Below are 57,671 nucleotides of genomic sequence, written 5' to 3'. Positions count from 1 at the left end.
ACGTTGCCTATCTCAGCAATAATTACATTTTCATTGGGGAGTCCCATTTGCTTTGCAAGGTCAGCGTGTTTTTTGAGATGTTTGTATTCACCGTGAACAGGGATAAAGAATTTCGGTTTTGTCAGAGCCTGCATGAGTTTAAGTTCTTCCTGACAGGCGTGACCTGAAACGTGAACTTCGTACATAGCCTCATAAACGACCTCAGCACCTGATTTCATCAGTTCATTTACAACTCTTGTAACAAACTTTTCATTGCCTGGAATAGGAGTTGCAGATATGATAATGAAGTCCATAGGGGTAATATTTACCTTTTTATGGTCGTTCATAGCCATTCTGGTGAGAGCTGACATAGGTTCGCCCTGACTTCCAGTGGTTATAAGAACGATTTTTTCACTCTCATATCGGTTCATCATTTCTATGTCAATGAATATACCATCGGGAACATCAAGATATCCCAGTTCAATAGCAGTATTTATAACATTTACCATGCTTCTGCCGAATACAGCGACTTTTCTGCCGTATCTTTCAGCGCAGTTGACGATCTGCTGAACACGGTGGATATTTGAAGAGAAGGTAGCGATGATTATACGTTTTCCTTCGCCCTTCTGGAATAGCTTATCGAAAGATTCACCTACAGTTCGCTCTGAGTGTGTATAGCCCGGACGCTCGGCATTTGTCGAATCAGCCATAAGTGCAAGGACTCCGCGGCTTCCGAGCTCACCAAATCTTGCAAGATCAATTATTTTGCCGTCAATAGGGGAATAATCTACCTTGAAATCGCCTGTATGAACGATAACACCGGCAGGAGTATGGATAGCCATACCTACTGAGTCAGGGATAGAATGGTTGACTTTTATGAATTCAACAGCCATACAGCCCATTTTTACTGTTTTCTTTGGCTCTACGATGTTAAGGTTGACCTTTCCGTAAAGTCCCTGTTCCTTGAGTTTACCCTCGATAAGTCCGATAGTAAGACGTGTAGCGTATACAGGAACGTTGATTTTTTTAAGAAGGTAGGCAAGTCCGCCAATATGATCCTCATGACCGTGAGTTATAACGATACCTCTGATCTTTTCCTTGTTGCGTTCAACATAAGTGAAATCTGGTATTACAATGTCAACACCAGGCATATCGGCATCAGGAAAGGCGAGTCCGCAGTCAAGAATGAAAATATCATTTGAACATTCAAATACGGTCATATTTTTACCGATCTCGTTAAGACCTCCGAGAGGTATTATTTTTACAGGAGTCTTTTTGACTTCCTTAGGCTTTCTGCCTGCTTTCGGCTTGGCAGCAGCAGTTGGTTCAGCCTTTACCTTTTTTTCAGTCACTGTTTTCTCTTTCGCAGATGTTCTTTTTCTGTAGGTTCTCTTAGGCGCAGCTGCTGAATTCTGCTTCGCCTTTGTATTTTTTTCCTTTTCGTTCACTATATGACCTCGCTTTCAAAAATAGGGAAAACTTCCGCATGAACGCTGCGAAAGCTTTAAAGATATGTAGAAAGCTTCGGAATGGATTAGACAAAAACTATCCGTTATATGCCATGCTGCTTAAAAATGAATACAACAATGGCTAAAATCGGCGATAAAAAGACTGACCACATACAAACAGGCGAACGTACAGACTCGTTAATATCTGAGCCAAACCTGATGAAAATATGTGACCAATTTAATATTATATTTCCGAAGCAAAATATACCGCTAATCGCCCTGCGGTTTTATATCTTAATGACGATTTTTCGCCATAAAAGCCTTGATAAATATATATAAACGTACTGCTTAAAAATGAGCAGACAAAATTATTCACACTATAATTATACAAAAACCAAATGCTTATGTCAATAGCAAAAAGCCTTTTAAAACAACATTTGGCAAAATATATAAATTTTTATATTCGGTTGAATTTATTGTGGTATTAGATAATTATTATATGCTGTATAATCTCCGTATATTTAAACAAACGCTAATATTAGTTATTGACCTAATTAGATCGTTTTATTCTTTCCACCTTGTTTATCAGCAGAATAAGTCCTACAATGTTAACAAAAGCCATTAATCCGTTAAAAATATCGGATATAGTCCATGCTTTGTCTGCTTTAATAATTATTCCGACAGCGGTAACCAGCGAAAATACGAAGGAAAATATTTTTTTTGATAATTTATTGTTTAGAAATACAAATGCTGTTTCTCCGCAATAATACCAGCCGATGATAGTACAAAAAGCAAATGTTGTCATTAATACAGCGATAAAATAGCATGAATTATCGCCTAAAAAAATATGGAAAGCTTCTTCAACTGTATTGTTTTTGGACGCAGAAAGAACTGTGAGAGCGGTGAGAGTACAGCAAATCATAGTATCTATAAAAACTTCAAGCATACTGCACATTCCTTGAAGTTCTACATTTTTACAGTTGTCAGACGTGCTGTGAAGGATAGGAGAACTTCCCAGTCCTGCTTCATTTGAGAATACACCGCGTCTTATGCCAGCTGAAATAGCTTTAGATATACTATATCCTGTAATTCCGCCTACACATTTGCTGATACCGAATGCTTCTCTGAATATACTTAGAAAAACGTTTGAAAGCTCAGAACGTGTTCGGTACAGAACAAAAATACATATTACAGCATATAGAATGGTTGCGAACGGAAGAAAAATCTGTGCGGCTTTCTCAATTCTTTTAGCTCCGCCTCGAACTACAGTAAAAACGATTATAAATGCTATAATTGATAAATGAAACTTACTGATCCCTGTACAGTTTGTTACACTTTCGGACATAGCATTAGCCTGTACCATTCCACCCATTCCAAATGATGCCAGCAGACAGCAGAAGGCAAATAGTTTTGCAAGTTTTCGGCTTCCGATACCTTTAGACAGATATGCCATAGGTCCTTTTGTATTTTTGTCGCTGTATATCGAAGAAAGTGAGTTTTCGGCGTATACTATTGCCATACCGAAAAAGGCTGAGATCCACATCCAGAATACAGCACCTGCTCCGCCGATCGTAATAGCTGATGCAACTCCTGTAATATTGCCTGTTCCCATTGCTGTGCCAAGAGACATACAAAGTGTTTTGAACTGATTTTTCCTTATTTCTTTGCTGCGAGTACTTTTTATAATGTATGGGATCAATCTGAACTGGACAGCTTTTAATTTTACGGTATATACTATGCCGATAAGCAGAAGCATAAAGACAAGTCCTTTTCCCCATATCAGACCATTTATTCTTTCGAGCATATGTATCATTTTCTCCTGTTTTATGCGTTAAAGTTTACAATTTGTTTTTAATTTTCCTTTTACATTAAATGATATTTGTGTTATAATAAAAATATACTATGAAAGGGGGAGGAGAATGAAACAATATGTACCTGACAGACACTGTCTCAGCACATTGCGTCTTATTATTACTGCGATAGCTGTTATTATTATTGCGGCAGCAAGGTACTTTCTGCCAATGGAAAATGTAGTATTTTTCATAACTCTTGGTACGATAGCAGTCGCTTGCTTTGAGATGTTTATTCATTTGCCCCTTTATTTTTCGTCAATAAGCTATATTGCAACAAAAAGCGAAGTAATAAAAAGCAGTGGCGTTTTTATAAAAGTACATCAATCGGTAAGATATTCCTCAGTTCAGTATACAACAGTTATAAGCAGCACTTTTTCACAGTATACGGGATTTAATTTTATAATATTCTTTGTTTACGGCGGACAGCTCAGACTGCTTTTCCTGAAACAGGCTGATGCCAAAGAAATAATCAGGCTCTCAGGTACTATTAACATAAGGGGTGACAGGCATGTACCATGAACACCCAATAAAGATGCTGAAATACTCCTTCAAGAACATCTGGCTCCTTGTATTTCCTCTTATGCGCGGTATATACACATACCATTTTGATAAAGACTGGTTCTACAGCTGGGTGAAAGGCGCATGGTTTGATATTGCCGTACTCGGAGCTATTCTTGTTTTTGGCTTTGTCAGGTGGTTCTTTTCACGGATAGACTTCACAAGCGAGGAGATCGTCCACCGTGACGGAGTATTTGTCAGAGTCAATACGTATATTCCATACAAGAATATCAGTTCTTCGACGGTAGAACAGCCTTTTTATCTCGTTCCGTTAAAAGCGGTGCGGTTTCGCTGTGATACCCGTGCAGGAATATTCAAGACAGTTGACATGAAGCTTATTGTCGGAAAGAAAGCGTTTGATGCAATAATGCTTCATATGCCTGATATCAATGAAAAGAAAAAAATAGAAGGACTGCCGCAGATAAATATGCTATCAGTACTTCTTTTTTCGATTTTTTTCTCCAGCGGATTCTCAGGTACTATTTATGTTGCTACATTTTTCTTTAAAGGCGGAGATATTGCATATAATATTATCAGCAGATCTCTTAATCTCCTAACGGAAGAAACAGCTAAAATATCAGAAAAACTTGTATTGAAAATTCCTACAGCTGCGTTGTTTATAGGTGTTTTCTTCATTGTATCATGGTTTTTGTCGTTTCTGGTGAATCTTTTCAGATATGGCAGATTTGTTATAGAATGTGATAAGAAATACATGAAGATCGGTTATGGTATTCTTAACAGGAAGGAATATCGCATAAAAACTTCACATATCAATTATACCGACCTTAGACAAAATCTTATTATGAAAATGTTTGGTGCAGTTGCGGTAAATATCAATTGTCCGGGATATGGAGCATCAAAAAACAGACTTCCTGTGCTTTTGCCAGTAAAATTTGAGAAAAATCTCAGTAACGACCTTAACGTGATAGGAATATACAGCGGAATAAAAAACGATTACTGTGCTCAGCCTGCGGGAATAGGCTCATATCTGCTTATACCGCTGTTGGTCACAGCTCTTATTATACCGTCACATGATTGGATAGCAGAGTTGTTCCCTCGTTTTGCCGAGCTTTCTTTTTTTATTGCAGTAATGCTTGAAATACCTTCCGTATGGTTCATAATAGTGAAATTTACTGCTTTAATGACCAGCGGTGTTGCTTTATATGAGGATAAAATAATGATCCGCTGCTCAGTATGGACGAGATTTCATACGGTTGTATCGGAAAAAGACAAAATAATCAAAATCGAACTTGAGCAGAATTTGTTGCAGGCAATGAGCGGACGATGTGCAATGAGCATATGGTTTGAGGGAGAGGAACACAGGAGATTTAAGATAAAAGCTATGAATGCTGATGAAGTACGTAAAATCGCAAAAAAGCTCGGGTATGAACTTGGAAATAAAGTTAGTGCTTGACTTTTGATGCAAAAAATGATATCATAATCAAGTGAGTAGACTATGCGGTAGCGGAAACGTTTTAGTTTATGAGGAAAGTCCGGGCATCACAGAGCAGGATAGCTGCTAACGGCAGCCGAGGGCGACCTTAGGGCAAGTGCAACAGAGATATACTGCCGTCATATTGACGGTGATGGTGGAAAGGCGAGGTAAGAGCTCACCAGAGTGCTGGAGACAGTACTGCTATGTAAACCCTATTCGATGCAACGTCTATTGGTGCTTGTTATCTTAACGTCTGCTCGGCGGATAATAAGTAATGACGGCTTCAGCTTATCGGCGACGATAAGCGTAGATAAATTACCGCACACGACAGAACCCGGCTTATCGGTCTGGTCACAAAAAAAGAGAGCGTATGCTCTCTTTTTTATTTATGTATATTAATCTCTCCACATTTTTCTGTATGAGAAGCAGGTGAGGTTTTCCGCCTTTTTAAACTGTCTTGCGAAGTAGCTTTGATCGTTAAATCCGCAAAGATGAGCTATTTCTTCCACTGATTTATCAGAAAAACGGAGAAGTTTTTTTCCGTAATTTATACGTGCATTGATGATATGCTGGAATATAGTTTTACCGTATATCCTTTTGTATTCTCTTGTAAGGTAGTATTTGCTTATGTAGAACTGCGATGAAAGCTTCTCCAAAGAAAGATCTTCCGTAAAATGATCGTCAATATAGTTATTGACTGCTGCAAGCTTCTGTTTAAGGGCGGAATCATATTGCTGATCTGTTATATTTACAGAAAGTGCAAGTGTGAGTATATCAACGATATATTTGGACGTAACGATCTCAGCATCAGGTTCTTTTTTCTCATTAACTTCCAGAATATCAGTTATTGCAGAAACGACTTTGTCAAAAAAAGCAGGTCTGAAAACATTTTTTGACTGGGAAATAAAGTAATCATAGTACTGCTGAGAAGTACCGCCGTTAAAATGTATCCACAGAAGCTCCCAGGGATCTCTGTCCGAGCTTTTGTAGAAAAAAGGAGATCTGCAGTCTATAAAGAAGCAATCGCCCTTTACGAGCTGGAAGTTTTCACCGCCTATAGAAAGTTCGCCTTTACCGCTTATAACTGCAACAATAAGAAATGATTCAAGAGCTTGCCTTTGTATCGCAGCAGCATCTTCAGTTTTAGCAAAGCCAACTTCCTGTATATAAAAGAAAGTATTCTTTGCAGATGGACTTGGCGTACAAATTATTCTTTTGGAAAGCTTGCTACTGAATATTTTATTTTCAACTTTTTCCACGTAAGCACATCCTTTTCAATAACAGAGCAATATTGTACTAATATTATATCACGAAGTAACATATAAATCAATATCCGCTTGGAAATAACTGTTTTTATTTCAAAAAAAGCAAAGCGATGATAATTAATATCATTCCTATGAGCACAAGCTTTTTTCTGTATTTTGACAAATGCTTTTTTTCTTGTTTGTCTGGAATAAGAGCGGATAAAATGCGCTGAGCTTCCTTTTGGGATATTGCTTCGGGCAATATCGTTACATTTGGTTTTACATAGAGAACAGCTTTCTCAAAATACAGACTGTCAGGATTATTGATCTCTATTATTTTCTTATTTACGCCTTTTATCATAGTACCTCCGATGAAAATATTTACCGAAAGTATTGGCTGAAAAAAAGAGTTTATTCACTTTGCTTGGAAATACTGCGGATATAATGGAACAGATACTGCTGAGCTATACCTGCATCTTTTTTTGCAAATTCGGGAAATCCGTTTGGATAATATTCTGCAAGAACTCTTTTTATCCATACATCTATTGGGAATGCTTCCGTTCTGTACATACCAAACAGAAGAACACATTCTGCCACCTTTGGCCCTACGCCTTTTATTTGTTTCAAAGCACTTCTTGCTTCATCTATAGGCATTTTTGATATAGCTGAAAGGTCAATGATACCGTTTGCAACTTTTGATGCTGCATCAGCGATGTATTTCGCTCTGAAACCGCTGCGCAGGTATGATAAGGAGTCAGGTGTTTCAGCTGAAAGCTTTTCACAGTCAGGAAATCTGCCGTGATAATTTTCGCAAAGCCTGTCTATTATACCTTTAATTCTTGGTATATTGTTGTTCTGGGAAATAATAAAGGAAATTAGGCACTCCCAGCTATCCTGCCTTAGCAGACGAATACCGCCTGCAAATTTACAAGCTTTTGAAAGAGTCTCATCTTCCGAAAAAGTCTTTTTTAACTCGGAATAATCTGTCTCAAAGTCGAAGTAGTTTATCCATTTTGAAACAAAATCATTTTCATCGGTATTATGAAAAATAAAACTTCCTTTGTCATTCTGTGAAACAGTGAGCTTATCATTAATGAAAGCTCCCTCATATGTACATATATGATCAGACGGTATCTTCTTCCAGCGGAAAGCCTGTCCGCAGTCAAGAGTCTCATCAAGATCAAGATCGGGTTCGTAAACGATAATATCGTTTCCCTGTATCCTGTAATCCATATTTTTCTCCTTTAAATATAGTTATATATCTAAACAAAAATCTTATACTTGATTTTTCATTTAAATTATACTAAAATATAATAGAGAATACAATAGCAAGGAATGATTTTTTTGAAAAAATTTTTATCTTCCATAATTTTAGCAGCTGCTATAGGTATGTTTTTTAATGGGTGTTCATCAAAAAGTGACACAAAAGAAAGCCGTGTAGAAGCAACAAGTCAGCCTTTTACAGAGCGTGACGTTGAAACTGCTGAAGGTACTTATGTTTTTGACAGGGCAGGTATCCTTGATGCAGAAACATTAAAAGCCTGCAATGACTATGCAGGCTGGCTCTATAAAGAGAAGCTTATAAATACAGCCGTTATAACAGTAAATGATCTTGAAGGCAAATATCCATATGATTACGCTGCCGAAGAATACAATAAGCTTTACGAAGGAAAGGGAAGCGGTCTTGTTATTCTTATAAATAATGATACAAAATATGATTCTGTATTCAGATCAGGTGCTTGTCTCTCTAATATATCCGATAAAGAGGAGAATAATGCTGTTTATTGGGAAACAAAAGAAGTATTCAAGGGCGATTATCGTTCTGCGATATTGCGCCTTTTGCAGCTCGGCGAGCTTTGTCCTACACACATTATCGACAATGCTCAGATATTTGATTTTGACCAGCTGAACAAGATCGAAAAATCGCTCGGTTCATGTAAAGAAGATGTTACACTGCTTGCTTCACATAACGGTTCTGAAACGTCTAATGAACAGATACTTCAGCAGTATTACGACCGCAAATATAAGAATGATAAGGGCATAATGTTTATGCTTGATACGATATCAGGAAAAGTGATCGTTCATTCGTCTGAAAAGATCTCTACTGATATTGAAAAAGCACTTAAAGATGCTAATGCATTATCTTCAAAGGGGGATAACTACGGAGCTGTCAACAAAATTCTTGAAGCTTTAAAATAAGCCATAGTACTGAACTACAATTATTACATGATCATATATCATTTTTAGAAGGAGCTGATACGTTATGCCGCCTATAGGAGGTCCCAGAGGAATGGGATATCTTACTGATGAAGAAAAGAAAAACAGACCTAAAGTCACAAAACAACTGCTGAAAAGAATATTTTCATATTTAAAGCCTTATTGGAAACAAATGGTGATAGTACTTATTGCCATTGTCATTTCTTCGATCCTGACTCTTTTGCCGTCAGTTCTCACCGGTAAGATAATTGATGAAGGACTTATAGGCAGAAGCCTTAAAAAGCTTATATTTTTTATTGTTTTATCTCTTGTTGTAACTCTCGGTGCAAATCTTATAGGTGTACTTGAAAGTTACATGAACACATGGATAGCACAGCATATAACTTATGATATGCGCAATAAAATGTATCTGCATCTGCAAAAAATGTCCCAGAGGTTTTTCACCTCTAATAATCAGGGCGATATAATAACACGTATGACAAGCGATATTTCTGGAGTTCAGCAGATAATAACAAATACACTTACAAGTATACTTTCAAATTCTATCACGCTTATCGTAGCCATGATAGTAATGTTCAGACAAAACTGGATACTTGCAATAGTCGGAATACTTGTTGTACCGTTGTTTGCTATCCCGACAAGAAGTGCAGGAAAGACAAGGTGGTCTATAACTAAAGAATCACAGGCTTGCAGCGATGAGATCAATGGTATCCTGAATGAGACTATGTCAGTAAGCGGTCAGCTGCTTGTAAAGCTTTTCGGCATGGAAAAGACAGAATACGAGAAGTATGAAAATGTAAACCGCCGAATGATAAAGCTCAATATACGCGAAGGCATGGCAGGACGCTGGTTCAGAGTAGCTCTTACAACTTTTTCGAGTATCGGACCGATGCTTATCTACCTTGCAGGCGGAATACTTATGATGAAGTTTGATTCTGAGCTTACGGTAGGTGATATTACTGTACTTGTTGCACTTCTCGGCAAAATGTACGGTCCTGTAAATCAGCTTCTCAACATACAGGTCGACTGGATACGTTCGATGGCGATGTTCACACGTATTTTTGAATATTATGATATGCCTGTTGAGATAGAGAATGCTCCCGACGCTATAACTCCCTCTGCTCCGCCCGAGGGAAAAGTCGAGTTTAAAAACGTTGGTTTTTATTATGATAAAGAGCGTCAGATACTCAGTGATATCAATTTTTCGCTTGACAGCGGTAAGTGTATAGCAGTTGTAGGTCCGTCAGGTTCAGGAAAAAGTACACTTGTAAATCTTATTCCGCGTCTTTATGATGTTACGGCAGGCAGTGTACTGTTTGACGGTACGGACGTCAGAAAGCTTGATCTTGCATATTTGCGCAGCCATATAGGCATAGTAAGTCAGGAAACCTATCTTTTTAACGGAACAATTCGTGAAAATCTTTTGTATGCAAAGCCCGATGCAACAGAAGATGAGCTTATAAATGCTTGCAAACAGGCTAATATATATGAATTTGTACAGAAACAGGAAAACGGTCTTGATACTGTTGTAGGCAACCGTGGTTTAAAGCTTTCGGGCGGCGAAAAACAGCGTATTTCAATTGCGCGAGTTTTGCTGAAAGATCCTGCGCTTATGATATTTGATGAGGCTACTTCGGCACTTGATTCAATATCCGAACAAAAGATACAGGACGCTATCGAGCCTCTTATTTCTTCACGAACGAGTATTCTTATCGCTCATAGACTGTCAACTATACTTGCAGCAGATGAGATACTCGTCATAAAGGACGGTATTATCACAGAAAGAGGTACACACAGTGAGCTTGTAAACCGTGGTGGAGTCTATACAGAGCTCTATAAAACTCAGTTCAGTAAAGCTGAAACAGGTGCAGAACGTTTTGAATATACGGAAGGTGAAGATTAACTTTGCTTTCATGAAAGGAAGGATATGCTATGAGTGAAAAGGATTTTTATATAGAAGCATTTGATAATTTGCCTGCACTTGCAGATAACAGCGAGTCAGTCAAGGAAAAATTCGCTCACGTTTTCTATGATTTTTTACAATTGTCACATCTTTATGATTCAGCTATAGAAGTAGTAAAAACATATCTTGGCATACTTGATAATGAATTCAGCGTAAAATTTCAAAGGAACCCGATACATAATATTGAGAGTCGATTGAAATCTCCTCAGTCAATAATAGGGAAGCTTCAAAAAAAGGATCTTCCCATAACTACAGAAGCTGCACGGAAAAATCTTCTTGATCTTGCAGGTATAAGGGTAACCTGCTATTATATCACTGATATATATGCTATCGTTGAAATGCTTTCAAGGCGTGATGATTTTACTGTGATAAAGCGAAAGGACTACATAAAAAATCCAAAACCAAGCGGATACAGAAGCTATCATATGATACTTAATGTACCTGTATATTTATCTTCTCACAAAGAATATGCTCCTGTAGAGATTCAGATACGTACAATGGCTATGGATTTCTGGGCAAGTCTTGAGCATCAACTGAAATATAAGACTTCCTCAGATATTCCTCACGAGATATCAGAGGAACTTAAAGAATGTGCAGAAAGAATTGCACAGACGGATCTGCAGATGCAGAATATATATATGCAGATCAAAGATATGGAATAGAATTATAAAAGCTCATCGATTTCGATGAGCTTTTTCGGCATAAAAGTACTTTAAATAATCCTATTTACAAAAAAATTCCCGTTCACAAACGCTCTGACTGATGTTATAATATTAAAGTCATCAGTCAAAAAGAAAGGAGCATAAAAATGTTCGGGATAGTAAAAAAAATAAAGCGTGAGGTCATAGATAAAACGATCTATATGGAGATATTCGGCGATAACAAAGTTGCATACAGAGTTTTAAGCGGAAGAATGAGGATATTTGATGATGAAGTCATTACATACGGCATAGAAGTAATCGACCACAGAAATGGTCATAAGGAGATAATATCTGATTTTTCACGAAATATAGAAGATGCAGTAGCTTTTGCGGAGATGCTCATAAGTCTGAAAGTAAGACCTTGCCAGCTTTACAGCAAAGCACTTGATTATTTACGCGTATCCATATAAAATTTACTTTTTGGGTATGGACAAATTGAATTTTTTATGATATAATATCAAATTGAATGGTAAATAGCCATATCTGGAAAGGAGAGATCGCATTGGCTGAACTTAAATATGAGATCACAGAGAAATTGGGTGTTCTTTCTGAGAACGCTAAAGGCTGGACAAAAGAGCTTAACATGGTAAGCTGGAACGAGCACGAACCTAAGTACGACATTAGAGAATGGTCTCCTGATCATTCAAGAATGGGCAAGGGCGTAACTCTTACAGCAGACGAGCTTGCAGAGCTTAAAGAGCTTCTTGCAGGAATTGACCTTGATTCTTTTGAATAAGCATAAAAAAGCAGCTCAAAGAGCTGCTTTTTTTATTTTAATATTGCTTTTCCGCCGAAATATGCAAGTACAAGTATACCGAGTACTATTCTGTACCAGCCAAATACCTTGAAATCATGCTTTTTGATATAGTCCATGAGGAACTTGATAACAAAAACAGATACTAAAAATGCAACTACCATACCGACCAGAAGTACTGCAAGTTCGCTTCCTGTAAAATCAAATCCGAACTTTACAAGCTTCAGCAGGCTTGCTCCGAACATTACAGGAACTGCAAGGTAGAATGTGAATTCAGCAGCGACTGTACGTGAAACACCGATAAGGAGAGCACCGACTATAGTTGCACCTGAGCGTGATGTACCCGGGAATATTGCAGCTATAAGCTGAAAAATACCGATAATAAATGCTGCTTTGTATGTAAGCTCAGCAATTGTATTTATCTTTGCTTTTCTGCCTTTGTTCCAGTTTTCAACAATAATGAATGCGATACCAAATACGATAAGTGCTATCGCAACAGTCCATGGATTGTAGAAATGCTTATCGACCCAGTCCTCAGTTAAATAACCTATTACAGCAGCAGGTACACAAGCAACAAGGACCTTGAACCACATCTGGAATATATCTGTTTTTACCATTTGTCCGAAAGGCGATTTGTTAAGCGGATGCTGATTGTCTTTTTTACCGAATGGCCAGAGTTTTTTCCAGAATATAACGACTACAGCCATGATTGCGCCAAGTTGTATAACAACGTCGAACATTTCCTTGAATTCATCTGATTTATCGAGTTTCAGAAATTCTCCCACGAGGATAAGATGACCTGTACTGCTTATCGGAAGCCATTCAGTAATGCCTTCCACAATACCAAGTATGATTGTTTTGATTATCTCCCAAATCATTATGTAAGATTCCTTTCATATAAAATACAGATGATATTATAACATATTTAAATCAGCGTGTCAATTGTCTGAATCGAGGTTTCTTATTAATTTGAATTTTCTTTTTGATATTGTTAGCACACCTGTCCGCTTTAACCTTGTTATTTCACGTTGGAGCGCACTTCGATTTACACACAGATAATCGGATAATGCAGTTGTAGAGAATGGGATCTGAGGAGTTTTTCCTTTTGGAGTTTTTTCTTCTATTATACTGAGGCAGCTTATAAGTTTATCTTCTATAGTTCGCTGACTGAGTACTTCTATTCTTTCGTTGAGCGAGATAGCCTTTTCTGACATAAGCTCCAAAAGATTTTCAACTACTCTCGAATGACACTGGCAGGCATTTTCACATCTTTTTGTGATTTCCGATCTTCTTACAAACATTACTTCACATTCTGTCTCTGCAATTATTTCAATGCTGCTTCGCTGAGAGGCTGTAAAAGTGAAGTATACTCCAAAGATATTTTGTTCTTCGAGAGATTCCATTATTGATCTTACTCCGTTTATATCATATCGAACCATTACTGCTGTACCGTTTAACACGATCCCGAGTTTATCGGGATTATCTGAATAATCCATTATCCTTCCGCCTGGTTTGAATTTTTTGATCTCGGCGTTGAAGCAGTCTATCATACGATGACAGTCTTCGCGTTCGATGCCTTTGAACAATATGTTATTTTCGGGTAACATAAAAAACTCCTTTATGTTGCATTTGCAACAGATTTTTCTTTTACTTTATGATACAATATATTCAGACAAAAGTCAACACTATTCTAATGGAGGTCATTACAATGAAGGTAAATGTTATAGGTGAACAGCTTTCACAGGACGAGATCAACGCATATATTGATTATGGCAAAAAGAAGTACAGTGACAGAGAAATTCTCGGAATGACTGTAAAGACAGACGGTGAATACGTCGATCTCCAGTATGATTTTGCAAAGGATATCCCATTTGACAGGATAAGAAGAATAACAGGATATCTTGTAGGTACTCTTGATCGTTTCAATGACGGAAAACGTGCTGAGGAGCATGACAGAGTAAAGCATTCTGTATAAATGTCTGTTGATTAGGTACAAACCGTTCTCAGACTTATAATAAAAACACGGAGGTAATAATCATGAAAAAATACGTATGTCCAATTTGCGGTTACGTTCACGAAGGAGATGCACCACCTGAAAAATGTCCTCAGTGCGGCGTTCCGGGTTCAAAATTTATCGAAAAAGAAGCAGGAGAAAAGCTTGTTTTCGCTTGCGAGCATGAGCTTGGAGTCGCAAAGGCTGTAACTGATACTGAAATAATCGAAGGACTCCGTTCAAACTTCAACGGCGAATGTTCAGAAGTTGGTATGTATCTTGCAATGGCAAGAGTAGCATATAGAGAAGGCTATGCAGAGATCGGTGCATATTGGGAAAAGGCTGCTTACGAAGAAGCAGAGCACGCTGCAAAGTTTGCTGAGCTTCTTGGTGAAGTTCTCTCTTCTTCAACAAAAGAAAACCTTGAAAAGAGAGTTGCTGCTGAGCATGGAGCTACAGAAGGAAAGCTCAAGCTTGCTAAGAGAGCAAAAGAGCTTAATCTCGATGCTATCCATGATACAGTTCATGAAATGGCAAAAGATGAAGCTCGCCACGGCAAGGCTTTTGAAGGACTCCTCAAGAGATATTTTGGCTAATATTAAAGAAAGACGCAGCGTATGCTGCGTCTTTTTTTGTAATAGATAATTACTTTTCTGATTATATTATTCGATCGGGATAATTGGCAGATCTATCGGCTCATCATTATATGTACGAGCAGTAGCAGCCTCAGTAGGGCTGTCAGTTGGCTGAATCACAGTTGGTTCTACATTTGAATTGTCGTTATCAACGGTTGTGCTTTCGGTCAAACTATCATTCAGCCTTGTTGTAGTTATTAAGGCACTGACTGCTGTTTTTTCAGTTGTTGTGGTTTCGGTCTTAGTCTCGATATTTGCAGCAGTTAGTGTTGCAGCAGTAGTGTTTTCGGGGGCATCAGTTGTTACAGTTGATGTATGTGTGGTGGTATCAGCTACAGAGTCTGATGTTGAACCACCGCCGTCCTTACAGCTTGTCAGCAGAAGTGCTGACATTATTATTGCAAATATTGATTTTTTCATATTCACTCTCCGATCTTCATGATGAAACTATTATATCACTTCATTTCGGATAATGCAAGTGCAAGCAGACGAAAAATAATGAATTATTAAAAGTAAAATTTCTGTGAAAAATATTGCTTTTAAGTGTAATTGATTTTATTTTCAAATAAATTGAAAAAAAGTCAATTTTTGTATTGACAATTATAATTGACTGTGATATAATGTGGATTACTGAAAGTTGTTATTTGTTAATAATTCACTTTCTGTATATTGTTAAAGGTCCGAAAATTTATTAAAAAATGTAATATAATAACAAAACATATAACGCATCCTCGTCCTTTTTCATTTTGAATTTTTAATACAAGTGTGGTAATTGATCGTATTTTACCGCAATAGTTGTGTTATCTGTATTGTTATTACGTTTATTAGCAGACTAACTGCTTTTAATAAGATATTTTTATAAAATCTGGAGGACCTAATAATGAGAAAACACTGTGGTTGGAAAAAAACAGCAGCATTCTTGATGGCTGCGGCTCTTGTAACAGGTGCAATGCCTGTAAATGCAGGAGGTTTGTTTAACGGAAACAGCGCTATCGTTGCTAATGCAGCATCAGAAGCAAAGAAGCCTGAAGTTGGCACACTTTTTAAGGCTGGCGACACCATTGCTATAACAGGGGAGACCTGGTTCGTAGTTGATGATGATCCGAATTCCGGTGATGCAAGAGCAAAGGTTGAAAGTGATATTGCAATAACAGGATATGAAAGTTCTGATACTGACAATCAGTATATCTGGAAAACAGGCGATGTTGAGTTATATACACTTCACAAAGGATTTTATGTAACTCGTGAAGATTCTTCTGTTGATCCTGAGGGCTTTTACATAACAAGCGGCAGCGGTACTTATGAAGATCCTTTTATTATAGGACTTAAAGCACCTAAATTCAGCGGAAAGAATATTACTCTTGATTCAGATATCGGCATGAATTTCATTGTAAATCCTGTAAGTGAAGCTAATATTGATGATCTTAAAGTTAAGTTTTCAGGCGATTGCGATGAGACAGGACTTCAGCAGCTTGAACTCAAGACCATAAACGGAAAAGAAGTTTACTGCGCAACCGCAAATGTTGCCACAAATAAAATGGACAGAGTAATTACTGCTGATCTTTATTATGGTGACAGTGAAACACCGATCGATACTCTTTCTTTTTCTGTAAATGAATATCTTGATACTGTCGATACTTCATCAAGTCCGAAGCTTAAAGCACTTGTTGAGGCAACAAGACAGTACGGAAAAGTTTCCACAGCTTATTTCGGAAACGGCGAGCTGCCTAAGGTAAACGACCACAAGAATGATATTGTTAATGCAGCTTATAAATTTGGTGACTATACTATATACAAGTTTAAGCCGGGATTTGAGTCAAGTGACGCTATAATTTCACTTGTTCTGAATTCAAAGATCTCTGTTCGTCTGTATACAGCTAAATATGAGCAGTCCGGTCATGATGTTGCTGCATATGATATATGGACATTCGATGAAAACAATAAGCTTCAGATTTCACCATTTAAGGAGATCTATGCATTTGACGGTGCAAACGGTAAGAAATGCTTTGAAGTTCCGGATATTAAACCTACACAGCTTGGTACTACATTCAATGTAAATTATCAGGGTACTGATTACTTATTCACACCTTTGGCATGGGCATATCGTGTTTTGAGCCACGAAGCTGCTCCTGAAAAGGACATTGCACTGGCAAATGCACTTTATGAGTATTATATTGCCGCAACTGACTATGTTGGCTAATGAAAGGAGAATAATATGAACATGAATGTTAAAGAAGAATACATCTCACCTGAGATAGAAGTCGTAGAATTTGATAACGAGGACGTTATCACTACAAGTGGTCCGGAAACATTTGGATATTGATAATGATTTCTGACGGTTGAGTCATTTTAAAGCAGCAGGCAGCCCAGCGGACTGCCTGTTTTCGTATGTCAATAAAGGCGGACGCTTTGAAACGTCCGCCTTTGTTTCTATTAACTTTCTTTTTGTTCATCAGGTAATTTGGAAGAATTTAATGTTTCTTTCAGGAGCTCTTCAAACTTTGCATAGTCGAAAGAGAAATTCTCGGCACCACATGGCTCCCAGTCACCATTAAAGTATATATAAGAACAAAGTGAAACACAATCATTATCACCTATATAATAACCGTCACGTATCATATATTTGGCAGGTATTCCCATATAGTTTTTTTCTGTTTCATATATCCTGTATATTGTATAGTTGTATTTTGCGTATCTGTCTGGGCTCCATTTGTAATCTTTAAGTTCAAGCATCGGTACGAATACATTTGCTACGAAGTCATCAAGTGCATTATTGTCATGAGTTATACATGAAGCAACAGAGGTATATGTATAATCAGGCAGCTCGTAATCAATAATTACGTGTGGTGTAGGTGCGAGACTATCATCGTAATATTTATGAGGATCACCAAGATTTTGCTCATTCGGGTTAGTTGGTTCTGTCGGTTCAGCTTTGGTGGTAGTTTCAACTTCTTGTTTTTCATTGATGGTAGGTTTGACCTGCGGTTGCTCATCGTTGTTCTCAGGTTTATCCTCTTTTTGAGTAGTTGGCTGTACGCTTTCGGAATTGTTCTTATCCTTTTTGTCGGTGTCCTTCTTATTTTCTGGCGTTTTTTCGCTTTGTTTGTTATTGATTAGTTCGTCAAGCTTATGTTCAAATTCCGAGAGATCAAGTGTATAATACATACAGCCTGCAGCTGACCAGCCATATACAGAATCAAGCACATAATCAAGCCTTTCAACATCTCCAAGGCTGCTTATGCTGAAGCTGACGCTTCTGAGTTTGGTATCTCCTGATTTGTAGGATACATCAATATGGTATTTCTTTGTAGAGTTGGTGTTTTCGGAAGGATCATTATCATATGATATGGTCATTGACGGGAGATCGTTATATATGAAATTTGCAAGCAGTGCATCGTTTTTGTCATCGGTAGAAATTATAGCATCTTTTTTAGCGTCATATATGCTGATATTTAGTTTAACATCGGGATAATCATATTTACTCATGATGCATCGGATATTACTCGAGAAGCCGGGACTATCGCAGAGATAGGTCGTACCGTTCTTAATATAGTAAGTATTTTCACCAATTATCCCAATAGTTCCAACGCCTTCATTTACAAATGAGAGATCATAGAAACGGTCAGCTTCTGCTTTTTCCACAAGCCAGCCGTAACTCTTCATGCAGAGCCTGAGCAGCGTTTGCTGTATAGGTGTCAGCTCAACTGGAGCACTTGTACCTTCAACTACCTTGTAACCGGATACATCATCATCGAAATCAACACTATAATCTATAAGCTCATTTTCTGTGATCTCGCTTTCTATGATCTCGGCAATGCCGTTTATAAGTGCAAAACTATCACATTCATAAAATGTCTTTTCCCATTTGCTATTGTCATTACAAACAGAATACTCGATTATATTATCATCGCATATCTGGAGATAGTAAATATCATATGCCAATACCAATCTTTGTGTGAGCGGCGAATATGCGCCTCCATTTTCCTCATGAAGAAATCTGCTGTAATTATCAGCGACTTTCCAGCCTTTCTGAGAGTTAAAAAACTCAGTTATCTTCTCACGCATTGATTCAGTGATTTCAAGAGATGGTAAAAGCATATTATATGGACTGTTCAGTATTCCTTCAAATGGAGAGTCACATATTATTTCATCTGATAGAGTACTCGTTTCATACTCGTTAAGATCATTCTCTTCGTTCGTTACAGTAGGTTTCAAAGAATTGTTTTTGTGCAGAAGTACACTTGTAGCACCTATACCGGTTACCAGCACAGCACTTGCAGCAATAGTACTTATTATACGTAACGTGCGTCGTGAAGTATCAATTCGCTCTGTACCGTTAACAACTTCGGTATATTCTTCTTCATTATTTTTTTGTTTTATAGCAGAAAAGATGTTTTTGAATTTGGATTGCTGTAATTTCTTTTCTTCTTCATATTGAGCTATACGGCGGTGTACGTTCTCAATCATTTCTTCATGCTTCAACATAATCAAAACCCTCCGTTTCAAGTTGTGATTTAAGTGATTTACGAGCACGATATAAGGTGGATTCCAGACTGCGAAGACTTTTTTTCATTATCTTTGCAGCTTCTTTATTGCTGAACCCCTCAAAATAAATGAGCCATAACACCTGTTGATATTTCGGGTGTAGTTTTCGCATTGCCTTATGTATCGCTATCTGCTGTTCTTTTCTGAGATAAGCTTCTTCAACAGAAGCCTCATCATCTGTCATTTCAAGTGTATCATCAATAGAAATACAGGTCTTTTTTGCGTATTTGCGAATATGGTCTATCGCCATATTCCTGCCAATTGCATAGAGCCATGTTTTGAAGGAGCTTTTTTCTTTGTACTTAGGCTTCTTTGTGCCGAGCAGTACAAAAGTGTCCTCAGTAAGCTCTTCGGCTGTCTGAACGTTTCCGACTATGCTTGTCAGGTACAGTATCAGGCCGTCGCTGTATTCTATTATGATCTCATCTAATCCGTGTAAATCACCATCGTTAAGAAAACGGTGGTAGCTACTTGCACCGTTATCCATAGAACTGCTCCTTTCTGAAAGATCTTTTTTCATGAGCCTTCACTTATTAGACGATAAGTGAAGAAAAAACTACGCGCTTTTTCAAGATTATTTTTATTGCTTTGATTTTGGAGTTATATATCTTCATATGTTTTCACATTATAGCATTTTGAATTGTACCTGTCAAGCGTTTTAACAGGGGAGAGTTATATTTCTTTAGCTTTTCAATAAAATAAGAGTTATGGAGACAGTTACTATAAAACGTTTTATACTGTTTTATCATCTTTACTATTTTTCTTGCGCGATAAGAAGTTCAAAGGCGTACTATTAATAATAAACTATTGCGCAGAACGAATATTCATGCTATAATATTATCAAAATATTACAGGAGATAAATAGTATGCATTTTGTTGAAGCTAAAGGATTACTATCCTCAAAAAACGGAATGAATATATATCGCGGCTGCACACATGGCTGTATTTACTGTGACAGCAGAAGCATATGTTATAATATGTCTCATGCATTTGAGGATATTGAAGTAAAGATAAATGCTCCTCAGCTTCTTGAAAAGGCATTGCGTTCTAAGAGAAAGAAGTGCATGATAGGAACAGGAGCAATGTGCGATCCATATATGCCTGTTGAAGTTGAACTGAAACTCACTCGAAAATGTCTTGAGCTTATTGAAAAGTATCAATTCGGCGCAGCAGTGCAGACTAAATCTGATCTTATCCTCAGAGATACTGAGCTGCTGGCTTCTGTTAATGAACAGCAGAAAGCAGTCGTTCAGCTTACGATGACAACATATGATGATGTACTTTGTGGTATCATAGAACCAAATGTGTGCAATACACGCAGGCGTTTTGAAGTACTCATGGAGATGAACAGATATGGTATACCGACAATTGTTTGGCTGTGTCCGTTTTTGCCATACATAAATGATAGTGAGGATAATCTCAGGGGACTTCTGAATTACTGTGCTGAGGCAGGAGTTAAAGGAATTATAAGTTTTGGCATAGGTCTTACTTTAAGAGAAGGAAACAGAGAGTACTATTATTCAGCTCTTGATAGGCATTTTCCTGGATTATCAGAAAGATATCGCCGTGAATTCGGATATTCATACGAAATTGCAAGTCCGAACAGTTCGAAGCTTATGGATATGCTTTCTGACTTCTGTGAAAAATACGGAATAATGCATGATAATAACGAATGTTTTGCATATCTGAATGATTTGCCCGATAAATATGAGCAGCTTTCATTATTTTAATATGACTTTATATAAATGTGTCACAATGACTTGATTTTGATTTGGCTTCCGAAAAAAAAGCAGTATGAGATTATCATACTGCTTTTTTCGTATCTAATAACTTAAATGGAAGTATATCTGATCAATTTCAGCCGTTCCACCAGTTATTATTATTGTTATTCCAGTTATTCCACTGATTCCAGTCGTTGTTCTGCTGCTGGTTGTTGTTGTTGTTGTTGTTCCACTGGTTCCAGTCATTATTCTGCTGCTGATTGTTGTTCCACTGGTTCCAGTCATTATTCTGCTGCTGATTGTTGTTCCAGTTGTTCCAGACGTTGTTCTGCTGCTGGTTATTATTCCAGTTGTTATTATTGTTGTCTGAGCTGTCGCTCTTCTTGTATGTTACCCATTGATAACGTGCTGTGAGAGGTGTCTTTCCGTCGTAGTGACCAAGCCACTCATCAACGCCTGTACCTGGCCATGCATTCATCATGATCTTTCCCGGTGTCTGAGGAATGTTATCATAAGCTGTGTATACTGCCTTGCCATCAACATACCATGTTATATGGTCACGCTGCCAGTCAAAGCCGAATGTATGGAATCCCTGTGAAGCGTCGAAACCGAGGTCGTACATCTTCTCGTGATTTCCCTGTCCGTTTGTGTAGTAGTTGAACTGGACTTTTGTAGTATCCTTACCGAGGATCTCGATATCGATCTCGTCCCATGGGTTGTTATCAGAAGGACCTGTATAGGTGAAGAAAGATGAGTTTACACCTGTGTTCTTTATAGCCTGCATTGAGGTCTCATAATAACCAAATCCGTAGAAATCATTTGTTCTGTACTCTGCACCTGCATAGCGATACTTGCCTGTGTTGTCTCTGTCGATAGTAAGCTCAAGGGCTCCGTTTCTGAAAGCAGTCTGTGACTTATACCAGCCGCAGTCAAAAGGATCGCCGTTTGTCCAGCCGTCAGAAGCTATAAAGTAACGTGATGAGCCTGTTCTGAAGTCATCAGCCATTGTAGCACTGCTGTCGAAGCTGCCTGTAGAAGTGTTGTTATTGCCCTGATTCTGGTTCTGATCGTTCCAGTTATTGTTCTGGTTGTTCCAATCGTTGTTTGCAACACCGTTCCACTGATTGTTGTTCTGATTATTCCAGTCATTATTCTGATTCTGGTTGTTCCAATCGTTGTTCTGCTGCTGATTGTTCCAATCATTATTCTGGTTCTGGTTGTTCCAATCCCAGTTATTATTGTTCCATTCGTTGTTTACAACGCCGTTCCACTGATTGTTGTTCTGGTTATTCCAGTCCCAAGTCTGCTGCTGTCCCTGGTTGTTCCAGTTATTCCAATCATTATTCTGATTCTGGTTATTCCAGTCATTGTTTTGCTGCTGATTATTCCAGTCGTTATTCTGATTCTGATTGTTATTCTGATTATTGTTCTGGCTGTTCCAGTCGTTGTTCTGCGGCTGGTTATTATTGCTTGTGCTGCCGCTGCCACCGCCGTATACCTTTGTTACGTCTTCGATACTTGACTCTGTAGAGCCAGTTTTGTAAGTGCTGTAGAGACCTGCAGCTGCACCAACAAAGCCTGCATTGTAGTCACAAGCTACCTCGTTGCTTACATAGTCTGAACGAACGTCTCTGTAAGAGCCGTTTGCATCTGTAGGACCACCGCAGAGAGCACCGATAAGTGTATACTTATTCTGTATGCCGTCGTTTGACTCAGCTGCACTGTTTGTGCCTGAAGCTGCTCTGTGGTGAGGATTTTTTGAAGCATTCGGCTTGAATCCGCATACGAGACAATAGGACTGACCGTTAGCGAATGCCTTATCGCCTGTGAGGTACTGCATCTGACCTTTTGCCCAGCTTGCATCGCCCTTTCCGTGCTTTGCGGCTATAAGTGAGCACATCTGAGCTGTAGCGTTATGTCTAGCCGAGCCCCATTTGTCGTAGAACTTGTATCCGTCGCCTGACAGATTGCCGAGCTCGGGAGCGTGTGACCAGTCGCCTGTGATAGAGCCGAGAAGTACACCTGCGCCAAGAGAAACGTTCTCCCAGTTCATTACCCAGTAACCGAGAGGACCATTCTTGAGGTCGTTGAGGTAACTCTCATCCTTAGTAGCGAGATAGAGCCAGCCTGCTGCCCATGCGAGCTCGTCAGCTGATCCGCTCTCTCCGCTTCCGTAGAACTCACATGAGTAAGTTGCAGGATTCTGCTTTGAGAAATTATAAAGAGCCTTAGCGTATGTAAGGTCCTCAGGGTTGCCGAAGTTTACGTAGTTTGCTGCAAGAGCTGCTGCGTATTCAGCAGTAACGTTTGCAGCACCGCCTGTTGACCAGAGCATACGTCCTCTGTCGCCCTGAGTTTCGGGAGCTCCCCAGTAAGAGTGATCTGTACCGCCTTCACCTTTTTCAATAAGTACCTTCTGAACTGTATTACCGTTGAGAACAGTTGCATCACGGAAGAACTTAGCGAATTTGTCAGTTATGACTTTGAGGTGAGCAGTCTGACCTGTTGCGTCGAAGGCGTCCTTGAACTCATAGTAAGCCCAGCCAAGAGTAGCTGCTGTGTAGCCCTGAGGCTGACCGAACATAACGTGGTCGCCTGCGTCATGGAAGCCGCCCGGTACCTCGTCATTTGTGTGGCAGTTGCCTCTCCATGAGAGAGCGCAATCGGAATTGTCGCCGCACATATTGGCATCATAGAAATAGAGGGAATACTGAAGGAGTTTTGCGTAGTTGTCACCATCTGCTGCATTTGCTGAGAGAGAGGGAGTCGCTGATGCAAGAGGTAAAACAAATGCGGAAGCAGCAACTGCACTGCCGATGATGGCAGATTTGAGTCTTTTTAGTTTGTCCATGTTATCACTCTTCTTTCAAAAATTTTGCCTATAACAAGCTAATTATACATGGTTTGACTAAAGAAATAGTAACAAAACAGTAACATAAAGATTACAATGTGGTTAATCGGCACATTTTGATTATAATTTTGTCATAATACACAAAAAATACTTATTCAACTTGCACATAATCAATATAACTATTGTGCAAAAAAGATAAGATAATGACTATGCTGAAATTGATACCTCTCAAAAATTCGGGAGATATCTTTTGATGAGCAAAACTAAAAAACTATAATTATTATGTTAAGGGTTAGAAAAACTTACTGTGATTGCTTCGTTATTATATATAATCAAAAAGATCTGCTTACATTTTATATGTGAGAAGTTATTTCTATACATCGTCTATATTGACAAAATGCATGGCGTTTGATATAATTTATGAAAATATAACACCAGTCGGAGGATATAACTATGAAAGAGTTTTATATAAACAGTGACGGCATACGCCTTCATGCGAAACTTGACCGTCCTGATGATACAGTAAAAGGAGCACTTTGCATACTTGTTCACGGATTTACAGGACATATGGAGGAAGATCATATCGTTGCGGCTCAGAAAGCAATGAATGAAGCAGGCATTTCAGTTCTGCGTGTAGAGATGTATGGTCACGGAAAAAGTGATGGTGAATTCAGAGATCATACGCTGTATAAATGGGTGACGAACGCTCTTGCTGTGGTCGAATATGCAAGAAACCTTGACTTTGTAACAGAGCTTTATATGTGTGGTCATTCACAGGGAGGACTGCTTACCATGCTGATCGGTGCAATGTGTGCTGATGATTTTAAAGCTATACTTCCATTATCACCTGCATGGATGATCCCTGAAGATGCAAGGAATGGAATAATGCTTGGAAATAAATTTGACAAGGAGCATATTCCTGAAAAAGTTGCAAGCGAGAGCTGGGAGGTATCGGGAGATTATATTCGTACAGCTCAGACTATCCATGCGGAGGACTCAATTGCAAGGTACAAAGGGAAAGTACTGATCGTACACGGAGATGAAGATACTGTTGTTCCTTTTTCTTATGCTGAAAAAGCCGCAAAGCTTTATAACGATGCAGAGCTTGTTCCGATATATGGTACAGATCATGGCTTTATCGGTCATCTTGATGAACTGGCTGAAATCATAACTTCTTTTTTCAAGAAAGAGGCTCTGTGAAAAATATAAAATACAGCTCTGTTTAATCCTAAGCAACTTTATATAACAAAAAAGGCGGCTTTTAAGGCTGCCTTACTTTTTTAATGACAAATAGGTAAATTATAAATACAGCAAAAAGTTGTCAGATTTCAGCTTGTTCTGTATTGCAATTTGCAATTTTTGATGTTAGAATGTACTCAGTATGATACAAATCATTTCATGATCAAGGAGATTACATCATGTTAAGGATAGTCAATACCGAAAACGGACAGGTTCGCGGTCTGCCGGCGGCAGATACGAGAATAACCTCATTCAAAGGTATACCCTTTGCTGCTCCACCTGTAGGTGAGAACCGCTGGCGAATTCCGCAGCCTGCCGAAAACTGGCAGGGAATACGTGACTGCTTTGAGTTTGCTCCCATATCCATTCAGGATACCCCCGGATTAGGCGACGATATATATTGTCGTGAATGGCACGTCGATCCTGAAATACCCATGAGCGAGGACTGTCTCTATCTTAATGTATGGACGAATGCAAAGTCAGCAGATGAGCGTAAGCCCGTACTTGTATGGTTTTTCGGCGGTGCTTTTCAGTGGGGATATACTGCTGAAATGGAATTTGACGGGGAACGCCTTGCAAGGAGAGATATCGTTGTAGTTACTGTGAATTACCGACTGGGGGCACTGGGCTTTCTATGTCACCATCAGCTGATAAAGAAGCAGCCTGATGCACCGTGTAATTTCGGCTGCCTCGACCAGCAGGCAGGACTAAGGTGGGTGCGCCGCAATATTGCCAACTTCGGCGGTGATCCTGACAATATAACTATAGCAGGGCAGTCCGCAGGCGGCGGCAGCGTAATGGCGCAAATGGCTTGCATGGACAACGAGGGTGATTTCAAACGTGCTGTAGTTATGAGCGGAATGTTCGGTTCGCCATATGAGGTCAATGATTTCTTTCTGCCTCAGAGTCTTGAACAAGCCAGTCAAAAAGGCGAAAGACTCTTTGAGTATTTGGGTGTTAAGACGCTTGAAGAAGCAAGAAATCTTGATGCCGACTATATTCACAGCAAGTATTCCGAGCTCCGCAACAATGGCGAGATGTTCTTCACTATAGTGCAGGACGGCCATTTTTGTACACAAGATCCCATGGCAGCTTTCAGAAACGGCACACGTATACGTGTCCCCGTTATGGCCGGAAATACAGGTGACGAATTTGTGGAGTGTATCCAGGCGGCAGATGATGACGAGCTTACAAAGAAAGCGAAGGAGTACTTCGGCAGCAGGGCAGATGAATTCCTGACATTTCATGAAGCTAAGGTCAGGAATGACATAGGTTATTCGCCCGTTTCATCACCTGAGCTTGGTACAAAAACTGCTTTTCTCGGCGAGAATAAGCTGAATGATCCTCAGAACTGCTACTATTACCGTTTTATTTCGGATATCCCCGGTGAAGATGCTCCCGGTATATTCCATTCTGTTGATCTCTGGTTCTTCTTCGAGACTTTGGCAAAATGCACCAGACCTTTTGAGGGCAGACATTACGATCTTGCAAGACAGATGTGCGATTACTGGGCAAACTTCATTAAGACAGGTGATCCAAACGGATATGACCTTAATGGCAACAAGCTTCCCGAATGGAAACCGTATACTAATAATGATCGCAGCGAGATGCTGTTCACCTGTGACGGTGCCAAAGCATCGACCGAGCAGAGCGACTTCGTGAAGTTCCTGCTTGATACAATGAAATAAGGAGGTTATTTTTATGAGCAAGAAACAGGCATTCAATCCTTATCTCCCAAGCTGGGAGTATGTACCCGACGGTGAGCCCTATGTGTTCGGTGACCGTGTATACGTTTATGGTTCTCACGATCTCTGGAACGGCTATGTGTTCTGTATGGGCGATTACGTGTGCTGGTCTGCACCTGTTGATGATCTGGGCAACTGGCGGTATGAGGGTGTTATCTACCCAAGAAACGCCGATCCCATGAACAAGGACGGTCATATGTGCCTTTACGCACCTGATGTTACTGTTGGTCCTGACGGAAGATATTACCTTTACTATGTACTCGACAAGGTTGGTGTTATGTCAGTTGCGGTATGTGATGAGCCCGCAGGCAAGTACGAGTTTTTCGGCTACGTTCACTATCCCGACGGTACACGTCTTGGTGAGAGAGAAGGAGACGAGCCGCAGTTCGATCCCGGCGTTATCACAGAGGGTGATAAGACATATATGTACAGCGGATTTTGCCCTGAGGGCGACAAGTCCAGAACAGGTTCAAAGGTCGTTACTCTTGATAAGGATATGCTTACTGTTATCACTGAACCGCAGCTGATAGTCCCTGGTATCTGTTACAGCGCAGGTACTGAGTTCGAGGGACACGCTTTCTTTGAGGCTTCTTCAATACGTAAAGTTAATGGAAAGTACTATTTTATATACTCCTCTGAAGTTATGCATGAGCTCTGCTATGCTGTCAGCAATGATCCGCTAAATGGGTTCAGTTACGGCGGCGTACTGGTCAGCAACACCGATCTGCATATTGATACCTACAAACCTGCTGATATGCCTACGAACCGAGGTGCAAATAATCACGGCAGTATTATTGAGATAAACGGCGAGTGGTATATCTTTTATCACAGACATACCAATGGTACTTGGTTCTCCAGACAAGGCTGTGCAGAAAAGCTCACTCTCAATGCAGACGGCAGCTTTGATCAGGCAGAGATAACCTCATGCGGTCTTAATGGCGGTCCTCTTGAAGGCAAGGGCGAATATCCTGCATATATTGCCTGCAATATCTTTGGCAAAGAACCTGAGTTATATATCGGTGATCTCAATGCTCCGCGAATAATGCAGGACGGCAAGGACGGTGACGAGGAAATAGGGTACATATCAAATATCAAAGAGTGTACTAACATAGGATTTAAGTACTTTGACTGTAAGGGCATAACTAAAGTTAGTATTACTACTCGCGGCTACTGCGGCGGTACGTTCGCTGTAAAGACGGCTTGGGACGGTGAAGAGCTTGGTGAGATCGAAGTCGAAAACAGCAATGTATGGAAGAGGTCAACTGCTGATATCAGAATACCCGACGGTGTGAATGCTATTTGGTTTACCTTCAAAGGCACGGGTAATCCAAGTCTTGGTTCGTTCATTCTGGAATGATATTGTGAAAATAAGTATATTCTTACAGTGATGATTTATTAATATTTAGGGTAATTTTATTAAAAAAGCGTTACAAATAGGTTAAATTTTGGTCTTTTCTAACCATTTTTTGCGATAATTGCATGGATTTTTCTGCTCGTTTATCTTTTTTTGCCTTTATTACAGATATTTATTGACAAGTAGTATATAATATGGTAAAATTAACAAAGACACCGAATAGGTGCAACGACAAATTCGGTACAACCGTAAAACTTGCCGAGCGAAATTTTTGTAGGTATGTTTCGTGAGGCTATTAACCAGGAGGTAATAGTAATGAAAAAAAGAAGAATCTTAGCAACGATTATGTCAGCAGCAATGTTCGCAACTACACTTGTCGGTTGTGGCAGCGACAACAACAACAGCAGCAGTAACAGCGGTTCAAACGGATCCAGCGGTTCTGCAAATGATGGCGGCGGATCAGGCAGTGTTGAGGAACTCACATGGATGTTCTGGGATGACCTTAATGCTACCGAGGATCTTATTTCGCTCGGCTATAAGGACACTATTGAGAGATTCAACAATGATTTTAAGGGTAAGTACCATGTAACAGCTATTACTACAAATCTTGAAGAATACTACAACAAGCTCAACGCTCTTGTTGCAGCCGGTGAAACACCTGATGTATTTATCGTAAGTCCTGGTCCTCAGCTCACAGATTATGTTGAGCCTGGTGTTGCAGCTCCCCTTGATGAATACCTCAACAAGGACGGCTGGAAGGATACATTTACAAGTGATGCAGTATTTACACAGCAGACATATGACGGCAAGATATATGCTGTTCCGCTTAACACAGCAGCTGCTTGCTGTTTCTACAATACAGAGATGTTCGAGAAGGCAGGAGCAAAGGTTCCTACTAACTGGGACGAAATGATGGAAGCCTGCGAAAAGCTCAAGGCTGCTAAGTACACTCCTGTAACTATTTCCGCAGGTACTGCATGGTGCCTTTCAATGGTAGCAGGTTATCTCTGTGATGCAGAGGGCGTAGATCTTCCTAAGCTTGCTGACGGTTCAGCTTCATGGGAAGACGGCAAACTCGAAAGTGCTTGCAATAAGCTCCTTGATCTCTCCAAGTACTTCCAGAGAACAGCAGCAGGTGATACTAACGATGTTGCTACAGCTAACTTCTACAACGAAGAAGCTGCTATCCTTATCCAGGGTTCATGGGTTATCGGTCAGATAAACGGTTCTAACCCTGACTTTGAGTCAAAGTGCGGCGTATTCCAGTTCCCGGGTGTTGATAAGATCATCGCTAAGTCTGACTCACTCTGCATGAGCTCAAAAACAAAGAATCCAGAAGCTGCTGCAACTCTTATCAAGTACTTCACTGATGACACAGCTCAGAAGTACACAGCTGAAAAAGGCGGTAAGATCCCTGTAACAAAGGTTCAGTATGATGCATCTGTAGCTCCTAAGCAGCTCGGTTACGTTATGGACGTATTCAGCAATGCAAAGGGTACATTCGGTTTCTACAATGAGTCGATGCCTACAACTGAAACAGGTGCTCACTTCGATGACACAATGGTTTCCGTATTCCTTGGTGACATGACACCTGCTGAGGCTGCAAAGGACATGGAGGAATTCTACAAAACTAATTGCAGAAAGTAATTTCTGACTTATTATGAAAAAAATAGGGGCGTACCCTGCGCCCCTATTCTTTTTAATGCATTTTCTATATTGATCTTCTGAAAGGAGTTGTTACAGGATGGACAAATTGCTTAGGAACAAGAAAGCGATCGCTGTTTTCATGCTTCCTGCTTTCATTTTGTTCACATTGGTGCTTTTTATACCGATCGTTCAGTCGGTGTATTATTCATTCTGTGATTATAAAGCGGTAACCGATCCTGTTTTCATCGGGTTTGATAACTACAAGACTCTGATGCATGATAAAACATTCGGTATTGCTCTTAAAAACTCAATGTTTTTCCTTATTTTTTCTTGTGTGTCACAGCTCGTCGTAGGCCTTTTCTACGCTGCACTTCTTACAAATATAAAGGCAGGACGCAATACATTCAAGAATATAATCTATCTTCCATGCGTACTTTCTTCTGCTGCCCTCGGTCTGATGTGGATGTTCATATTCAGCCCGAAGCTTGGTATCAACCAGCTTCTTGAAAAATGGGGCGTTGAGGAACCACCTCTCTGGCTCATGGATACCAAAGGTCATATCATTCTTCCTATGTGGATAATAGCATTTGTTGCTCTCTGGCAGTATGTAGGTCAGTCAATGATGCTTTATATGGCTCAGATCTCAGGTATCAGCAAGTCACTTATGGAAGCAAGCTATATCGACGGCTGTACAAAGGCAAAGACATTCAGGTACATAACGCTTCCGCTTATAAAACCAATGATAGCCACAGCTATGTCGCTCAATGCGATAGGCTCACTGAAGTTCTTCGATCTTATATATAATATGACAGAAGGCGGACCGAACCATAAGACAGAAGTCCTTGCAACTCACCTCTATCAGCAGGGCTTCAAGTATACCAAATATGGCTATGCGAGTGCCATAGGTGTAGTACTGCTTATACTCTGTCTGTTAGTAACTCTGTTTATCAATAAGGTCGTAAAGACTGAACAGTATGAAATGTAAGGAGGCGGAGTCAGATGAGTTCTTCAAAATCAGCTGTTGCTGAACTGGATCCTACCTCCAGAAAAAAGATAGCACCGATACAGGTAGTAATATATGTATTTCTGATACTTATATGCATAACATATATTTTCCCTCTGTTATGGGTATTCAATGTATCATTCAAGACCAATAAGGAGATATTCAGCGCTCCTTTTGCACTGCCTGAGAAAGTTACATTTGATAACTATTCTTTCGCGTGGACAGCAGGACGTCTTGGCATAGCGACATTCAATTCATTTGTTGTATGCGTTGCTTCGTTGATATTAAGCATGATCATCGGTTCAATGGCTGCATTCGGCATTGCACGTATGCGTTGGAAGGGTGCAAAGCTTGCCATGACTTATTTCCTTACAGGTATGATGATACCTGTGCACTGTGTGCTTATTCCTCTTTTTACAAGATTTGCAAAGTTAGGTCTTTCAAATACAATTACAGGACTTATACTTCCTTACCTTACTTTCTCGCTTCCGATAACTATATTCATTATGACAGGCTTTTTTAAGGGTATTCCTAATGAACTTATCGAAAGTGCTTGTATGGAAGGTGCAAATATTTTCCAGATATTTTTCAGGATATGCCTTCCACTCGGCAGAACCGGTCTTTTCGTAACAGGACTTATGACATTTATCGGTAACTGGAATGAGCTGCTTCTTGCTATGGTATTCATTTCCGATGATGCCAAGAAGACACTTCCTGTATCGCTCTCTAAGTTCGTAGGACCATATAATACGAATTATTCGCAGATGTTTGCGGCTATTATAATCGCTATCATACCGACTATAATTGTTTACTGCGCATTCTCAAACAAGATCGTTGACGGTCTGACAGCAGGTGCTGTAAAGGGTTAATATCAGTATCGGCATATGTAAATGTCAGTTCTTTGATAAAGAGGGACAAAAGCAGGATATACTAAGATTTTAATTTAAAACATTGCATTTATGGGAATATTAAAGAAGCATACTGTTACTTTTTTAGCTTTGATTTATATATGCAGAATAGATCATTAAAAACTGACGGCTTATGCTATTAATGATTACATAAATATGATCTGGAGTGTAAGCTATGAAAGCAAAAATAACTATCAATAACCTGGATATCATCGGCGAGATCGACCAGAGGATATACGGTTCTTTTATAGAACATCTCGGACGTGCGATCTACGGCGGTATCTATGATCCGTTACATGAAAGTGCTGATGATATGGGCTTCCGTAAAGACGTACTGGAGCTTGTAAAGTCGCTTAATGTACCTATTGTACGCTATCCGGGCGGTAATTTCGTGTCAAACTACAAGTGGGAAGACGGAACAGGTGACAGATCAAAGCGTCCGAGAAAGCTTGAGCTTGCATGGAACAGCGTTGAGACCAACGAGATCGGCATTGATGAGTTTCAGGAATGGGCAAAGCGTTCGGATACTGAAATAATGATGACAGTCAATCTGGGTACGCGAGGTGCTGTTGAGGCAAGTAATCTGGTCGAGTACTGTAACCTTAATACAGGTACATATTATGCTGAAATGCGCCGAAAGAACGGCTTTGACAAACCATTCGGCATAAAGCTGTGGTGTCTGGGTAATGAAATGGACGGCGACTGGCAGATAGGTCATAAAACCGCACAGGAATACGCACGTCTTGCCTGTGAGACTGCAAAGCTGATGAAGCTGACAGATCCTACGATCGAGCTTGTTGCTTGCGGAAGTTCAGGTCCGCTTATGCCGACCTTTGGCGAATGGGAAAGAACTGTGTTGCGTGAGTGCTACGACCATGTTGACTATCTTTCTTTACACAGCTACTATGGTAATCCTGATAATGACACTTCGGATTATCTTGCATCATCAATGGACATGGAGCAGTTTATCATAGATACTGCAAGGATTTGTGATGAAGTAAAGGCGGAGAAAAAATCTGATAAGGATATAAATCTTTCCTTTGACGAGTGGAACATCTGGTTCCACAGCAATGAGCAGGACAAGCATATAGAACATTGGCAGGTCGCTCCACCGCTTTTAGAGGACATCTATAACGTTGAAGATGCACTTGTTGTCGGCTGTCTGCTGATCACGCTTCTGAGACACTGTGACAGGGTAAAGATCGCCTGTCTTGCACAGCTTGTCAATGTTATTGCTCCGATCATGACCGAGACTGGCGGAAGATCATGGGTACAGACAATTTTTTATCCATTTCTCCATTGTTCGGTCAACGGAAGGGGAAAGGCATTGCGAACTGTTTGTGAATGTGGAACCTATAACACTAAAAATCATAGTAATGTACCATACATTGAAAGTATCACAGTACAGAACGGCAATGATATCACTTTGTTTGCAGTAAATCGCTCATCTGATGAGAGCTGTGAGCTTGAACTTAAAGGATTTGAGGGATACTGCCCCGTATCTCATACAGTTCTGACAAATGATGATATGAAACGCTGTAACAGTGCTGATGAGCCTGATGCGATATCACCTGTACAGCAGAAAATCGGTGAAGAGGTAATACTTGCCCCACGCTCATGGAATATGATAAAATTTACTGCTAAGTAATAAAAAGACCTGCCTGTAAAAATAACAGGCAGGTCTTTAATTTATAATCTATTGTCCGAGAACCTTGCGTATTTTGTCAGAAAGTATATCGGCACTGTTTTGCTGCGTTCTCTTAGACGGATGACCGTTCGCACCCATGCCGTCGCGCATAGACTGTGGTTGTGAGAAGTAAGATGTTATTTTATCATCGTTAAGCTCGGCAACAGCCTGTTCTATAAGCGTGTAAACATCATCGCCGCCCATAGTTCCGACTGTGCAGATAATAGCAGCATTCGGACGTTTTTCACGAACATTTTTTAAGAAAGTCTTATAGCTGTCTACAAATTCACTGCCGCGTACTTCAAGATCTTGTGAAACATAATTGAAGTCATTTGTTCCGAGATTTATCACAACGACATCGCATTGTTCGGGAAACGACCAGTCATTGTCATAATCCTCAAACTTGCTGGCAAGTTCGTAGCAGTCAGGCAGGAGTTCATTTGCATTTTTATTACCGTCACCTGTGTAGCCTGACACGATACCGTAACCGCTGTAGCAGCAGGTAGTGTAGTCTGCACCGAGGGACTTCGCTGCAAGATAGGCATAGGACTTGGAGAAATTCTCCGTTGAGGTCATAAACGGTTCACTGCCGCTTTTGCTCTCAACACCGTATCCGCAGGTTATGGAATCACCAATGAATTCGATCGTCAATGGAGCGGCTGACAGGGGAGTTACAGGCTGAGCCGAATCGCTGTCCACATTGACGGAGCGTATACCTACACCGCCGAACATTGCTTCCGAGAGCAGCATGACTTTTACTGCTGCGGTTTTATCCGTATCTTTCCAAAGGCTTATTGTCTCCTCGGGCTTATCCATAATTACATCGCAGAACTGTTTATCATCAATATATACAGCATAGCGCGGACGGTGTTCTTCATCGTTGTTTATGCCACTGCTGCCTGCAAGAGTAATAGAGGCACTTCTGCCGCTGACGGTAAACTCCGCAGCTGAACCGCTCTGCACAAGCCATAAAACATCGTCCTGTACAACGGTTCTGCTTTGCAGTTTCGCATTATCGGACGTTACGGGTATACTCTGCAACATGAGTTCTCCTTCTGATAGTATTGAAGTTTCAGCATTTTCTGGTTTCGCAGCTGTAATGGCTGTGTCGCTATTATCCTTTGAACAGCCAGTAAATGCTGCCACAGCGGCTATGCATAATGCACAGCCGACTGCGATAATTGATATATGTTTCTTCATGATGTTCACTTTATATCCTCGAACAGTGATTCATAGTATTCGGGAGTTCTACCTTGTTCACTTGTTGTCACATATATCCAGCAAACAAGGTCGTCATCAAGCTTTCTCATATAGAAACAATCGAATGCCTTGCCGTCCCAATAATAAACTACATCTCTCGAAAATTCTTCGCTGCCAAGCTTTACCTTTTTACGTTCTTTCCAGTCAGCATTACCGCCATCATTAGTTATCTGTCCATCTATCCATTCCTTACAATAGTCCATAACATCTTCTGCGGTAACGTCCGCAGAATCAGGGAATCCGATTTTTGTGTTTACAAAGAATACCATTACGGATTCTTTAGCATTGCCAAAACTTGTTTCAAGTATTTGCGCCCTTTCGCGCCTGATCTCTTCTTCATCAGTAAGCTCTGCAATGTAAGCTTCTTTTTCCTCGGGATCAGTATCATTAGGGAAATAATTCAGTTCTCCGGGAACATTGAGTTTGATATTTGCATATTCATTGACGTATACGCCGTCCTTAAACAATCCTGCTTTATAATTAGTACCTTTCAATGCAGGATCAGGTTCAACTTCTGTAGGCGGATCGAGTATGGTCTCTGGCTCAGTCTGCGGTTTGAAGCCGTCGCCGTAGCTAAGTCCGTAGCCTCTTTCAAGCCAGCACTTGTCTGTGCGTATCTGGTCTAATGAACTGTACCACGGGCTTGGGAGTTTGCCTGTAAAGTCAGCACAGCCGCAGAGCACATCGGATACGCCCTTGCCCTCAGAGCCTGGAAGATAGCACATAACTACACTGTCCCAGTCGTCATACAGTCTCTTGTTTATGAGAACATTTCTGCCTGCAACGATACAGGTAACAGTTGGCTTGCCAAGCTCCTTTGCTTCTGCACGCGCCTCGGAATTGCCTTTAAGTCCAAGAGTACCGAAAAGGCTCATGTCCTCGGTATCTCCGTTCCACTCGGCGTAGTTCTGCTCACCTAAGCAAAGCAGCACCACATCGGCTTTATCTGCCTGTTCCTTGTCTGTGATGACTTCAATGCCGTAATCCTTGGCGTATCTCTCGAAAGCTTCCTGTATTGTTGTAACTCCCGGAACGTCCTTCTTGTTGGAACCATTCCAGTCCATAGTCCAGCCGCCGCACTGTGCCTGACAGCTGTTTGCGGCAGGTCCTGTGATATAGACCTTTGTTCCTTTTTTCAGTGGAAGCACATTGTTTTCATTTTTAAGAAGTACAAGGCTCTCCTCAACAAGCTTTTCGGCTACCTTTCGGTATTCAAGGGAACCTGTGGCTATCTTTTCGGTCTTGATATTTTTCAGCAACGGATCGTCAAAGAGACCTGCGTCCTTCTTGACCTTTATAATTCTCGTAACGGCATCGTTTACACGTTCTTCGGTTACGTCACCGCTGCCAACTGCATCGATGATTATCTGCTTTGCCTCGTCGTATCTATCGGTCTCCATGAGCATATCAATGCCTGCGTTTACGCCGTTAATGACCTGATCTTTATATGTCGCACCCGATGTATGCTCTATAGAGCCCCAGTCGCTGACGATAAATCCCTCAAAGCCCATTTCGTCCTTGAGTTTCATGATGTATTCCTTATTTTCGTGCATCTTCACTCCGTTGAGAGACGAATGACTGATCATTATAGTCTGAACTCCTGCGTCTATCTGTGCCTGATATACTTTGAGAAGTTCCTCTACCTCCGCGTCAGTGAGCTGTGCATCGCCGCGGTCGATACGCTTTAATGGCGCTCCTGCTTCACCTGTTCCGTAAAGTACATTGCCGTCAGCAAAGAAATGCTTTGCGCAGGCAACAAGTCCGCCGTCGATAAGTCCCTTTGTGTAGGCAGTACTGAGTTTGGTTATGGTCTCAAGGTCAGAACCGTAGGACTCATAGGTACGTCCCCAGCGAGGGTCAACAGACTGAGCAACACAGGGCGAGAAGTTCCACATCATATGGCAGAGCTTTGCTTCGTCAGCTGTAATAAGACCTACCTGATAGGCAAGCTCTTCATCATTTGCTGCTCCTTGTCCGATATTATGTGGGAAGTACACAGCGTCCTTACAGTAATTTACACCGTGAACGTCGTCCTGTCCGTAGATATAGGGGATACCTGCCTCTGAGTCAATGGCTGCCTGCTGGAAACCGTCAACGGTCTCAGCCCATGCTTCAAAGTCGATACAGCCTACCGTGGAGAGGATACTGCCGTAGTCACTGGCTTTCATGTCGTCCTCGGTGATATTGTAGACCGCAGGCTGTACCATTTGGCTTGCCTTCTGTTCGAGTGTGAGAGTTGCAACTATCTCCTCTGGAGTCATGGTGGCATAAGTCTGATACTTCGGACCGTCGAAGTTCACCTCTGTCATTGTTGTAGTTTCGGCTGCTGATGTAACTGCCTTTGTTGTTTCAGTTTCAGATTTTTCTGATGATTTGTTTTTCTCCGCACATGACACAGTTGATATAAGCAATGTCAGCGGAAGTAAAAGTGCAAGTGCTTTTTTCATGTTTTCACTCCTTTTAGTATATATAATAATGTTTGATAATGCATTAGTTTATGCATTTAGTAATATTATATCATATTACGGCATTGTTTTCAAGTTTAACCTTTCACATGATGTAAATGACACAAAACAAAAGAAAAAGCACAGACTTTAAAGTCTGTGCTTTAAACATTCAGCCTTTCTTTATGAGAAGTTTTCTCAGAGCTACCACGTCAAAGATATCGATAACTCCGTCGCCGTTTATGTCTGAGCCTTCCTTGCTTACGGCAGAAGCTGTATTTTTTCCGAGGATAAAGCTGCTGATCGTAACAAGGTCGGCAGTATTCACATCACCGTCACCGTTGCTGTCACCCACGGATATTGGTGCTGCATTGCCTGTGAAGATATATGTGTTCTTTCCGTTGTTGTTTATAACGGCATATTCGCCGCTTCCACTGATACAAACGTCGGGAGCATTAGTGTTTGCCCAGCCGCCGTTATGAAGTCTCATACCCGTATCTACTCCGCTGAACTTATCACCGAGCGTTAAAGAATTCAGTTCAGTGCAGCCCCCGAACATACTTGACGAGAACTTCACATTGCCTGTATCGAAATTACTGAGGTCAAGGCTCGTGAGCTTATTGCAGTCCACGAACATCATGCTCATGTCAGTAACATTGTCTGTTTTCAGCGGAGTAACATCAAGTGCTTCAAGACCTGAGCATAATTTGAACATTTCACTCATATTTGTAACATTTGACGTGTCGAAAGAACTGAGGTCTATCTCAGTGAGAGAATGACAGTTTCGGAACATTGCATTCATGTGTTGAACTTTAGATGTATTGAACTTACTAAGATCGATCTTTTTCAGTGACTCGCAGGCAGTAAACATTGCACCCATATCTGTTGCTGCAGAGGTATCTATGTTTCCTAATTCGATGTATTCTGCTGTGCGGCAGGCACTGAACAGCAATCCCATTTGCTCGACCTTTGAGGTATTGAAATGAGATATATCGATCTTTTTTAAATTCTCGCAGTTACAGAACATGGCATACATATCTTTAACATTTGAAGTGTCAAAACTGCTGATATCAAGGTTTGTGAGTGCGTTGCAGGACTGGAACATTGCTCGCATATTATTGACTTTACTCGTATCAAAGTTGCTGAGTGAGAGCGTCTTTATCTCGTGGTCGTTCTCGAACATATAGCTCATATCTTCGACTTTTGAGGTATCAAAGCTGCTTAGATCAACAGAGGTTATAGCGGAGCTTCTTGCCAGCATATAGCTCATGTTCGTAACATTTGAGGTATCAAAATTCCTCAGATCAAGGTCATAGAAGCTCCAGCAGCCGTCCAGCATATGAGACATATCAGTAACGCTTGATGTATTGAGCTTCTCAACGCATGAAGAGTTGAGCTTTGTGCAGTATTCAAACATACTGCTCATATCTGTTACTTTCGAGGTATCGATCTTATCCATAGAGATCGTGTTTACCAGCTCGCAGTCCATGAACATAGCTTTCATATTCTTTGGTGTGCCTGTAGCCTTGGAAAGATCAATGACAGAACAGCCTTTATACAGCTTGAATAGTTCACTGCAATCCTCAGGAAGTACAGTACCTTCCTCGGCTATGACCTTGAGTACTGATCTCTTGTAAACAAGATCGCTTATCTGTTCTTTGTCGATATTTCCGTGAAGAGTAAGTGTTTTAGACGTAGTGTTAAAGCTGTAGCAGAGCTTATCTTCCGGTGTCTTATTGTAGGTATATGTATTTTCGCCGGTATTATTGATAACTGCAAATTCACCGTTGCCGCTGACTTTTACATCGGGTTCTTTTTCGTTTACCCAGCCAAAATTGAAAACTCCCATTGCTGATGTTATATTTCCTGATTTTTCTCCAAGTTTTATTGTACTGAGACTGTAGCAGTCCTCAAACGCATAGCCCTTGTATGCAACATTGGAAAGATCAAGACCGCTGAAGTCAACTGATTCAAGAGAACCGCATTGTGAAAAGATAAAGTCAATGCTTTTCAGATTTTTAGTGCTTATCTTGCCGAGGTTGACAGTTTTAAGCGAAGAACATTTCGTAAACATAGCTCTCATTGTTTCCAAACTGCTTGTGTCAAAACCTGAGATATCCATCGTTTCAAGGGAAGTACAGCCGCTGAACATATATGACATATTCTTTACATTGCTTGTATCGAAATTACCAAATTCAAGCTCGGTGAGGGATTCACAGCCCGAAAACATGGACTGCATCACCGTTATTTTTGATGTATCAGCCTTTGAAAAGTCCATTTTCCTGCATTTCTTGCAGAAATAGAACATATTGTTGCAGTTTTCCGGGAAAACAGCATCCTCAGACGCTACTATGCTTGTAAGCTTTGAGGCGTATTTAAAGCCTCTTATCTCCGCACTGGTGAATTCTCCGTGCAGAGTTAAAACTCTTGCTTCTGCGTCATATACAAGGTGTTCCTGATTTTTAGAAGAAGTTTCCGAAGTCTTTGAAGTTGTAGTCGTCTGTGTAGAAGTTACTGTAGTAGTTGTAGTCACTGAATCTGCCGCAGACACTTCAAAAACAGACATAGTACTGTTGAGTATTGAAAGTGCAGCAATTAATGCTGCTGTTTTATTTAATTTCATTTGTAGTCCTCCAATAGATCATTCTGGATTAATTATTTTTCAGAAGCTCTTTTCTCATAAGACAAAGGTCAAAAACATCGAGTATGTTATCATCGTAAAGATCAGCTGCCTTAGGGTTCTTCAGTTCTGTGTTCCTGTCAGCAAGCAGCCATTTCTGAAATGTGACTATATCTGATATATCGAATTTTCTGTCAGCGTTTACATCACCTTTGAGTATAGTTTCAGTTTCTGATAAATTGAAGTATTTGTCATCTTCAAAGGAATAGCTCCAGATAGTACCGTCTGTTTTAAGGAAGTAGGCGTATATTGATTTATCGTCACTGCCTTTTCTTGCAGCTATATAACTGTCCACATCAGAGACAGCAGCTTTTTTGCCGTTAAATTCCATGCAGAGGATATTGTCGTTTGTAACATGGTAATTATAGCTTCTTGCTATTTCCGATGTATGCAGATCTTCAAAATCATATACGAATTTTCCTGCTTTTTTATAAGGATCGGGAACTGTTTCAGTCAATATTACTTTTCTGGTAGTACCTGCATCGTAAGCAGTTCCGTCCGAAGTGATATGAACGCAGCCGTAAACTTTTCCGCCGCTGTAATACCTATATCCCACATAAACAACATCTTCGGCACGTTTTCTTACTGAAGGTTCACTGCCTACATGGCGGTTGATCTCCCACAAAACCTTGTCTTTGTCGATGAAGTAATAGTTATACGAATCTACCACATCGGTGATACCTGTGGGAAATGCCTGATATCCAATAGTGGTTTGACCATTCTTTTTCAGTTCGATCTGAATGACTTCACCTGTGTCTGAGATGAAATCAAGTGATGAATTTTCAAGAAATCTGTCAAAGCCTTTATAGATCAGATCAACTCTGAATTTATCTTTTTCCTTACGAATCGAATAAACATAGCCTTTATCGGTGATACCCAGACCGCGTCCTATCTTTGTGAAGATCAGGCCGTCTGCGTTTGTGAGCTTTTCATGGTTTACTTCAAGTGTTCCGTCCTGATACAAGAGCGTTTCGATAGATATGAAATCGCCGTTATCATTATACGTGTAATCCATATCATAATCAGCAACGTTTTCAGCTATAGCAACCAGTTTGCCGTCAGCCAGTTTATAAAGTATCCCGTCTTTCAGCACCACTCTGTCTGCTTCGGAATAGATGTTTGAACCGTCGATCTTAGGCATTGTCTGACCCTCTGCTGACGGTAAAACTGTAGCAGCTGTCTCGCTTACGTTTATCCTGCCTTTGTGAATTTCCTTGCCTTTCACTTTGAAAGTGTATTCGGTTGAACCTGCTGACTTGCCGTAAGCATCTGCATAGCAAACGTTGACAGGATTATCGCGATAATTATCAAAGCTTGCAATGCTTGTATCTGAAATTTCAAGTGATATCTGATCATATGTAAACATTCCTGTAGGAGTTGCTCCGATAAGATCAGCAAAGCCAACAGATGTATCTGCGTCATGGAATTTCATTACAGCTATCTTCTGCTCGTCAGTGATCTGTTCCATATCCGAAATATAGAATTTCAAAAGATCCATATCCTTTACAAAAGAAATATCAGTTACCTGCGGCATATTGCTTAATTGCAGTGTTTCTAAATTTTTGAACTTTGCAAGCAGGGAAAAGTCAGAGATGCTGCCGCCTGAAAAGTACAGATATTTTGGTTTTTCAAGGCGTTCAAGGAAGTCGAGAGACTCTACGCCGTCAAGGTTAAGCGTCATCATTTGTACGGAACGGTATTCCTCCTCGGTTATGATGCCGTCCTTGTTGGCATCAATATAATCATCTTCAAGAAGCTGCTTATAGATGATTTCCGGCAGATCTGCACGTTCAGCATTGTCTGCTGCTAAGACAGTTAAGTTAACGTTAGACAGCAAAAAGGTGAATGATAAAGCTGATGTTAATATCTTTTTCAATGTAAATCCTCCTTTAACTATACCTCAGAAGTGACATATGAAATGTCTTTTTTAGCATAAGAAAATTATACCACATGGCGAAAATAATTTCTATGATAAATTGTAAATAAAAAGGAAGAAGCAGCCTAAATAAAATTAACTTGTTGCTTCATCAAAGCTATGTTGGTTGAAAAAATCGTTAGTATTATGTAATGTTTAATAAAAATGTAACTTGATGTATTTAATTTAGTTATTGAAAAAATACATTGACACGTATTGCTGTTTGTTGTAAAATATAATATGTATTTATAATTTTATTCATAATACTATTTATTCATCATTCTAATAATCAAAGGAGTATTTTATATGAAAAAAATCAATTCAATCATCAGTTCAGTCGTCTGTACATTAACACTTACTGCTGTTCCGTTTTCAGCTTCTGCCGCTGAAGAAAAAGTATATGGTACAATGAATATCCCATATGCTGATTTTTACAAAGCAGAGATAGAAGACGCATACGAAGTTGATGCTGTTTCATCTGCAACTACAAAGGGCAAGTGGGGCATGAATGGCAAGGGCGAGATCGTTGAAGGTACATACAACAACGGAAACGGCACTATCCTCGGTGTTAACTTCCCAGTAGAAGTATCAGCAGACGATGTTGATGCACTCAAGGAAAAGTACGGATTTGCTGCTATTGACAGCAAGCCAACAGCATACAAGGAAGTATCACTTTCAGGTGATTCTCTCAGCGTATCAAAGCTTGTTGATACTGACGGTGAGCAGACGGTTGATGGTTCTGCAACTGTTTCCACTAACAGCTATTACGGCGACTATCAGATCAAGGTAACAGGCTATCCAGAAAATACCGTTTTGTACGGCGTTATAGTAAATACAAAGGAAGATGACCACTATGCAATGCGTCATCTTGAAAATATCTGGAGAAACGGTTCATATGCATGGTCAGCAGGTATCAAGACTGTTGAATACCACGGAAATCACGTAAGCTATGAGGATTATGAAAGCTCAAAGGGTAAGACTGTAACTTCCGTAACATTCATCACTCTTGACGGATATACTACTGTCAATGTTGGCGAGCAGTACCTTCCTATCAGATTTGCAGGCGAAGTAAAGGCAGAGGATGCTTCAGCAGGTACAGGCAAGACAGCTCTTTCGATCACAGGTTTTCCTGAGGACTATAAGAAGGTCATCACTGCTGATGAAGGACTTAACGTTACTGAAACAGAGATCAGCTATACAGATGCAAAGCCAGGTAAGTACACTGTAAATGTTGAAGATGAGAGCGGCAAGTATGCTCCTATGACTGCGCAGTTCATACTTTCAACTAACGATGTGCCCGTTAAGTTTTCTGACGGCAAGCTTACAGCAGCAGACGGCTTTACAGATGAGGACAAGGCAAACTTCCTGAACAACCTTGCAACAGTTGACATAAACGATACTTCCTATAAGGCAACAGGCAGCAAGACTATAAAGCTTTTCAAGGAAGACGGTTCTATTGATTTTGACGTAACTGTAAGCGATGCAAAGGTATTTGAAAACAATGGTACTTATAATATCACTCTCAACTCAACAGGATACAATGCACCATACAGCTTTGAGGTAAAGAATGACGTTCAGAACACAACAGCAGCTACAACTGCTAAAACAACAAAAACTACTAAAAAAACAACAAAGACAACAACTTCTGCTTCAAACAGCCCTAAGACAGGTGTAAACGGAATGGCATTACCTTTAGCCGTTCTTGCTTTTGCAGGAGCTACGGCATTTGTACTCAGAAAGAAAAACGATTGAAATATCAATTCCTGACAGATAAATTTTAATGCAGATGCCCCCTGGAGCTTTTGAGCTAAGGGGGCATCTGCTGAAAGGTCGAATATATATGTTATTTATTATATCACTTGTTATCGCGCTTTTTATTGCGTTTTGTCTTGACAAGCCATTGAAAAAATGTCCAGCGGCTTTTTATGTTACTGCTGCTGCTCTCACGGTTGCTTCCATAGTTGTTACACAGTCCGATATCACTATATCCAGCAGATTTGTAAGAGACTATGTTATCGGAATATTCTCGCGCGGAGCACTCGGTGCTGCTTTCTGGGCAGTAGTAATGTGGACAGGTGCTCTTCCTAACGGTTCAGCACCAATAAAGAAGCTTATGACTATACGCGGCGAGCTTTCAATAACCGCTGCTGTTCTTACACTGGCACACATCATTACATTTGGTATGCTGTATCTCCGTAACCTTATAAACGGCAGAACAGGAAGCGGAGACGCTTACAGAGACTTTCTTATAACTTGTATGCTGTCTATTGCAATGACACTGATAATGCTGCCGCTGACGGTTATGTCATTCAAGGCTGTAAGAAAGAAGATGAACGCCAAAACATGGAAAAAGATACAGCGTCTTGCTTATCTTTTCTATGCGATGATATACATTCACATCATGGTCCTTTTTGTTCCGAAGGCACAGAAGGGCAGGGAAGGATATTTCCTCAGCGTTCTTGTATACAGCGCAGTATTCATAGGTTACGCTGTCCTCAGACTCAGAAAAGCATATCTTTCAAAGAATGAAAAAGCTTCAAAGCTTATCCCGAATTCGGTTTGTGCCTGTGCATTTGTTATCCCGTTATGTTTCAGCGGAATACTTTCGCGCAATACAAATACCAAGACAAAAGTTGCAAATGTATCTCCAAAAGCTGCTGTTGAAGTTTCTGAAAATGAGACAACACAGACATCAACTACAGCAGTAACAACTGCTGACGGAACAAAAACCACAACAACGGGTAAGGCTGGTACAACAGCTACAACGACAAACGAGAAAAAAGAAAAAACTACTGAAGTTGTGACAGACTCAGCAAGCGAAGAAGCTACAGAAGCAGAGAATACTGATGAGCAGCCTGAAAACAATGAACAGGAAGAAGCTCAGGAGCAGAGCTACAGATTCAAAAACGGTACGTTTGAGGGTACAGGAGAAGGCTATACGGGAAAAATACGTGTTTCGATAACTATTGAAAACGATACGATAACTGCGATGACTGCAAGTGCGGATGACGATGATCCTGACTACTTTGATGACGCAAAGAACAAGGTAATACCTCAGATAAGAAACAGTCTTAGCGCAGACGGTATAGATGCCTGCTCTGGTGCAACATACAGCTCGGAAGGTATAATAGAAGCTGCAAGAAAAGCTCTTGAACAGGCAATGAATTGATTTGTCTGCAATAAATGCTTTTACAAAATCAACTATAAAAAGTACTTTATAATTTTGCACGTCTATATAATAAAAAAGCCTGTATTTAGTGCTTAATGCTAAATACAGGCTTTGCTGTTTCCTATTCAATGAAAAACGTATATGAAAAACAGTATACGTAATTAATTACATACAGTTTTATTCAAATACTTTTTCATATATAGCAGTTCTATTTTTTCTTGCTTCTTTAAATGACTCAACGATCTGAGAAATGCCCTTCTGGAAGTTTTCTCTGTTATCGTAAGCTTCTTTAACTGCATTCCTTAAAACGTCAGCGGTGATATTGATCTCTTTTTTATTTAAAAATACGCCTGCGTCTAATTTCTGTATCATTCTTGAAATGTCATACTGATCATACTTTTGAGGTATCAAAACCATTGGAATACCGTTTGACATACCTTCGGAAGTCGAATTAAAACCTGCATGAGTTATGAAAACATCAACTTCAGGCAGGAGCTGAGTCTGAGGTACGTAATTGTAAATACTGAAATTCTTTGGTATTTCCTTGAAAAACTGCTTGATATCTACAAATTTTCCAACTGATACGATTACCTGATACTCTTCGGAATCCTTGAATGCTTCAATACAATGATGATAGAAATCAAGGTCTTTGCCGAAAACTGTACCTAAAGAAATGTAAAGCAATTTCTTGCTTTCATCCTTCTTGAAATCGAAATTATTATCAATAACTCTTTTTTCAATATTCGGACCGATGAAATAGCAGGTATTATCAGTCTCTTCTCCTCTTAAATGGAAGAATTTTGAAGTTAAGATAAGCTTTTTGTAATTGTTTGGAGCTATATGAAGTCCGACAAAGTCATGCAGATTAATATTGTATTTCCTGTTTGTTTCCTGTAAACCGATCAATCTTCCGTCATTGAAATCCAGAAGGTTTTCGTCTGTAAAAATGAAGGAAGAATATATTTTTACAAATTTTGAAGGATCTAATTTTAAAACCTTATTCATTTCTTCAACATCGAAGAATGAATCAAAAACGTAGTAATCATAGTCTGTCTTATCATTTAATAATAAAGTGATAATAGCATCGATCGCCTTGCCGAATAAAAACGAATTAATAGCAAAGGGAGGTGCAGCCGGAGGTAATCTCTTTGCAATTTCGCTGACATCAGCCGAATATACAACTTTTTTTACAGGGACATCATTTAATCTATCTGCAAACTCGTCCAGAACATAACAAGTTACATCATGACCTAATGAAGCTAATTCTCTTACAATTTCAACACTGCAAGTAAAATGACCGTGTAAAATACCATTTATAACTAAAATCTTTTTTGATTTTGTCTCGCTTATTGTATTACTCATTTTAATCCCCCCTGATATAAAGAAATAAGCGAGTTGACTTTGGTTGCCTTAGAATTCTCGACAGCAGACATACTGTCTGTACTTTTAATTTCAACATGTTTCATTCTCTGTGTCCTCCTTGATCTTCTATGCGTATTTCGCGGTAATAACCTTTTTTCCCCTTAGAAATCACATTATAGTTTTTACCATAATGCAATATTGTATCCTAACACCTCCGATCTGTTAGGTCCATATTTATACTGAATTATTCCAAAATATTATAAGTTGATGCGCTTTATTACGCAAATACTTATTCTGTTCCGATACTTCATCAAAAAGATGAAATGGCATAGAAAAAGAGCTTCAAACTTGTTAGAATGAAATCGTTAAACAACATCAAACAAAGTAGAAGCTCTTATAATTAATAGTATAAACGGTTAGATGGTGTGTCAGTGCAAAAAAATGATTACGGCAATGCAATATCATAAAGAAATGATATGTATTAAAAGTCAAAATGGGTAATTATTTAAAAATCGAGGAGTTTATAGATTTGAACACTTGTTGCTCAAACAGATGTGTTTGTGAATAATTCGATTACATATTATACCACACTTTATCAGAAAAATCAATACCTTTTTATAATATACTTTAAGATTTTTTTACTTAAATTATTTGTCATGTGTTAATGAAGCTTTTGATTCAATAATTATAACTTACTGCATGAAGTATCGAGTCAAATAAATACTATTATCTCTCATAAAATAACACTATTTTACTATGTTTTTTGGAGATCTCAGACTGACGGTCAGAGATCTTTTAATACTTGGAAATTAATTATAATGTGAATGATAAAAATTGTTAAGTTAAATATAAAACAGTATACTTATTAACAAGCTATATTTTTTTGAGGTTTTTATTAGTTTGACGTACTTACGGGATATTTCGGCATATGCAAAAAACACAAAGAAAATGAAAATGTTGAAATTGCACAATAAATCCATTGAAATTCAATATTGAATATGTTATAATAGGTTAGTATTTAATTATAGAGAGAGGTATTTTTATGAACTTTATGAAAAAAATGGGCAGCTTTGCAACGGCTATGCTCATGGTGACAGCAATGCATCGTGGTGTGCCTCAGGCTATAGCTGAAACGGGTTCAAATGGACTTTACATAAATGAAGTATGTTCCCATAACAAAAGCAGCTTTACTGACAGTCTCGGCAAAGCCTCTGACTGGGTGGAGCTTTACAATGACAGCAATTCAGATATTGACCTTTCAGGCTACGGTCTTTCCGATAATAAAGACAAGCCTATGAAATTTGTATTTCCCTCGGGTACTTTTATAAAAAAAGGACAATATCTTATTATTGTTCTGTCTAAAGACAAAACAGATATGTCGGAGCTTCATACGGGATTTGCTCTCAGTAAATCCGGTGAATCGCTTCTGCTTTCTTCGCCTGATGGCACTGTGATACAAAAAATTGAAATCCCCGCACTTGCAGAGGATTCAACATACGGACGTTTGGCTGACGGAAGCTTTTCGGTAATGACTCCTACGCCTGCTTCTGCCAATCGCTCAGCTCCTGCTGAACCGATTTTTTCTCTTGAATCAGGCTTCTATAGTGTAGATGATGTAAAAGAGCTCACTATAACATCATCTGATACAATATATTATACCCTTGACGGTTCAGATCCGACTACTTCAAAAACTGCAAAGGTATATAGCGGTGCTATACCAATGTATGACCGAAGCACAGATGAGAATGTATTCAGCAAGTATCAGCACGAAGAGGACAGCCCTTATTCGATCAAGTTAAGGCAAGCGTTCGAGGCTAATACCGAGAAATTCGACAAGGCAACTATCATAAGGGCGGCTTCAAAATCATCAGACGGTACTTTCAGCAGAGTTACTTCCAAGACATTTTTTGTTATGAGTGAGGAAAAGCTGAAATACTATTCGGGAATACCAGTTGTATCTATTGTAACAGATCCCGGTAATCTTTTTGGCAAGGATAACGGTATATATGTTGCAGGTCAGCAGTATATTGACAATGCTGATAAAACAGATAATGTTGCAAACTTCTATTCAACGGGAAAAGAGTGGGAGAGAGAAGCTGATATTACATATTTCAAAGACGGCGATCTTGGATTCTCCCAGAAAATGGGCATACGTATAAGAGGAGCTTCTACACGTAATAATCAGGCAAAGAGCTTCAATGTATATGCAAGGAGCGAATACGGTGACTCAAAGCTTGACTATAAGCTTATTGACGACAATAATTCTGTTATTGACGGAAAGGCGATAAAACGTTACGACTCATTCGGGCTTAGGGCAGTAACATGGATAGACAGAATGAGAGAGAGCGTTGTCCATTCCGCTTTGCGTGATCTTCCTACACTTGCGACTTATGACAGTGACAGATGTATGCTGTTCATTGACGGTGAACTGTGGGGAATGTATGAGATAACAGAGAAGGCTTCTGATTATTATATTCAGTCAACTTACGATGTGCCGTCTGAATATGTTACGATTTATAAGAACGGCGAGCTTGAAGAAGGTCCAAAGGATGAACCGTTGAATATTCAGCATCTTGGAGATTTCTGCCTTGAGCATGATCTTTCAATTCCGGAGAACTATGAATATGTAGCTTCTAAAGTCGATATTGAGAGTATTATAGATCATTACTGTACAGGACTGTACATTGGTACATGGGACTGGCCAAACTACAATTACTTCATGTGGCGATACAACGGTGATGCAATAGACGGTAATCCTTACAGCGACGGTAAATGGAGATTTGGTTCATTCGATTTTGATTACTCAGTAGGTCTTACTTATCAGGACTTTGGTGGCGTTGAGTCATATCAGCATGACAGTTTCAAAAAAATGGACAGCGTTAAAGATTCTCTGCCTACTGTGATATTTGCCAAGCTGCTTGAAAATCCTGAATTCAAGAAGAAGTTTGCGGATAAATTTTATACCTATGCTTACTCGGCTTTCGAGTCATCAAAAATGGTGGCAGAGCTTGATTATGAGGAAGAAAAATACATGGACTATATGACCATGACTGCATGGAGGTGGAACAACGGTACTCCTGACCTTGATCTTGACAGCTACCTGTCACAGCAGAAAACATATTATCATGATGAAATGGAAAATATGCGTATTTTCTTCAAAAATCGTGCAAAGTATGCTGTTGAGAATATGCAGAATTATCTTGGTATATCCAAAAACACTGTAACATATAAAAAGGTTGATGCTGTGGCAGCAACAAATAATTCCAAGGGTAACAGTGAATATTACATTGGTTCTGACGGCAATTACTATTCTCTCAAAAATAATGTTTACACTAAGATCGATAAAGGTTCATGGGCGATACCAAAGCTTAACAGGACAGATATTTCTTCTGCTGAAATTGTACTTGATACAAATAGTATCAAGTATGACGGAAACGATCATACAGTTGATTATACTGTAATGCTCGGAAATAAGAAACTCACGGAAGGTAAGGACTATACCTTTGAAGGTGATGTTACTGCTGCAAATGCAGGAAACTACCTTATAAAAATAAGTGGTATAGGCGATTATACTGGTGAAAAGTCTGCGGTATGGACTATAACCGAAAGCTATACGGTCTCAGTAAATGGTGAGCTCAATGATGAAAGATATAATTTCGGTGATTCCGTTACAGTTAATGCTCCTGAGGCTGAAGAAGGAATGCAGTTCTCATGCTGGAGAAACAGAGGAGATGTCGTCAGCACATCTCCTGAGTATAGCTTTATAATTCAGGAAGATACCGAACTGACAGCTGTATACGTAGCTGATACAGTTGATGTTGTACCTATACCGATAAGGGATCTGAAAGCAAATAAATCATTATATAATGGTAATAATGCAATTGGCTTTAATTTTACACACAGTATTCCTGACAACTATCAAATCGAAGAAGTCGGACTTCTTTATGCCACAAACAAGCTTGCAGGTGCAGATACATCTAAAACTGCTTATGCGAATACAGTTGATCTGACGGCTACAGACTTTGATGTTGAGTATGCTGTAAAAAACAATACATCTGAGAAAGTCAAGAACTTTGTTGCAGATTATACCAACCATAATGGTACTGTTATGTTCAATTACATGATAGGAAATTATACTGATTGCTATGTATACGCAGTTGGATACATAAAATGTAAAGATGAGAACAACAACGATGTTACGTTGTATACCGACTTCTTATCTGTTACATATAATACAGCCGATTGATGGAGGAAAAAATGAATAAATCAGAGTATACATCTCCTAAAATGGAGATAATAGAATTTGAAACAGATGATGTGATCACTACAAGTCCCGCAGGCAGTGACGTTGGAGGCTCTAACGGTACAAACGATTTTTAAGTGTGATCATATTTTTAAAAGAGAACTTAAAATGCGAAAATGCAGTCCATTTGGACTGCATTTTCTGTTATATTCATTTTATGATTATAACTCGCTGCCGCCCCATTCAACAACTGTAAAACCATTTCTCTCAAACGGTTTAAATTGCTGAGGTTCAATATCAACAGCTTCATCAAGAGAAACATATGTCATAAAGACGCGTAGCATACTGTCAGGTTTAGGAGAAATATTCAGCTTTGCCGAATCAGTATAACTATTACCTTGGAAGGAAATTAGATTATACTTGTTATGCTCCATTCTCGGCAGCCAGTATACGATGAACTCGTTCATTTCTTCCTCGGTAAGTCCCATATAAGAGAGCTTTTCCTTGAGGAAGCTTTCTGTATCGTTGCCAGCAACACAGAATCCCTTTGACATATCAAATCTTGTTCGGCAGTTTTCGCTGTCCCAGAAAAGATACTTATGATGTGTACCGTCAGACTTGTTAAGAAGTGAACCGTCGGGATATGCTGTTACGTCCCAGCCGTTATTATACTTCGGATATGTTGTGGAGAGCTCTGACTCAGTCAGTTCAAGTTCAACATGAACATCGGTCTCCTCTTCGGGATAAAGGTAGATAACAGGCTTATCAACGTACTGCTCAAAATAAAGTGTGGTATTTTCGTTTCCTCCATCAACTGTTTTTACCCATCCGTACTGACCTTTATACTCTATGAACACCCATACAGAATTATCATTCTGATAGCCCAGTTCATAAAGACGTGTTCCCTCGGGAATATGATCTATTATTTGATAGCCTTCATCAGGTCCAAGATATAATTTCAGACCGTCCACCATAACACGTAATGGTGAACCATTTGTAGTGCGGTTGTCAGGTTCAACATAGGTCGTTGTTTTTTTTCTGATAAGTTCTTTTCTCATCAGAATGAGATCAAATACTGTCAGCTCATTATCCAGATCAAAGTCGGCTTCTCCCCAGCTGTAGATCTCTTTATCGTATGTATTGAGCAGCCATTTCTGTAATGCGACCACATCGGCAACAGTGAATTCACCGTCTCCGTTTATATTACCCGATGCTTTTACCTTAGTATTGAACACAATATCCATTGAGCCATTTTCATGAAGTGTTACTTTGGGCTGATCGTCGCACAGAAATTCAAAGACATCTGCGCTTTTGTATAGCTTTGCAAGATCGGTCTCATAGACCTGCGGATTGGAGCTAACAATATATATCGGACCTGTCATCATCCAGCCGCCCGGTACATCATCGTTTTTGAAACGGATATCTGTACCGAATCCCCAGTTGTGATACTCAAGAATTTCATTCGGGATTAGTTCTCCCGTATCCTTGTCATACAGAGTTATCCTTGTTGCTCCGGCAGGAAGTTCTTCTTGCTCTTTTTTCAGTCTGAAAACAACATCAGCAGAGCCGTTGTCAAATCTTGTAACTGTCATCTGATCTTCGGGAATGATCGTGCCGTTATAGTAGCCTGAATCTCTTCTATTATCGGGCAGTTCATAGCCGTCAGGTGCTTCCCACATTCCAAATGAAAAAGAATCTGCATTGAAGAAGCCACTGATACTATGATCCACTACGGAAGGATTTGCATTTACTTCCAGAATAGGTCCTGTAGACATTGTGCCTTCTGGTGAGTGGAACTCCACATTTGTCCAGAGCATGGGTATTTCATCTTTACCTAATGTAATCGGTTCGCCTGTGTCATAGTCAAGTAGAGTGACTCTCATATCGCCCGATAAAAGAACTGTTTGTGCGTCGTTAAAGACTGCACAGTTTGCAGCTCTGGTCTCTTCTGCCTTACCGTCTGAATACACTGCTCCGAAATCATAGGATATTTTGTCATAGCCGTCTTTTACAGCCTTGTATGCACAGATAGTATTGATCTCTCCTCCGTCAAGAGGAACAGTGGATATGGTGCTGCAATCGCTGACCGCTGCAAGCTCAAAGCATTCTTCTCCTTTATCTTTCAATGTCCAGTCATAAGCTGTACCAGCATTATGAGGAAGCAGGAAAACAACATAATTATCTTTGACAGATACATTAAAGTGCGTAATATCATACATACGGTATTCTTCAGCGCAGTCAGGCAGCCAGCTGTAAATATCAGTCTCAAACACCTGTGTACCGATACTTGTAAAAGTGTATTCCTTCTGCACTTCCGAGTCGCATATCAACTGCATTTTGAAATCAGGCTTTGATGTCCACACGTTTTTATACGCCAAAACTTCATATGCAGTATCTGTACTTTCGTTAACGAATACGTTATGGTAGTATTCCGCAGGAAGTGCTGCCGTGTTTTTTATGCTGTATTTCTTTGTACTGTAAGACGGCTCTTCAAACACAACACATAGCAGATCACTTTCATTCTCATTTCCTATGTGAGTTGCACCGTACGTATTACGGAAGCTGATCGCCTCGTCAAAGCTTTGGGGAATCCAGTCGGGAATTGAATATGTATAAGCTTTGTCTTCTGCATAAACACTCACAGTTGTAAATGCGTTTACAGTATCTGCGTAAAATGGTATAATTGCTGTTGCAGCTGCGATTAGTGCAGCAATAATCTTTGAGAGTTTCATTATGTTCACCTTCCATTCTTCAAATTAACAGTATAAAGCTGTATATTTTGATTATATAATGATAATGGTTATCGTGTCAATCAAATTCAGGTAAGTTGCGTTTTTAGACAGGTAAGTTGCAATTTTTTTAGTGTAAACTGCATTTTTAAGCATTTACGAAGGATCGAAACATACATTATAATTTGCATTTTATGGCATAAAATGCCATTTTACTGATTAACGAAAAAAGATGCAGTATGTGCGGATAAAAATGTAAAATTTCTATGAACTCGATCAAGCTGATATGCAGGATAATATTATTTTGAGTCAAATCCTCACTTAAAACGTTTATATAATAAATCAGAAGAAATCACCAATTTCTATATTGTTGTGAAAAAATTATGCTTTTTGTTCACAACAGCAAAAAAGCTTGACTATTCTGCCCGAACAATGTATAATTACGATATAAATGCAAAATAAAAGGGAGGGTTAAAAATGCATTTAAAAACAAAAAAAATTATCGCAGGTATTATGTCACTGGCAATGGTCTCAGCATCATCGGTTTCATTTTTCGCTCCGATGCAGGCTTCGGCTGTTCAGGTACTTGGAGAGAGCACTTTTGAAAAAAAAGCTCTGCCGTGGTACGTAACATCTGCAAGTCCTGCAGTGCAGGATTTTGAACTTGAGGACGGAACATTTCATATCAAGGTCATTGTTCCCAGTGGTGCTGAAAAAGAGAAATGGGATCTTCAATTCAAATACCGAAATCTCAATTTCAAAAAAGGTCACGAGTACAAGGTGAGCTTCAAAGCTAAGAGCAAAAGAAACGGAATGGAACTTTGCTCATATATTGGAACTCTCAACGGTATGGAAGAGTACTTTGAACTTGACGGCGAAGAAAATAATATGCATATGGGGCCTCATATGGACGGAAGATGGCCGTCTAAAGCTGTAAAACTTTCAACTGAATGGCAGACTTATGAAGGTATATTCAAGCCTACTCAGGATCTCGATGGTTGTCAGTGGACTTTCATGTATGCAAGGGGCAGTAACTTTTTTGGTAATGCCGAGGCTGGTGACGAGATATGGTTCGATGATATGTCGATAGATTGTCTTACCTGTGAAGAGGAACATAATTATAATGGCTGCGGATATGTAGGTACGCCTGAAATTGGTGTTACTCCAAGAAATAATGTACGCATAAATCAAATGGGATATTTTACAAACGCGGATAAAAAAGCAACTTATGCTACTGAAAAAGAAGTAGAAGCAACTGATTTCAAGGTAGTAGATAAGGACGGTAAAACTGTTTACAGCGGTAAGACAGAACCTGTTGGTTTTGATGAAATGGCAGGGGAATATTGTCATATAGTTGATTTCTCAAAGTTTAAAACACCGGGCGTTTACACTGTAGTTGTCGGCAGTGATGACAAAAATACTCTAAACATCAGTCATGAGTTCAGAATTGGTGATGATATCTATGACGGAGTGCTAAAAAACGCACTCAATTACTATTATCTTAATCGTTCCGGCAATAATACGGAAGAAAAATATATAACATCGGGCGATACTAAAAAGCTTGCGCATAGGGATATCAATAATAATGATATTGCTTATGTACAGTCCAGTTGGTTAAGCAGATTTTATAAATATGGTAGTATCGGACCGATCGATAAGGACATCAGCATCAACGTTTCGGGCGGCTGGTATGAAACGAATGATTACGCTAAAAGCGTTGTTAGCGGCGGTACAGCGTTGTGGCTTCTTCAGAATATGTATGAGAGATCAAAGAAAAATGGTACTGACAGTAAGTGGGCTGACGGAAAGACCATGACTGTTCCCGAAAAGTATCAGTTATCTGATGGAAAGAGTATAAACTGCACTGATACTCCTGATATTCTTGATGAGGCAAGATACGAACTGGAATTCATGTTCAGAATGATAGTTGATCCCGAAAAGGATAGCGTATGGGGCAAAAACTATTCGGATTTCGTTTACGATCAGGTGCAGGAAGAAAGAGCTCTGCCTTCTCCGTATATTCCATTGGATTATATCGGCAACGACTATGAAAAAGCTCCGCGTATCATCAGCCCACCTTCATACGGTGCAACATTTAACATGATCGCCTGCGCAGCACAGGCTGCTCGTCTGTGGAAGGGCGTTGATGATGATTTTGCCAAGGAGTGCCTTGACCATGCTCAGAAGTCATGGGAAGCTGTTATGAAGCGTCAGGAAGAATTGAAAAATAAAACGCCCGACGATGATCTTACGGAGTATACTTACAAGCCGTGGGCTGATCTTGGTCGTGTAAATAACGATGTTGATGATGAATCATACTGGGCTGCGTGTGAGCTTTTTGCAACAACAGGTGATAAGACGTATTACGAATATTTGAAGAAATATGACGGAACAGTCGAATCAAATGGTATTAAGGCTTTTGGAGTTCCTAACTATATTACGACTGTAAATACGAATGAAAAATTTGTTTCCTTTGACAATGACAATAAAGGCACTTTCGGTACACTTTCACTTTATCTGAGCGACAAGATTTCCGAAACTGACAAGTCTGAGATAAAAACAAGTCTCAAGAGTGCAGCTGATGTCTTTATTGACTATGAAAACGATGTAAAAAATGGTGCTATGGGTGTACCATGCAGATACGTTAGTATTGAGGATATTTTTGGAGCTTCTTATTCTAAAGGATATGATTACGGCTCAAACAGTGATGTTACCGATAACGCAATGATAATGGCTTATGCATATGATGCAACAGGTGACACAAAGTATCTCAACGGTGCTTTACAGGCTATGGACTACATATTTGGAAGAAATGCCCTTGGTTTCTCATATGTTACAGGCTGTGGATCTTATCATGCACAGTATCCTGAAAGTGAATACTGGATCTATGAGTTAGACAAGGAATATCCGAAAGCTCCTGATGGCATAATGGTAGGCGGACCTTGTTCATTCTTATATGATCCGTATGTGCGTTTGTTGGGTTTAAAGTATGGAGAAACACCTAATCAGAAATGCTATACCGATTCTATTGAAGCTTGGTCAGTCAACAGTACTGCTCTTGAATGGCAGGCAGGATTTGTATGGAATATAGATTTCTTTGAGGAAGCTGTCAAAAAAGCTTCGGAGGTAACTACAACGACAACTTCTTCAACAACAAATACTACCACCACTACAACTGTTATTACATCGACAGTAACCGAAAATACAACTGCTCCTGCAATTAAAGTTACAAAAGCAGGCGATGTTAACTGTGACGGTGATGTGGATATGAGCGATGCAGTTCTTATTATGCAAGCTCTTGCAAATCCGAATAAGTATGGTGAAAACGGTACAGCCGAAACACACCTTACTGCACAGGGAATGGCGAATGGTGATATTAACGGCGACGGTCTGACTGTTGGTGATGCACAGACGATACAGAAAATGCTTCTCGGTTTAGAAATCAAGTAAGCTTGAGATTTTTAAAAAATATTTTATCATATAATTATTTTTTAGCACCTGTTTCGGCAGGTGTTTTTTTGTGCATTATTTTGTAAGATAATAGTGAAAAATGAACATAATATTTCCAAAAAAGAAATGAATATCAAAATATTGCTATAATCAAGCTTTATGGTGTAAAATATTACATTTTTGTTGACCGTTTATTGCTGAATTGTGACCAAAAATTGCCGAATTGTAAAATACGCCTTTACTTTTATAGATATATAATGTATATTTATATTAAAGATATTGTGTAAATCTTACAAATAGTTGTTATAAATGCAACTTTTGGTGTAAATGATAAGGCACAATAACCTGTTTCGTTTTTTTCACTTTGGATATAGCCGTTTCCCTCTGTTTCTCAATAAAACATTAAATTGGCTTTTTCCTGAGTGGATCATCGTCCTGTTCGTGCTGATTGAGGCTTATACAGCATTTGACTCAGGACACAAAAAATAAAGGAGTGAATGAAGTGAAAAATTCAAGAATGAAAAAGATCATCAGCGGAACCGTATCCGCAATGATGATCGCAGCAAGCGTACCATTTTCATCTTCAGCTGCTGTAGGTAATATTGACACAGGCAGTGTTACAGAAGGCAATGTAGGCGGCGGCTTCGGTGGCTGGGGCGGCAACGGAGGCGGCATGGATTGGAGCGGATTTGCAGGCGGCTTCAACGGCGGCGGTGCTGAGATCGGCAGTGACGCAGGTAACGGCGGCAATGCTAAGTCAGGTCTCAATGCTGAGATCAAGAACGATATGCCTACAACCGTTCCAAGCGGCGTTGAAAAGACAAGTCAGTGCAAGGTCGAGAAAAAGACCTATATGTGCAAATACACAGGCAAACAGAAGACTTGTAACGTAATCCTGCCTCCAAACTATAATTCAAGCAAGAAGTATCCTGTAATGTT

At 39.6% G+C, this 57,671-nt stretch carries 39 protein-coding genes, 1 other RNA gene and 3 pseudogenes (1 of these 43 running past the window's edge); 25 read left to right on the top strand and 18 right to left on the bottom strand.

What is annotated here, in order from left to right; genetic code table 11:
* A protein-coding gene (locus BLW60_RS00210) for a ribonuclease J (RefSeq protein ID WP_074713910.1) crosses the window boundary here: on the bottom strand, positions 1-1,427 show its 5' portion. It extends 406 nt beyond the left edge of the window; only the first 1,427 of its 1,833 coding nucleotides appear in the window; it begins with the start codon at positions 1,425-1,427; the stop codon falls past the left edge of the window.
* A gap of 550 nt (positions 1,428-1,977) precedes the next feature.
* Positions 1,978-3,231, bottom strand: coding sequence for an alanine/glycine:cation symporter family protein (locus BLW60_RS00200; protein ID WP_074714431.1), 1,254 nt, complete (start codon positions 3,229-3,231; stop codon positions 1,978-1,980).
* A gap of 115 nt (positions 3,232-3,346) precedes the next feature.
* Between BLW60_RS00200 and BLW60_RS00195 the strand changes: the two genes are divergently transcribed.
* The 3 genes from BLW60_RS00195 (at position 3,347) to rnpB (ending at position 5,631) form a co-directional block, all read left to right on the top strand.
* Positions 3,347-3,799 (top strand): hypothetical protein, encoded by a 453-nt coding sequence (locus tag BLW60_RS00195; RefSeq protein ID WP_074713908.1) that lies wholly within the window; start codon positions 3,347-3,349, stop codon positions 3,797-3,799.
* Complete coding sequence (locus BLW60_RS00190; protein ID WP_074713907.1) at positions 3,789-5,252, top strand: PH domain-containing protein; 1,464 nt, start codon at positions 3,789-3,791, stop codon at positions 5,250-5,252. Before BLW60_RS00195 ends, BLW60_RS00190 begins: the two co-directional genes overlap by 11 nt.
* A gap of 32 nt (positions 5,253-5,284) precedes the next feature.
* Positions 5,285-5,631: RNase P RNA component class A (rnpB, locus tag BLW60_RS00185), an RNA gene on the top strand.
* A 37-nt stretch (positions 5,632-5,668) separates the two neighbouring features.
* Here rnpB and BLW60_RS00180 read toward each other — a convergent pair.
* The 3 genes from BLW60_RS00180 to BLW60_RS00170 all read right to left on the bottom strand — a co-directional run bounded on the left by BLW60_RS00180 (position 5,669) and on the right by BLW60_RS00170 (position 7,750).
* Positions 5,669-6,532, bottom strand: coding sequence for an AraC family transcriptional regulator (locus tag BLW60_RS00180; protein ID WP_074713906.1), 864 nt, complete (start codon positions 6,530-6,532; stop codon positions 5,669-5,671).
* A gap of 94 nt (positions 6,533-6,626) precedes the next feature.
* The gene (locus tag BLW60_RS00175) at positions 6,627-6,878 is read right to left on the bottom strand and encodes a hypothetical protein (RefSeq protein WP_074713905.1); all 252 of its coding nucleotides are present in this window, start codon (positions 6,876-6,878) and stop codon (positions 6,627-6,629) included.
* Positions 6,879-6,928: 50 nt separating this feature from the next.
* Complete coding sequence (locus BLW60_RS00170) at positions 6,929-7,750, bottom strand: DNA-3-methyladenine glycosylase family protein (protein ID WP_074713904.1); 822 nt, start codon at positions 7,748-7,750, stop codon at positions 6,929-6,931.
* 111 nt (positions 7,751-7,861) lie between these two features.
* Here BLW60_RS00170 and BLW60_RS00165 point away from each other — a divergent pair, with 111 nt between their 5' ends.
* From BLW60_RS00165 to BLW60_RS00145, 5 genes are all read left to right on the top strand, one after another.
* On the top strand, positions 7,862-8,716 hold the full coding sequence (locus tag BLW60_RS00165; protein WP_074713903.1) for a TPM domain-containing protein: 855 nt from the start codon (positions 7,862-7,864) through the stop codon (positions 8,714-8,716).
* A 64-nt stretch (positions 8,717-8,780) separates the two neighbouring features.
* Positions 8,781-10,637 (top strand): ABC transporter ATP-binding protein, encoded by a 1,857-nt coding sequence (locus tag BLW60_RS00160; protein ID WP_074713902.1) that lies wholly within the window; start codon positions 8,781-8,783, stop codon positions 10,635-10,637.
* Between the two features lie 29 nt (positions 10,638-10,666).
* Positions 10,667-11,359 carry a GTP pyrophosphokinase gene (locus tag BLW60_RS00155; protein WP_074713901.1) on the top strand — a complete coding sequence of 231 codons (693 nt, stop codon included), beginning with the start codon at positions 10,667-10,669 and terminating at the stop codon, positions 11,357-11,359.
* 146 nt (positions 11,360-11,505) lie between these two features.
* A complete protein-coding gene (locus BLW60_RS00150; protein WP_074713900.1) occupies positions 11,506-11,808 on the top strand; it encodes a DUF6514 family protein in 303 nt (100 codons plus the stop codon).
* A gap of 92 nt (positions 11,809-11,900) precedes the next feature.
* Positions 11,901-12,134: a YdbC family protein gene (locus BLW60_RS00145; protein WP_028516597.1), complete on the top strand. Its 234-nt coding sequence runs from the start codon at positions 11,901-11,903 to the stop codon at positions 12,132-12,134.
* 32 nt (positions 12,135-12,166) lie between these two features.
* Here BLW60_RS00145 and BLW60_RS00140 read toward each other — a convergent pair whose 3' ends face one another.
* Both BLW60_RS00140 and BLW60_RS00135 read right to left on the bottom strand, forming a co-directional pair.
* The gene (locus BLW60_RS00140) at positions 12,167-13,033 is read right to left on the bottom strand and encodes an undecaprenyl-diphosphate phosphatase (RefSeq protein ID WP_074713899.1); all 867 of its coding nucleotides are present in this window, start codon (positions 13,031-13,033) and stop codon (positions 12,167-12,169) included.
* A gap of 57 nt (positions 13,034-13,090) precedes the next feature.
* Positions 13,091-13,759: a Crp/Fnr family transcriptional regulator gene (locus BLW60_RS00135; RefSeq protein ID WP_074713898.1), complete on the bottom strand. Its 669-nt coding sequence runs from the start codon at positions 13,757-13,759 to the stop codon at positions 13,091-13,093.
* 101 nt (positions 13,760-13,860) lie between these two features.
* Here BLW60_RS00135 and nrdD point away from each other — a divergent pair, with 101 nt between their 5' ends.
* Positions 13,861-14,127 (top strand): anaerobic ribonucleoside-triphosphate reductase, encoded by a 267-nt coding sequence (gene nrdD, locus BLW60_RS00130; protein WP_074713897.1) that lies wholly within the window; start codon positions 13,861-13,863, stop codon positions 14,125-14,127.
* A 62-nt stretch (positions 14,128-14,189) separates the two neighbouring features.
* A complete protein-coding gene (locus BLW60_RS00125; protein WP_074713896.1) occupies positions 14,190-14,741 on the top strand; it encodes an NADH peroxidase in 552 nt (183 codons plus the stop codon).
* 66 nt (positions 14,742-14,807) lie between these two features.
* Here the strand turns inward: BLW60_RS00125 and BLW60_RS00120 are convergent, their stop codons facing one another.
* Positions 14,808-15,200: a hypothetical protein gene (locus BLW60_RS00120; RefSeq protein WP_074713895.1), complete on the bottom strand. Its 393-nt coding sequence runs from the start codon at positions 15,198-15,200 to the stop codon at positions 14,808-14,810.
* A gap of 460 nt (positions 15,201-15,660) precedes the next feature.
* On the opposite strand from BLW60_RS00120, the gene BLW60_RS00115 reads away from it, so the two are divergent.
* Complete coding sequence (locus BLW60_RS00115; protein WP_074713894.1) at positions 15,661-16,980, top strand: hypothetical protein; 1,320 nt, start codon at positions 15,661-15,663, stop codon at positions 16,978-16,980.
* Positions 16,981-17,213: 233 nt separating this feature from the next.
* On the opposite strand, the gene BLW60_RS00110 is transcribed toward BLW60_RS00115, so the two are convergent.
* Positions 17,214-19,265, bottom strand: a complete 2,052-nt coding sequence (locus BLW60_RS00110; RefSeq protein WP_074713893.1) for a hypothetical protein — start codon at positions 19,263-19,265, stop codon at positions 17,214-17,216.
* Complete coding sequence (locus tag BLW60_RS00105) at positions 19,252-19,812, bottom strand: RNA polymerase sigma factor (RefSeq protein WP_074713892.1); 561 nt, start codon at positions 19,810-19,812, stop codon at positions 19,252-19,254. The genes BLW60_RS00110 and BLW60_RS00105 overlap by 14 nt, the downstream gene beginning before the upstream one ends.
* Positions 19,813-20,191: 379 nt before the next feature.
* Here BLW60_RS00105 and BLW60_RS00100 point away from each other — a divergent pair, with 379 nt between their 5' ends.
* The gene (locus BLW60_RS00100) at positions 20,192-21,055 is read left to right on the top strand and encodes an SPL family radical SAM protein (RefSeq protein ID WP_074713891.1); all 864 of its coding nucleotides are present in this window, start codon (positions 20,192-20,194) and stop codon (positions 21,053-21,055) included.
* A gap of 349 nt (positions 21,056-21,404) precedes the next feature.
* Here BLW60_RS00100 and bglS read toward each other — a convergent pair.
* A pseudogene (bglS, locus tag BLW60_RS17075) lies at positions 21,405-22,007 on the bottom strand (beta-glucanase); the annotation flags it as partial.
* A gap of 615 nt (positions 22,008-22,622) precedes the next feature.
* Positions 22,623-23,897: pseudogene (locus tag BLW60_RS17070) on the bottom strand (glycoside hydrolase family 9 protein); the annotation flags it as partial.
* Between the two features lie 453 nt (positions 23,898-24,350).
* Here BLW60_RS17070 and BLW60_RS00090 point away from each other — a divergent pair.
* From BLW60_RS00090 to BLW60_RS00060, 7 genes are all read left to right on the top strand, one after another.
* Positions 24,351-25,097, top strand: coding sequence for an alpha/beta hydrolase family protein (locus BLW60_RS00090; protein ID WP_074713889.1), 747 nt, complete (start codon positions 24,351-24,353; stop codon positions 25,095-25,097).
* A 218-nt stretch (positions 25,098-25,315) separates the two neighbouring features.
* Positions 25,316-26,824, top strand: coding sequence for a carboxylesterase/lipase family protein (locus tag BLW60_RS00085; RefSeq protein ID WP_074713888.1), 1,509 nt, complete (start codon positions 25,316-25,318; stop codon positions 26,822-26,824).
* A 13-nt stretch (positions 26,825-26,837) separates the two neighbouring features.
* The gene (locus BLW60_RS00080; protein WP_074713887.1) at positions 26,838-28,238 is read left to right on the top strand and encodes a family 43 glycosylhydrolase; all 1,401 of its coding nucleotides are present in this window, start codon (positions 26,838-26,840) and stop codon (positions 28,236-28,238) included.
* Between the two features lie 312 nt (positions 28,239-28,550).
* Complete coding sequence (locus BLW60_RS00075; RefSeq protein ID WP_074713886.1) at positions 28,551-29,882, top strand: ABC transporter substrate-binding protein; 1,332 nt, start codon at positions 28,551-28,553, stop codon at positions 29,880-29,882.
* Between the two features lie 97 nt (positions 29,883-29,979).
* Complete coding sequence (locus BLW60_RS00070; protein ID WP_074713885.1) at positions 29,980-30,867, top strand: carbohydrate ABC transporter permease; 888 nt, start codon at positions 29,980-29,982, stop codon at positions 30,865-30,867.
* A gap of 14 nt (positions 30,868-30,881) precedes the next feature.
* Complete coding sequence (locus BLW60_RS00065; RefSeq protein WP_074713884.1) at positions 30,882-31,754, top strand: carbohydrate ABC transporter permease; 873 nt, start codon at positions 30,882-30,884, stop codon at positions 31,752-31,754.
* A 214-nt stretch (positions 31,755-31,968) separates the two neighbouring features.
* Complete coding sequence (locus BLW60_RS00060; protein WP_074713883.1) at positions 31,969-33,441, top strand: arabinosylfuranosidase ArfA; 1,473 nt, start codon at positions 31,969-31,971, stop codon at positions 33,439-33,441.
* 48 nt (positions 33,442-33,489) lie between these two features.
* On the opposite strand, the gene BLW60_RS00055 is transcribed toward BLW60_RS00060, so the two are convergent.
* From BLW60_RS00055 to BLW60_RS00040, 4 genes are all read right to left on the bottom strand, one after another.
* Complete coding sequence (locus tag BLW60_RS00055; protein WP_139283343.1) at positions 33,490-34,680, bottom strand: SGNH/GDSL hydrolase family protein; 1,191 nt, start codon at positions 34,678-34,680, stop codon at positions 33,490-33,492.
* A gap of 5 nt (positions 34,681-34,685) precedes the next feature.
* Positions 34,686-37,187, bottom strand: coding sequence for a glycoside hydrolase family 3 protein (locus BLW60_RS00050; protein WP_074713881.1), 2,502 nt, complete (start codon positions 37,185-37,187; stop codon positions 34,686-34,688).
* 169 nt (positions 37,188-37,356) lie between these two features.
* Positions 37,357-39,807 carry a BspA family leucine-rich repeat surface protein gene (locus BLW60_RS00045; RefSeq protein WP_074713880.1) on the bottom strand — a complete coding sequence of 817 codons (2,451 nt, stop codon included), beginning with the start codon at positions 39,805-39,807 and terminating at the stop codon, positions 37,357-37,359.
* 28 nt (positions 39,808-39,835) lie between these two features.
* A complete protein-coding gene (locus tag BLW60_RS00040; protein WP_074713879.1) occupies positions 39,836-41,740 on the bottom strand; it encodes a dockerin type I domain-containing protein in 1,905 nt (634 codons plus the stop codon).
* 345 nt (positions 41,741-42,085) lie between these two features.
* On the opposite strand from BLW60_RS00040, the gene BLW60_RS00035 reads away from it, so the two are divergent.
* A complete protein-coding gene (locus BLW60_RS00035; RefSeq protein WP_074713878.1) occupies positions 42,086-43,531 on the top strand; it encodes an NPXTG-anchored protein in 1,446 nt (481 codons plus the stop codon).
* A gap of 88 nt (positions 43,532-43,619) precedes the next feature.
* Positions 43,620-44,948, top strand: a complete 1,329-nt coding sequence (locus BLW60_RS00030; protein ID WP_074713877.1) for an FMN-binding protein — start codon at positions 43,620-43,622, stop codon at positions 44,946-44,948.
* Between the two features lie 177 nt (positions 44,949-45,125).
* On the opposite strand, the gene BLW60_RS00025 is transcribed toward BLW60_RS00030, so the two are convergent.
* Complete coding sequence (locus tag BLW60_RS00025) at positions 45,126-46,310, bottom strand: nucleotide disphospho-sugar-binding domain-containing protein (protein WP_074713876.1); 1,185 nt, start codon at positions 46,308-46,310, stop codon at positions 45,126-45,128.
* A 1,042-nt stretch (positions 46,311-47,352) separates the two neighbouring features.
* Here BLW60_RS00025 and BLW60_RS00020 point away from each other — a divergent pair.
* Both BLW60_RS00020 and BLW60_RS17250 read left to right on the top strand, forming a co-directional pair.
* Complete coding sequence (locus tag BLW60_RS00020) at positions 47,353-50,556, top strand: CotH kinase family protein (RefSeq protein ID WP_081348056.1); 3,204 nt, start codon at positions 47,353-47,355, stop codon at positions 50,554-50,556.
* A gap of 11 nt (positions 50,557-50,567) precedes the next feature.
* On the top strand, positions 50,568-50,690 hold the full coding sequence (locus BLW60_RS17250; protein WP_278289791.1) for a hypothetical protein: 123 nt from the start codon (positions 50,568-50,570) through the stop codon (positions 50,688-50,690).
* A gap of 84 nt (positions 50,691-50,774) precedes the next feature.
* On the opposite strand, the gene BLW60_RS17065 is transcribed toward BLW60_RS17250, so the two are convergent.
* Positions 50,775-53,285 carry a hypothetical protein gene (locus BLW60_RS17065; RefSeq protein ID WP_074713875.1) on the bottom strand — a complete coding sequence of 837 codons (2,511 nt, stop codon included), beginning with the start codon at positions 53,283-53,285 and terminating at the stop codon, positions 50,775-50,777.
* A 474-nt stretch (positions 53,286-53,759) separates the two neighbouring features.
* Here BLW60_RS17065 and BLW60_RS00010 point away from each other — a divergent pair, with 474 nt between their 5' ends.
* Positions 53,760-56,732 carry a glycoside hydrolase family 9 protein gene (locus tag BLW60_RS00010; protein WP_074713874.1) on the top strand — a complete coding sequence of 991 codons (2,973 nt, stop codon included), beginning with the start codon at positions 53,760-53,762 and terminating at the stop codon, positions 56,730-56,732.
* 502 nt (positions 56,733-57,234) lie between these two features.
* Positions 57,235-57,671, top strand: a pseudogene (locus tag BLW60_RS00005) (hypothetical protein); the annotation flags it as partial.

Origin of the sequence: Ruminococcus flavefaciens, assembly GCF_900108555.1 — a bacterium.
Lineage (GTDB): Bacteria > Bacillota > Clostridia > Oscillospirales > Ruminococcaceae > Ruminococcus > Ruminococcus flavefaciens_P.
This window is presented reverse-complemented; position numbering and strand designations above follow the sequence as displayed.

Excerpts from the sequence above, each read along its gene's own strand:
- BLW60_RS00200 (WP_074714431.1), bottom strand. The coding sequence starts at position 3,231 with ATGCTCGAAAGAATAAATGGTCTGATATGGGGAAAAGGACTTGTCTTT.
- BLW60_RS00195 (WP_074713908.1), top strand. The coding sequence starts at position 3,347 with ATGAAACAATATGTACCTGACAGACACTGTCTCAGCACATTGCGTCTT.
- BLW60_RS00190 (WP_074713907.1), top strand. The coding sequence starts at position 3,789 with ATGTACCATGAACACCCAATAAAGATGCTGAAATACTCCTTCAAGAAC.
- BLW60_RS00175 (WP_074713905.1), bottom strand. The coding sequence starts at position 6,878 with ATGATAAAAGGCGTAAATAAGAAAATAATAGAGATCAATAATCCTGAC.
- BLW60_RS00170 (WP_074713904.1), bottom strand. The coding sequence starts at position 7,750 with ATGGATTACAGGATACAGGGAAACGATATTATCGTTTACGAACCCGAT.
- BLW60_RS00160 (WP_074713902.1), top strand. The coding sequence starts at position 8,781 with ATGCCGCCTATAGGAGGTCCCAGAGGAATGGGATATCTTACTGATGAA.
- BLW60_RS00155 (WP_074713901.1), top strand. The coding sequence starts at position 10,667 with ATGAGTGAAAAGGATTTTTATATAGAAGCATTTGATAATTTGCCTGCA.
- BLW60_RS00150 (WP_074713900.1), top strand. The coding sequence starts at position 11,506 with ATGTTCGGGATAGTAAAAAAAATAAAGCGTGAGGTCATAGATAAAACG.
- BLW60_RS00135 (WP_074713898.1), bottom strand. The coding sequence starts at position 13,759 with ATGTTACCCGAAAATAACATATTGTTCAAAGGCATCGAACGCGAAGAC.
- nrdD (WP_074713897.1), top strand. The coding sequence starts at position 13,861 with ATGAAGGTAAATGTTATAGGTGAACAGCTTTCACAGGACGAGATCAAC.
- BLW60_RS00125 (WP_074713896.1), top strand. The coding sequence starts at position 14,190 with ATGAAAAAATACGTATGTCCAATTTGCGGTTACGTTCACGAAGGAGAT.
- BLW60_RS00120 (WP_074713895.1), bottom strand. The coding sequence starts at position 15,200 with ATGAAAAAATCAATATTTGCAATAATAATGTCAGCACTTCTGCTGACA.
- BLW60_RS00115 (WP_074713894.1), top strand. The coding sequence starts at position 15,661 with ATGAGAAAACACTGTGGTTGGAAAAAAACAGCAGCATTCTTGATGGCT.
- BLW60_RS00110 (WP_074713893.1), bottom strand. The coding sequence starts at position 19,265 with ATGTTGAAGCATGAAGAAATGATTGAGAACGTACACCGCCGTATAGCT.
- BLW60_RS00105 (WP_074713892.1), bottom strand. The coding sequence starts at position 19,812 with ATGGATAACGGTGCAAGTAGCTACCACCGTTTTCTTAACGATGGTGAT.
- BLW60_RS00100 (WP_074713891.1), top strand. The coding sequence starts at position 20,192 with ATGCATTTTGTTGAAGCTAAAGGATTACTATCCTCAAAAAACGGAATG.
- BLW60_RS00090 (WP_074713889.1), top strand. The coding sequence starts at position 24,351 with ATGAAAGAGTTTTATATAAACAGTGACGGCATACGCCTTCATGCGAAA.
- BLW60_RS00085 (WP_074713888.1), top strand. The coding sequence starts at position 25,316 with ATGTTAAGGATAGTCAATACCGAAAACGGACAGGTTCGCGGTCTGCCG.
- BLW60_RS00080 (WP_074713887.1), top strand. The coding sequence starts at position 26,838 with ATGAGCAAGAAACAGGCATTCAATCCTTATCTCCCAAGCTGGGAGTAT.
- BLW60_RS00075 (WP_074713886.1), top strand. The coding sequence starts at position 28,551 with ATGAAAAAAAGAAGAATCTTAGCAACGATTATGTCAGCAGCAATGTTC.
- BLW60_RS00070 (WP_074713885.1), top strand. The coding sequence starts at position 29,980 with ATGGACAAATTGCTTAGGAACAAGAAAGCGATCGCTGTTTTCATGCTT.
- BLW60_RS00065 (WP_074713884.1), top strand. The coding sequence starts at position 30,882 with ATGAGTTCTTCAAAATCAGCTGTTGCTGAACTGGATCCTACCTCCAGA.
- BLW60_RS00060 (WP_074713883.1), top strand. The coding sequence starts at position 31,969 with ATGAAAGCAAAAATAACTATCAATAACCTGGATATCATCGGCGAGATC.
- BLW60_RS00055 (WP_139283343.1), bottom strand. The coding sequence starts at position 34,680 with ATGAAGAAACATATATCAATTATCGCAGTCGGCTGTGCATTATGCATA.
- BLW60_RS00050 (WP_074713881.1), bottom strand. The coding sequence starts at position 37,187 with ATGAAAAAAGCACTTGCACTTTTACTTCCGCTGACATTGCTTATATCA.
- BLW60_RS00045 (WP_074713880.1), bottom strand. The coding sequence starts at position 39,807 with ATGAAATTAAATAAAACAGCAGCATTAATTGCTGCACTTTCAATACTC.
- BLW60_RS00035 (WP_074713878.1), top strand. The coding sequence starts at position 42,086 with ATGAAAAAAATCAATTCAATCATCAGTTCAGTCGTCTGTACATTAACA.
- BLW60_RS00030 (WP_074713877.1), top strand. The coding sequence starts at position 43,620 with ATGTTATTTATTATATCACTTGTTATCGCGCTTTTTATTGCGTTTTGT.
- BLW60_RS00025 (WP_074713876.1), bottom strand. The coding sequence starts at position 46,310 with ATGAGTAATACAATAAGCGAGACAAAATCAAAAAAGATTTTAGTTATA.
- BLW60_RS00020 (WP_081348056.1), top strand. The coding sequence starts at position 47,353 with ATGAACTTTATGAAAAAAATGGGCAGCTTTGCAACGGCTATGCTCATG.
- BLW60_RS17250 (WP_278289791.1), top strand. The coding sequence starts at position 50,568 with ATGAATAAATCAGAGTATACATCTCCTAAAATGGAGATAATAGAATTT.
- BLW60_RS17065 (WP_074713875.1), bottom strand. The coding sequence starts at position 53,285 with ATGAAACTCTCAAAGATTATTGCTGCACTAATCGCAGCTGCAACAGCA.
- BLW60_RS00010 (WP_074713874.1), top strand. The coding sequence starts at position 53,760 with ATGCATTTAAAAACAAAAAAAATTATCGCAGGTATTATGTCACTGGCA.